47 protein-coding genes and 1 pseudogene (1 of these 48 running past the window's edge) are annotated in these 57,671 nt (G+C 45.0%); 24 read left to right on the top strand and 24 right to left on the bottom strand.

Going from position 1 to position 57,671, the window contains the following annotated elements; translation table 11 throughout:
* Positions 1-1,797: the 5' portion of an amino acid adenylation domain-containing protein gene (locus QUA45_RS02415; protein WP_333219204.1), read on the bottom strand. It extends 1,734 nt beyond the left edge of the window; the window shows 1,797 of its 3,531 coding nt (coding positions 1-1,797); the start codon lies at positions 1,795-1,797; its stop codon lies off the left edge, out of view.
* Between the two features lie 343 nt (positions 1,798-2,140).
* On the opposite strand from QUA45_RS02415, the gene QUA45_RS02410 reads away from it, so the two are divergent.
* On the top strand, positions 2,141-3,919 hold the full coding sequence (locus QUA45_RS02410; protein WP_333219202.1) for an EamA family transporter: 1,779 nt from the start codon (positions 2,141-2,143) through the stop codon (positions 3,917-3,919).
* Positions 3,920-4,082: 163 nt separating this feature from the next.
* On the opposite strand, the gene QUA45_RS02405 is transcribed toward QUA45_RS02410, so the two are convergent.
* The 3 genes from QUA45_RS02405 to QUA45_RS02395 form a co-directional block, all read right to left on the bottom strand.
* Positions 4,083-6,077 carry a bifunctional serine/threonine-protein kinase/formylglycine-generating enzyme family protein gene (locus QUA45_RS02405; RefSeq protein WP_333219200.1) on the bottom strand — a complete coding sequence of 665 codons (1,995 nt, stop codon included), beginning with the start codon at positions 6,075-6,077 and terminating at the stop codon, positions 4,083-4,085.
* A 640-nt stretch (positions 6,078-6,717) separates the two neighbouring features.
* Complete coding sequence (locus tag QUA45_RS02400) at positions 6,718-7,146, bottom strand: MAPEG family protein (protein ID WP_333095495.1); 429 nt, start codon at positions 7,144-7,146, stop codon at positions 6,718-6,720.
* 9 nt (positions 7,147-7,155) lie between these two features.
* Complete coding sequence (locus tag QUA45_RS02395) at positions 7,156-7,536, bottom strand: DUF6220 domain-containing protein (protein ID WP_333219244.1); 381 nt, start codon at positions 7,534-7,536, stop codon at positions 7,156-7,158.
* Between the two features lie 134 nt (positions 7,537-7,670).
* On the opposite strand from QUA45_RS02395, the gene QUA45_RS02390 reads away from it, so the two are divergent.
* Positions 7,671-8,417, top strand: coding sequence for a LuxR C-terminal-related transcriptional regulator (locus QUA45_RS02390; protein WP_333219198.1), 747 nt, complete (start codon positions 7,671-7,673; stop codon positions 8,415-8,417).
* 107 nt (positions 8,418-8,524) lie between these two features.
* Here QUA45_RS02390 and QUA45_RS02385 read toward each other — a convergent pair whose 3' ends face one another.
* The 3 genes from QUA45_RS02385 to QUA45_RS02375 all read right to left on the bottom strand — a co-directional run bounded on the left by QUA45_RS02385 (position 8,525) and on the right by QUA45_RS02375 (position 11,010).
* Positions 8,525-9,598 carry a M14 family metallopeptidase gene (locus tag QUA45_RS02385; protein WP_333095499.1) on the bottom strand — a complete coding sequence of 358 codons (1,074 nt, stop codon included), beginning with the start codon at positions 9,596-9,598 and terminating at the stop codon, positions 8,525-8,527.
* A gap of 260 nt (positions 9,599-9,858) precedes the next feature.
* Positions 9,859-10,182, bottom strand: a complete 324-nt coding sequence (locus QUA45_RS02380; protein WP_333146484.1) for a hypothetical protein — start codon at positions 10,180-10,182, stop codon at positions 9,859-9,861.
* A gap of 657 nt (positions 10,183-10,839) precedes the next feature.
* Positions 10,840-11,010, bottom strand: a complete 171-nt coding sequence (locus QUA45_RS02375; RefSeq protein WP_333219196.1) for a hypothetical protein — start codon at positions 11,008-11,010, stop codon at positions 10,840-10,842.
* Positions 11,011-11,896: 886 nt separating this feature from the next.
* Here QUA45_RS02375 and QUA45_RS02370 point away from each other — a divergent pair.
* Positions 11,897-17,587, top strand: a complete 5,691-nt coding sequence (locus QUA45_RS02370) for an AAA family ATPase (RefSeq protein ID WP_333219194.1) — start codon at positions 11,897-11,899, stop codon at positions 17,585-17,587.
* Between the two features lie 209 nt (positions 17,588-17,796).
* Here QUA45_RS02370 and QUA45_RS02365 read toward each other — a convergent pair whose 3' ends face one another.
* From QUA45_RS02365 to cpeB, 6 genes are all read right to left on the bottom strand, one after another.
* Entirely contained in the window at positions 17,797-18,279 is a 483-nt protein-coding gene (locus QUA45_RS02365) for a quercetin 2,3-dioxygenase (protein WP_333095504.1), read from the bottom strand.
* Between the two features lie 173 nt (positions 18,280-18,452).
* Positions 18,453-18,932, bottom strand: coding sequence for a GNAT family N-acetyltransferase (locus QUA45_RS02360; RefSeq protein WP_333095505.1), 480 nt, complete (start codon positions 18,930-18,932; stop codon positions 18,453-18,455).
* 190 nt (positions 18,933-19,122) lie between these two features.
* On the bottom strand, positions 19,123-19,737 hold the full coding sequence (locus QUA45_RS02355) for a HEAT repeat domain-containing protein (RefSeq protein WP_333095507.1): 615 nt from the start codon (positions 19,735-19,737) through the stop codon (positions 19,123-19,125).
* Positions 19,738-19,855: 118 nt separating this feature from the next.
* Positions 19,856-21,136 carry a HEAT repeat domain-containing protein gene (locus QUA45_RS02350; protein ID WP_333095509.1) on the bottom strand — a complete coding sequence of 427 codons (1,281 nt, stop codon included), beginning with the start codon at positions 21,134-21,136 and terminating at the stop codon, positions 19,856-19,858.
* Between the two features lie 172 nt (positions 21,137-21,308).
* Positions 21,309-21,803, bottom strand: a complete 495-nt coding sequence (locus QUA45_RS02345) for a bleomycin hydrolase (RefSeq protein WP_333067109.1) — start codon at positions 21,801-21,803, stop codon at positions 21,309-21,311.
* Positions 21,804-21,882: 79 nt separating this feature from the next.
* Entirely contained in the window at positions 21,883-22,437 is a 555-nt protein-coding gene (gene cpeB / locus QUA45_RS02340; RefSeq protein WP_333067110.1) for a C-phycoerythrin subunit beta, read from the bottom strand.
* 234 nt (positions 22,438-22,671) lie between these two features.
* Between cpeB and QUA45_RS02335 the strand changes: the two genes are divergently transcribed.
* From QUA45_RS02335 to QUA45_RS02295, 9 genes and pseudogenes are all read left to right on the top strand, one after another.
* Positions 22,672-23,208, top strand: coding sequence for a phycobiliprotein lyase (locus QUA45_RS02335; RefSeq protein ID WP_333095511.1), 537 nt, complete (start codon positions 22,672-22,674; stop codon positions 23,206-23,208).
* A gap of 50 nt (positions 23,209-23,258) precedes the next feature.
* Positions 23,259-23,861, top strand: a complete 603-nt coding sequence (locus QUA45_RS02330; protein WP_333095512.1) for a chromophore lyase CpcT/CpeT — start codon at positions 23,259-23,261, stop codon at positions 23,859-23,861.
* Positions 23,862-24,087: 226 nt separating this feature from the next.
* Complete coding sequence (locus QUA45_RS02325) at positions 24,088-24,972, top strand: phycobilisome linker polypeptide (RefSeq protein ID WP_333067113.1); 885 nt, start codon at positions 24,088-24,090, stop codon at positions 24,970-24,972.
* 111 nt (positions 24,973-25,083) lie between these two features.
* Positions 25,084-25,851, top strand: coding sequence for a phycobilisome rod-core linker polypeptide (locus tag QUA45_RS02320; protein WP_333067114.1), 768 nt, complete (start codon positions 25,084-25,086; stop codon positions 25,849-25,851).
* A 356-nt stretch (positions 25,852-26,207) separates the two neighbouring features.
* Positions 26,208-26,444, top strand: a pseudogene (locus tag QUA45_RS02315) (phycobilisome rod-core linker polypeptide); the annotation flags it as partial.
* Positions 26,445-26,489: 45 nt separating this feature from the next.
* The gene (locus QUA45_RS02310) at positions 26,490-26,756 is read left to right on the top strand and encodes a hypothetical protein (RefSeq protein ID WP_333095569.1); all 267 of its coding nucleotides are present in this window, start codon (positions 26,490-26,492) and stop codon (positions 26,754-26,756) included.
* Positions 26,757-26,772: 16 nt separating this feature from the next.
* Positions 26,773-26,841, top strand: coding sequence for a phycobilisome linker polypeptide (locus QUA45_RS02305; protein ID WP_333095563.1), 69 nt, complete (start codon positions 26,773-26,775; stop codon positions 26,839-26,841).
* 144 nt (positions 26,842-26,985) lie between these two features.
* Positions 26,986-27,291: a CpeR family transcriptional regulator gene (locus tag QUA45_RS02300; protein ID WP_333095513.1), complete on the top strand. Its 306-nt coding sequence runs from the start codon at positions 26,986-26,988 to the stop codon at positions 27,289-27,291.
* A 104-nt stretch (positions 27,292-27,395) separates the two neighbouring features.
* Positions 27,396-28,052, top strand: a complete 657-nt coding sequence (locus QUA45_RS02295) for a HEAT repeat domain-containing protein (RefSeq protein ID WP_333095515.1) — start codon at positions 27,396-27,398, stop codon at positions 28,050-28,052.
* A 38-nt stretch (positions 28,053-28,090) separates the two neighbouring features.
* Here the strand turns inward: QUA45_RS02295 and QUA45_RS02290 are convergent, their stop codons facing one another.
* Positions 28,091-28,669, bottom strand: a complete 579-nt coding sequence (locus tag QUA45_RS02290; RefSeq protein WP_333095517.1) for a phycobilisome protein — start codon at positions 28,667-28,669, stop codon at positions 28,091-28,093.
* A 245-nt stretch (positions 28,670-28,914) separates the two neighbouring features.
* Here QUA45_RS02290 and QUA45_RS02285 point away from each other — a divergent pair, with 245 nt between their 5' ends.
* Both QUA45_RS02285 and QUA45_RS02280 read left to right on the top strand, forming a co-directional pair.
* A complete protein-coding gene (locus QUA45_RS02285; protein WP_333219192.1) occupies positions 28,915-29,649 on the top strand; it encodes a 15,16-dihydrobiliverdin:ferredoxin oxidoreductase in 735 nt (244 codons plus the stop codon).
* Positions 29,650-29,656: 7 nt separating this feature from the next.
* Complete coding sequence (locus QUA45_RS02280; RefSeq protein ID WP_333095519.1) at positions 29,657-30,409, top strand: phycoerythrobilin:ferredoxin oxidoreductase; 753 nt, start codon at positions 29,657-29,659, stop codon at positions 30,407-30,409.
* Between the two features lie 2 nt (positions 30,410-30,411).
* Here QUA45_RS02280 and QUA45_RS02275 read toward each other — a convergent pair whose 3' ends face one another.
* Complete coding sequence (locus QUA45_RS02275; protein WP_333095520.1) at positions 30,412-31,242, bottom strand: pentapeptide repeat-containing protein; 831 nt, start codon at positions 31,240-31,242, stop codon at positions 30,412-30,414.
* Between the two features lie 218 nt (positions 31,243-31,460).
* Here QUA45_RS02275 and QUA45_RS02270 point away from each other — a divergent pair, with 218 nt between their 5' ends.
* The 4 genes from QUA45_RS02270 (at position 31,461) to QUA45_RS02255 (ending at position 33,872) form a co-directional block, all read left to right on the top strand.
* Complete coding sequence (locus QUA45_RS02270; RefSeq protein ID WP_333095521.1) at positions 31,461-32,069, top strand: phycobiliprotein lyase; 609 nt, start codon at positions 31,461-31,463, stop codon at positions 32,067-32,069.
* A 157-nt stretch (positions 32,070-32,226) separates the two neighbouring features.
* Complete coding sequence (locus QUA45_RS02265; protein WP_333095522.1) at positions 32,227-32,496, top strand: hypothetical protein; 270 nt, start codon at positions 32,227-32,229, stop codon at positions 32,494-32,496.
* A gap of 9 nt (positions 32,497-32,505) precedes the next feature.
* A complete protein-coding gene (locus QUA45_RS02260; RefSeq protein WP_333095524.1) occupies positions 32,506-33,387 on the top strand; it encodes a HEAT repeat domain-containing protein in 882 nt (293 codons plus the stop codon).
* Positions 33,388-33,395: 8 nt separating this feature from the next.
* Entirely contained in the window at positions 33,396-33,872 is a 477-nt protein-coding gene (locus tag QUA45_RS02255) for a DUF2656 domain-containing protein (RefSeq protein ID WP_333095525.1), read from the top strand.
* A gap of 509 nt (positions 33,873-34,381) precedes the next feature.
* Here QUA45_RS02255 and QUA45_RS02250 read toward each other — a convergent pair.
* Positions 34,382-36,163, bottom strand: a complete 1,782-nt coding sequence (locus QUA45_RS02250; RefSeq protein ID WP_333219190.1) for an ATP-binding protein — start codon at positions 36,161-36,163, stop codon at positions 34,382-34,384.
* Positions 36,151-37,152 carry an ABC transporter substrate-binding protein gene (locus tag QUA45_RS02245; protein WP_333095529.1) on the bottom strand — a complete coding sequence of 334 codons (1,002 nt, stop codon included), beginning with the start codon at positions 37,150-37,152 and terminating at the stop codon, positions 36,151-36,153. The genes QUA45_RS02250 and QUA45_RS02245 overlap by 13 nt, the downstream gene beginning before the upstream one ends.
* Positions 37,153-37,633: 481 nt before the next feature.
* Here QUA45_RS02245 and QUA45_RS02240 point away from each other — a divergent pair, with 481 nt between their 5' ends.
* Positions 37,634-37,789: a hypothetical protein gene (locus QUA45_RS02240; RefSeq protein WP_333095530.1), complete on the top strand. Its 156-nt coding sequence runs from the start codon at positions 37,634-37,636 to the stop codon at positions 37,787-37,789.
* A 74-nt stretch (positions 37,790-37,863) separates the two neighbouring features.
* Here the strand turns inward: QUA45_RS02240 and QUA45_RS02235 are convergent, their stop codons facing one another.
* The 5 genes from QUA45_RS02235 to QUA45_RS02215 all read right to left on the bottom strand — a co-directional run bounded on the left by QUA45_RS02235 (position 37,864) and on the right by QUA45_RS02215 (position 45,567).
* On the bottom strand, positions 37,864-39,675 hold the full coding sequence (locus QUA45_RS02235; protein ID WP_333219188.1) for a DUF4209 domain-containing protein: 1,812 nt from the start codon (positions 39,673-39,675) through the stop codon (positions 37,864-37,866).
* A gap of 311 nt (positions 39,676-39,986) precedes the next feature.
* The gene (gene ndhD1 / locus QUA45_RS02230) at positions 39,987-41,573 is read right to left on the bottom strand and encodes a photosynthetic/respiratory NAD(P)H-quinone oxidoreductase subunit D1 (protein ID WP_445305283.1); all 1,587 of its coding nucleotides are present in this window, start codon (positions 41,571-41,573) and stop codon (positions 39,987-39,989) included.
* A gap of 448 nt (positions 41,574-42,021) precedes the next feature.
* A complete protein-coding gene (locus tag QUA45_RS02225; RefSeq protein WP_333219242.1) occupies positions 42,022-44,067 on the bottom strand; it encodes an NAD(P)H-quinone oxidoreductase subunit 5 in 2,046 nt (681 codons plus the stop codon).
* 363 nt (positions 44,068-44,430) lie between these two features.
* Entirely contained in the window at positions 44,431-44,808 is a 378-nt protein-coding gene (locus tag QUA45_RS02220; RefSeq protein ID WP_333219186.1) for a thioredoxin family protein, read from the bottom strand.
* A 45-nt stretch (positions 44,809-44,853) separates the two neighbouring features.
* The gene (locus tag QUA45_RS02215; RefSeq protein WP_333219184.1) at positions 44,854-45,567 is read right to left on the bottom strand and encodes an NnrU family protein; all 714 of its coding nucleotides are present in this window, start codon (positions 45,565-45,567) and stop codon (positions 44,854-44,856) included.
* Positions 45,568-45,796: 229 nt separating this feature from the next.
* Here QUA45_RS02215 and QUA45_RS02210 point away from each other — a divergent pair, with 229 nt between their 5' ends.
* The 3 genes from QUA45_RS02210 to QUA45_RS02200 all read left to right on the top strand — a co-directional run bounded on the left by QUA45_RS02210 (position 45,797) and on the right by QUA45_RS02200 (position 50,137).
* A complete protein-coding gene (locus tag QUA45_RS02210) occupies positions 45,797-46,801 on the top strand; it encodes a LysR family transcriptional regulator (protein WP_190663891.1) in 1,005 nt (334 codons plus the stop codon).
* A gap of 125 nt (positions 46,802-46,926) precedes the next feature.
* The gene (locus QUA45_RS02205) at positions 46,927-48,372 is read left to right on the top strand and encodes a serine/threonine-protein kinase (RefSeq protein ID WP_333219182.1); all 1,446 of its coding nucleotides are present in this window, start codon (positions 46,927-46,929) and stop codon (positions 48,370-48,372) included.
* Positions 48,373-48,463: 91 nt separating this feature from the next.
* The gene (locus QUA45_RS02200; RefSeq protein ID WP_333219179.1) at positions 48,464-50,137 is read left to right on the top strand and encodes an asparagine synthase-related protein; all 1,674 of its coding nucleotides are present in this window, start codon (positions 48,464-48,466) and stop codon (positions 50,135-50,137) included.
* Between the two features lie 451 nt (positions 50,138-50,588).
* Here the strand turns inward: QUA45_RS02200 and QUA45_RS02195 are convergent, their stop codons facing one another.
* Positions 50,589-51,593 (bottom strand): zinc-dependent alcohol dehydrogenase family protein, encoded by a 1,005-nt coding sequence (locus tag QUA45_RS02195; RefSeq protein ID WP_333095565.1) that lies wholly within the window; start codon positions 51,591-51,593, stop codon positions 50,589-50,591.
* Between the two features lie 89 nt (positions 51,594-51,682).
* Here QUA45_RS02195 and QUA45_RS02190 point away from each other — a divergent pair, with 89 nt between their 5' ends.
* Positions 51,683-52,936, top strand: coding sequence for a transposase (locus tag QUA45_RS02190; protein WP_333219177.1), 1,254 nt, complete (start codon positions 51,683-51,685; stop codon positions 52,934-52,936).
* A 156-nt stretch (positions 52,937-53,092) separates the two neighbouring features.
* Positions 53,093-56,638, top strand: a complete 3,546-nt coding sequence (locus QUA45_RS02185; RefSeq protein WP_333219175.1) for an EAL domain-containing protein — start codon at positions 53,093-53,095, stop codon at positions 56,636-56,638.
* A gap of 207 nt (positions 56,639-56,845) precedes the next feature.
* Here QUA45_RS02185 and ilvN read toward each other — a convergent pair whose 3' ends face one another.
* Complete coding sequence (gene ilvN, locus QUA45_RS02180) at positions 56,846-57,364, bottom strand: acetolactate synthase small subunit (protein ID WP_333095566.1); 519 nt, start codon at positions 57,362-57,364, stop codon at positions 56,846-56,848.
* Positions 57,365-57,671: the final 307 nt, after the last annotated feature.

Here is a 57,671-nt window from a genome sequence, read left to right as displayed (position 1 = left end):
GCTGCGACTGTTGAGTTCTCTGTAAGTCAGGTGCTGGCCCTCGAAAGTTAGGGCGACATCCTGCAGATGCTGCTGGGCCCGCTCTTCAAATAACTGATGAATGCACTTATTTTGAGGATAATCTGTCCGAGTATCGTTCCATTGTCTGAATAATTGATTCACTTCATCCTCGCTCAATAAAGGTAAGTTAGCGATTCTTTGTTCTGGATTAGTCACAATGCTTTCCAGCAGCGTTTTAAAATGCCTCAGCATTCGGGCGATCGTAACTTCATCAAATAAATCTGTATTGTACACAGCTACGCCTCTGAGCCCTTCCGAATCTTCCCACTGTTCGCCGTATCTGCTCCTAAAATTCTCCGAAGCTTCCCACAAATGCAGCTCTAAATCAAAGCGCGTTGTTTGAGTTTCCAAATGAAAAGAACTCAACTTTAATCCTGGCAATTCTAGCTCGTCCACCGGCCCATTTTGCAGACCAAATACCACCTGAAACAGCGGGTGGCGATTCAACGACCGCTCTGGGTGCAATTCCTCGACTAGCTTCTCAAAAGGCAAATCTTGGTGAGCGTAAGCTCCCAGAGTTACTTCCCGCACCCGGCCCAAAAAATCTCGAAATGTCGGGTTTCCCGAGCAGTTTGTTCGCAGCACTAAAGTATTGACAAAAAAACCTATTAATGTTTCAATTTCCCTGCGGTTGCGATTGGCGATCGGAGAACCGACAACAATATCATCTTGTTGCGAGTAGCGGTAAAGTAATGTTTGAAATGCTGCCAGCACTGTCATAAATAAAGTCGCTCCTTCTCGCTGCGAGAGCGCTACAAGTGCATCCTTCAAGTTTTTTGGCAGTTCTAAATATTGAGTTTTTCCGCGATAATTTTGCCGAGCTGGTGCAGGGCGATCGGTCGGCAAATTTAACACAGAAATCCCGTGCAATTGCTGCCGCCAATAAGCTAGCTGAGTTTCTAATACTTCACCTTGCAGCCATTCGCGCTGCCACTCGGCAAAGTCGGCATATTGAAGCGATAATTCTGGCAGGGGAGATGGCTGTTGATTTATCAAAGCTGTATAGATAGCCTCCAGTTCTCGAATTAGCACCCCGATCGACCAATCATCGGAGGCTATGTGGTGCATATTTAGCAAGAGAATATGCTCGGTCTCTGTCAGCCGCAGGATGGTGACTCGCATCAGCGGCCCGGTGGATAAATTGAAAGGGCGAAGAGATTCTGCTGCGGAGAGTTTTTTTGCTTCTGTTTGCCGTTGTGCAGGCGACAAATCTTGCAAGTCTAATACTTTTAAATTAGTCTTGAAAGCCGGAGAGATTATCTGCACTGGTTGACCTGATACCTCTGCAAAAGTGGTTCGCAAAGTTTCGTGTCGCTGCACTATTTCGTTGAAGGTTTGCTCTAAGGCTGTTAAGTTGAGGGAACCAGTTAAGCGCAGTGCTGTTACTACATTATAGAAAGGGTTTTCCGGTGCGAATTGGTCGAGAAACCACAAGCGCTGCTGGGCAAATGAGGCGGGAAAGACAAAGACTTCGCCTTCTGAGGAAATATTCAGTTTTTCTATATCCTTTGTAAAGGAATTGTCATAAATTTCGGAGGCCATATCTGTTGCTCTTGGGGGATGAGATGTGTTAATTTTTGGATGGCGCGGGGGTGGCTTTTTCAGGGTGCGATCGCCTCTTAAACCTTTCGCGAGCAAAAGATCGGAACTGTTAAAATCATAAACCTGGGTGCGGGAGTGCGGCACAAAGGCGGGCAAAAGAAACCGGATTTCTGGCCGCAGCATCAAGTTATCCATTGAGGGGCTAGGAGTGCGACCCCCCAATCAAATTTAGTCGCGGAACGGGCTCTTAGGCTTGTGATTCGAGTGCAATCGGGTGAGTTAGATGCGAGAATTACCTGGAGCAATCCGTGAAGAGGTCATGCTGTAGTATGATTTCTAATTGCACAAAGTGTTCTTGGGGCGATTCCCTACCGGATAGCTTTGCTTCACGCAATTTTCTCACATTTGTAGCTTAGCGACTACTATTGATTCAACAGTGTCTGCAATCTTTTAGAGCCACTCACTAGAAATTGCGACCTGATTTGTCACAATACTTAAGAACACTGAACGTGCAGTTTAAATTAGAGGTTATAGGCTAATGGCGCAGCGGAACGTATACTCGTCAAAGGACGAGCCAGAGGATGCACAATCAGCAGAAGAAGTTCTCCACTCAGTAATGCAAGAACTGGACGCTTTGCATCAAAATGTCAAAGGTCAGTTAAATCAAGACATTACTCGGCTGCAAACTGAAAAAAATCACCTGATTGAAGATATTGAAGACCTCCGGGAGCAATATCGCAAATTGCAGTCTCAGCAAATGGAATCTCTGTCTGGACGATACATTCAGCAGCAGCAATTGTGGCTGAAGCAGTTGGCTCAAGTTTTGGCTCACAATTTGCAGGATTTGTTGGTGCAGCGGTTCAACGAACTCAGCGCTAACTCGGGAAATTCTCTCAGCAGCCCGATTCCCAGCGGCGAGTTCCCGATACCCCTGCCGCCGAGCAACTACGACGAACGAGCCTCGCAGTTGCTGGCAGCGCTGGATGAAAGGATCGATCGCAGTTTCCAGATGCTGGAACAAGATTTAACCAGTTACGAAAGCGAGCTTTCCGTGCGGCTCAACAACATGAAAACCCTGGAAATGCAAGGGGAAGAGCTGTTACAAAATCTCGTAAACCGCATCAGGGAAGAACTCGAAGAAGAAGAAGAATATCTTGAGAATCCTTTCGATGCTCAAGATTCCTATGTCGAGGAATCAACTAATTCTGTTAATTCTGTCCGCCCGCAACTTCTGCAGCCAACACCTGTGGAAACGCCGCGAGAACCCGTGCCACAGCCTTCTTCAGCGCCACCGACGGCACCCGCTAAAGTAGCTTCTCAAGTGCAGACAGGTTTGGTGCTGGCTTTGTCTTCGGCGGTGGTATTGTCGCTATTTAATGTTTGTTTGAGAATTCTGATTAAAAGCAAAAATCCTCGGATGGTTTTTGGGTTGTTTGAATTTCCGGGGGTGGTGACTCCAGGTTTTGGAAATTCTTTGTTGATTTTGTTGATGCGGCTGATCGTGGTGATGGCTTTGATGCCGATATTGGCGACATTTCTGTATCCTTCTGTGTGGAAAGATATTAGACGGTTGTTCCAGTCGGGCGATCGAGCTTTGTGGAGTAAAGTTTTAGGAAGCGCATTTTTTCTGTTTTTGTCTCAGGTTTTGATTTATTTGGCGATCGGCAATATTCCAGCCGGGATTGCGATTACGATTTTCTTTATTTATCCGATCGTCACCGTACTAGGTTCTTGGATCTTGTTTGGCTCTCGTCCCAGCACAGTCGGCTTTTCGGCGATAGTCGGGATTACGGCAGGTCTGATTTTAGCTGGGTGGCCGAGTTTTGCGGCCCCAGCTCCGGGCGGTGGCAATGTCGGGGTGGGAGTCGCGGCTGCACTGGCTTCTGGGATTACCTTTGCAGGTTACGTATTGCTGACGCAAATGGCCGCGGGCAAGCTGCACCCAATTCCTTTTAGTTTAGTTAATTTCGCCGCGATTTTTGTATTTTCCGCCCTGAGTTTGTGGGTGCCGCTGTCGGACAATTTTGCTCCTAAAATCGACCAAAATGTTTGGCCTGGTTTGATTGTGGGAGGCGTTATTTTAGGGGTGCTGACGCTGTTTAGCTATCTTTTGAATAATTTTGCCATCCGCTTTGCGGGGGCCGCCTTAGCGTCAGTAATTGGCACTTTGGGGCCGGCAATGACCGCACTCTTCGGGTTTCTAATTATCAATGAGAAGTTGCAGCCTGTGGCAATTCTCGGCATGGCTGTGGTGACGTTGAGCGTGGCTGCTATGAGTGTGGAACGCATAATGGCTCCTCAGAAGAAGGCTAGTTAAGGCTTGAATTTGGGCGCTCGTCCATTCTCAAACCCGGTTTCTTGAAGAAACCGGGTTTGGGAATGGCGAGACAAGATCGATAGGCTTATTGCATAAATCTTTGATTAATAGGGAAACCGTAGAGGCATTTCAAGATAGGAGAAGGAATGCCTACAATTGGAGTCTAAACAACAGAAAGAACCACTCGAAAACCCACAATACTAGCCTTGCAATCCGGCTGATATCTGAGGCGACACGCGCTGCGACAATTCGGAGGATGATCGTTCCAAGAACCCCCCCGCAACAACCTCAGCGATGAGTCCCCGTCAGACTCCCAAACGCTACCATCAGCAGGCGCACCGTTATAATTATTGTGCCAAGAATCCGCGCACCATTCCCAAACATTTCCGTGGAAATCGTACAATCCGAAAGCATTAGGTTTAAAACTGCCAACATCTGTCGTTTGAAAGCGATAAATTCCCTTCGGCGCTTCAGCGTAATTAGAACTTCCGTTGTAATTTGCTAAGTCGCTGGTAATCGTTTCCCCAAAGTGAAACGGTGTCATAGTTTCCCCCCGGCAAGCATATTCCCATTGGGCTTCGCTAGGCAAGCAATAATTATGACCAGTTTTGCGAGAAAGTCGATCGCAAAACTCCACAGCCTCGTACCAAGATACATTTTCTACAGGTCGATTTGCACCTTTAAAACGGGCAGCATCGGGATTGAGAAATATTTTAATTTCCGGCAGCGCTGCAACTGCTGTCCACTGGGCCTGAGTGACTGGAAATTTGCCAATATAGAAAGATGCTAAAGTGACTGGGTGCTGGGGTTTTTCGTCGCTGTCACCCCGATTTTTTGGGGAACCCATGAGGAAAGTACCGCCAGGAACAGATACCATTTCCAGCACTGTACTGCTACCAAGATGTTCTTCAAAAAAACGCGCTTTGCCCCTGTTAACATTAGTTTCCTTCCCGCGCTTGTCTACTGTCACCACCTGAAATTCAAAAGTGCTTTTGGCAGCGGTAATTCTCTGCGAGGCAGTGTTACGAGGCGGATTGGTGTTGGATTTTTGCCTGGGATTGACAGAGATATTACTATTGATTTGACTGCTGTGATTGAGAGGAATATTTAAAGCAAGTGGCCCTCCCTTTGTCACGGAAGAATTTAAAGCAAGTGGTCCTCCCTTGACAAAAGGCGGTTGGGGAGGTAAAGAATAGAGATTTAAAGCTTTGATTACTTCATCAGCAGATTGATATCTATTTTTGAGATAATCTTGAATTAACTTATCTAAAATGTTTGTCAACTCGCTGCTGACTTTTGTACCGACTGGCAATCGTTCTCTCCAAATCCAGCCGCCATTTATCGGGTCATAAAGGTCATCGGAACCGTCAATTTTTGGCAAGCATTGAGTTAGCAGTCTCAGGCAAGTTATTCCCAAACTGTACAAATCGCTTCCGGGGAAAACTTGACCGCGCATTTGTTCTATCGGCGAATATCCGGGCGTTCCTACCGTCGTGCCTACTTTGCTCATCAGGGAGCCCGTCACTTGTTTGGAAATGCCGAAATCTATCAAAACTAACTCTCCCCGCCCTCCCCTTCGGAAAGCTGAATTCCGAAAATTTCCCGCCTTTGGCAGGGATGAGCTAACAGAGGTGCGCCGCCGCATGATATTCTCAAGTTTGATGTCTCGGTGAATGACATGGCGATCGTGCACAAATTTCAAAATCGGCAAAATATCTGCCAGTAACTGCCAAATTTTTTCTTCGCTAAAAACACCCTGCTGAGTTAATTCAGCCAGTAAAGTTTGCCCCTCAATCAACTCTTGTACTAAATAAAGTCGCTTGTCTTGCTCAAAATAAGCAATTAATCGAGGAATTTGGGGATGTTCGCCGAGTTCATAAAGTCGTTTCGCTTCTTGCTGAAACAATTCTGCAGCTTTTTCAAGTGCTGAGGTTCCTTGAAATTGCGGTACAAACTGCTTGATTACGCAGGGATCGTCCATGCGATCCGTATCTACCGCTTCATAAGTTCTGCCAAATCCCCCTTCGCCCAACAGTCGAATCACGCGGTAGCGGTTTCTGAAGAGAGGCGTGAGGTCGGACTGGCCGCAACTTTGACAGAATTTAGAATTGTCGGGATTGAAAGGATTGGAGCAACTTGGATTAGAACAGTAGAACATATCTGGGAAGAAATGATCTGGTTAAAGTTATGATATCATGTCGTGTTGATTTGTTAGTTGATATTCGGCTGGTAATTTATAATCGGTAATCGGTAATCGGTAATAGTTAATAGGTGGGTATTACCCCTCATTTGTGCGTTCCGAAGATATTCTGACTTGGGAATTATAACTTCCTGACTCGCTCACGATTCTTTAACGCCGGTATTCCTCGCCACATTCGCAAATCAACTGACATCAATCCCTAGATTTCTTAAACATCTGGTGAATCAGATGACATCCGCAGCCTCTCGCATCAAAGCAAAAACCCTAGAATTATCTGCTAAATGTTAGAAAGCAGGTATCAAGATATTTAGAGATAAATCCCGATCGCACTTTTGGCATGGATCTTCCTGTGAGTTCCAGACAACTGCCACATTCAGTTTAATACACGCTTAAACTGGGAGTAAACTGCGATCGGCTGATATATCTAAACTTATCGTTATTGGGGCAATCAATAATCTGTTCACAGATGCCAGTATGTTACAGCTCGGCGATCGCCCAAACCAAAAAGCGATCGCACTCTCCGTATAAAAATAAGACTATAAACTAACAGAGCGATCGCACCGAATTGAAGAGCGATCGATCTACGGTAATAGCGTACCTACGTGCCAAAGTGGATAATGGCTGCGCGGATCGCGATGAACCACACCGCGAGCGTGGCAAATAGGTAAAGGTAGAACCGAAGTATGATGAGATTGAATGTGCAATGGACAGCACTATGCAATGTGCGAAACACAACGAAGACCCACGCGGCGTTTACATACACTGTATCCACCTGCTTTGTGATGAAGAGGTATAGGACAAGTGCATAGAAAAGCATCGGAATCTCGAACAGATTTTTTAGGTTATCCGATGGATTGGATACGCTTGGTGGCGAGATTTGTGCCAGTGCGCCCGCTACAGCAAAATCCTTTTGACCGAGCTTTCTACTGGTGATAAAACTGATACGGCGGATGTACATATACACCCAGACTACGAGTGTAAGAAACACTGTGGCAAAGAAGGGAGTGAAGATGGCATCTTGCGTCATTTATACCTCTCAAATTTGATTGTTTTGATAGTTGCTGGACGATAAAGTGCGCGATATGTGATGTACAAGGCTTGAAGAAACATAGAGTAACGTAAATCCAATTAGAGGATGAAGTATCTTTAGGTGAAGAGGACTTTTGAGATGAATGCTGGCAAATTGTAGTCCAAGCAGCACTGGCAAACTTGCGGCGAGATGTCGTATTCTACGTGAGAATGGGGCGATAAACGACCACCCCAGTAATACTAATGACAGTCCACTGTACCCTCGCACTAGCCAAACATGAATATTCCACCATGCAGGATTATTGAAGTAGGCAACTCCAACTGTCAATAACTGAGCAATTAAGCAGACATTAAAGACTATTGAAGTCGCATAAAAGCCGATCGGCATCCAAGGTGTAGGAGCGCGGTCGATTTCCAAATCTGTTGTCATGTCAATTTGTTTTTGAGACTATAACGGTAATATAATTCGAGTATTGCAATGCTTCTAGACCTCGATCGGGTACTCTTTTTGACACCATGAGCATGACAAGTCCCTTGCAGCTTTTATTTGAAGCGATCGACCAGGTGAAGGATGAACAAGAGCTGCGATCGCAAATCGTGCCCAAAATCGGTGAGTATTTTGCAGCTAAACGATCTGGAATCTTTTTCTTCGATCGACTTCCTTTAGCAGATAGCAATTTTCAGAAAACATTAAAAGTTGCGCTATCGATCGAACATAATCCTGTTGCACGTTATTTAGTGGAGCGCCATGCTCCTGTCCATGAAGCATTAGTGACATCATCACCCAAGGTTTGGACAATAATTTGTCCCCGCCCCGATCATTGGCACGTGATGGCGGGGCCGATTGTCAGTCGCGGTCAATTAATGGGTGTAGTGGGTTGTACGCGCGATCGGTCAATGCCCGCCTTTGATACACAAAATCTAGCGGATTTGAGTGCCATCTGTTTGCATTTGTCTGTTTGGGCTGCAACAGTGCGCGAAGCTAAGCTATCCGGTAGGGCATCGCAACACCAACCTTTCAAGAGCTCACGCCTAACGCCTCGTGAATTGCAAATTGCCGAATTGGTTGCTTTGGGGCGAACCAACGCAGGAATCGGGAGGGAACTTTGGATTACTGAGAACTCAGTGAAGCAAGCTTTGAAGCGAATGTTCCGTAAGCTTGAGGTTTCGTCTCGTGCAGAAATGGTTGCACAGCTTTCAGCGACCAAATATAATTTGCCAAGTGCAAAAAGCTCTCCATCCAACTTGATGCAGAACACCCACCAATAAACTTAACGCTAGAAACCATGAGAGCGATCGCATTGAATTGAAGAGCGATCGCTCTACTGGTATTTTTAATGTATTGAGTATTGCGATCGCTTATCGTCGCAACTCCTTCAGTCCATCAACGCTCGTTTACAAACATCAAGTCCTTGAGTTAAGCATTGTTCTCGCCACTTGCGAGATCTGGGTGCAAACATTTCTACCAACTGGTTTTTTGTCCATTCATAGTTCTGGTCTGACTTACCCCACCAGTAAGCGCGATTCTCCGCCCGCAATGCCTTCAAGACTTTAATCGTTGAGTAAGTGCCAAATTCTGCAGTTAGTAAATCATAGCGACACTCTGGTAGAAGAGCTTGGCACCAAGTTTTTAATCCACCGCGAATTGGATATGACACACCTTCTGTATTGTTCGGTTCTATTGTTTCTGCTCCAAATCGTTGAGCTAGTCTTGAACAAGATTCTGATGTTGCAGATCCGTCAAACAAAAGCTTATAAGTTCCCCAGCGCCCTAAACCTGTGTGGAAATCAATATGCACTACCTCAGAAGCATTACCAATCCATTGGGGCAAATTGCTAGCTAGAATCTCTTGAGTTTTGGATGGAGCATGACCGCCAAAAAACAGCCCCTTTGGAAAATCGTATTGCCCTACAGGAAAAGTGTTTTTCAAACTCGTCATTCCATATCTCCAAATTAGCCAAAGAGCTTGAAAAATATAAGGTTCAAAGCGTGATGGCGACGACGTTGGATTTAGAAAGGAATTGAATTTAGGATAAAGCTTTGGGCTGCCATCAAAAAATTCTTCAGATAATAAAAAGTTACGGTTTAAGTCTATGTTGTTTTCATTCCAACGTCGTCGCCATGCAAAACCATAAGGATTCAGAGCATGAATAAATATAACCTTAAAATCAGGTGACAACGATCTGAGAAGTTGGTGATTTTCTAACAAGGTAAGTTGAATTGCAGAGCCCAGAAAGCCTTCTACTCCATGCAAGCCACTAGAAATGACTACACATCGTCGTGGGTTGGAAGAACCACCGATAGCCACATCAATAGTTAATTCTTCACCAGTTGGACTAACCCGATCGATTGGATAGGCAGTGTGCTGATAACCGACAGATGAAGATGCTGCTCGAAATCGCTCTCGTGCCGTAATGTAGTTGGGTGAAAATGCTTCTGAATAGCTCATAAATCTTGATTGCCCACCAGTAAGCTTACAACTATGGTTCAACAAATAACTCAGAGCTTATAACTATTAATTATACTGTAGTTGCTGTCTAACACTTCGATCGCCCAAACCAATATCACACTACCCATAGGACAATAAGGCTAGAAACTCAGAGAGCGATCGCACCGAATTAAAGAGCGGTCGCCCCCAGGTAATTTTGAAGTATTGGGTTTTGCGATCGAGTGTGGGAGACTACCATTCATCAAATGAATGATTAAATATTATTTTGTAGTTTGGGGCAGCAATTGATTTAGTGCACCACACAAGTATCGCTTCACCGTGTCTTTACTTGCACCCACCCCACTGGGAAGGGTAAAGATCATCTCAACATTTAATAGATTGCCGTCCATTGAGGCAAATACATCAATTGGCAAAGCACGTTGAAATGCTGTGGCGGGATTTTCAGCTTTCATTACACCTAAGTTCATATCCGTGCTGAGAGTCTTGATTCCCTCGCGGGCCAAAATTGGTCGTAATTGGGAAAATGCTCTCTCTATCGATAACCCCTCAACCTGAACACGTGCAGAAAAGGCGGCACCATTCAAAAAGTCCCCCTTTTTTTGAAAGCTTTCCTCACAGGTTGTGGCAACAGCGGGGGTAGCTAAACATATGAGAGCTAGAGTCAAGACAAGTGATCGCATATTAGCTTACTTATAATAATGAAACAATCATCAAGATCGTGATGCACCATTATAGGATAATTTGGCAAGTAATGCAAATGCCTTCGATGGTTTTTAGTATGAGTTGCAGTCCGGTTAGTATTTGCTGTTATTCTAGAACTAGAGCAACTAGAAGAATTAAGGGTAAAGACTAAAAGGGCGATCGTACTGAATAGAAAATCGATTTAATCTGTGGTGACATTTAAATTGTCTCTCAAAATAATTAAAGTCTTGTGGGGATTAGGGTCTGGGCATCCCTACCGCCCTGAATATACAATTTAAATGCGTGACAGCTTCAGGCTGGATGCTCATTTCTCAACAACATTTAGCTCACTTCATGTAGGTTTGTTTGTAGCTCATCTAAAGTTATCCGGGAGAATTGGCTCTCTCAAAAATCGGTAATATAGGCTACAGATAAACCAGTCTCATGCTCTTCCGATCGACCGGACTGAAGGTTCTGATAAAGTTAAACTTAAACAGCTTGACTTCCAAGCAAAATCGAATCAAACTAAGTTTAGTATCTATCAACCACTCTATGTAAAATCATTTAGATAGACGCTCCATGACACCAGCTAGAGAGCCAGCAATATTAGTATATCCAATACGGCTCTCCAAAAGTCTAGCATTTAGATATTTCGCAATCACATAATCCGCAGCGTGTAAACCATTTTCATCAACTTTATAGTCGCCTGTTTTTTTATCAATGATGACCATCTTGCCAACATTTTCTTCTAAGTCAATTTAGGGGTGGAGGCTGCTTTCATACAAATGTTTCGCACGACGCGGGACTTCTGCACGACTCACAAGGATTATTTACATACATTCCATTTTTGGTAATTTTTGATACTGGTACGGAAGTAACCTGTATTACGAGAATTCACCATGTTTCTGGAGCTAGTTGTTAGGTTTTATCTGCGTGATACATAGTCAGTGGCGCTGCAAGTTTGGCAGCAGCGTCGGGAGAACGAGTATTTGCTGGTTCCGATCCGGATCACCTTTAACTTATTTCATAATCGCATCTTGCTCGCTTACAGACTAGGTGTTCAACTTAGCGATGATCGGACGCTCAAGTAACTAAGTTCTGGCTAGCACACCCTTACAATAGACCTCTTAAAAAAGTACGCAAGGCGATCGCGAGCTGTACACTGTTAAAATCAACGATCGCACCCGGTCGAATTGCTGCAAATATATTGTAGTACGATATATAATCCTAAGTTAGAATAATTCAGGCTCAGACACATAATCAGCTACTGGGATGTAAAAAACCTAAAGTCTCAAAAAACTTGAAGCCTCTGTGCCGAGTACGTCCAGAGAACTTTAAACAGATGCTTTAGGTAGTGCGATCGCATAATGTATCTGGATGTGCTTGTCCAAGCCCCAATTCTTGCTTCTCCAACTCCAGCAGAGGTATTATAATTATAATTAAACATTAGATCGTGATGCACATTAGCATTGAATGAGCGGAGAAAATATTGGCACTTGCTAACAAGCTCATTCCCTGCTCGTTTGAATTTTCCCAACAGACCCTCCAACATCGCTGTCTCATATTCTCATCCATCAATTCCACATCCGAATAATCGAACTAATCGAAAAAACGAATATGAAAACCACGCTGCCCGGTTACAAACTCTTATCGTTGCCCCTTCATGAAGGGGTCAATACAGTTATTTATCGCGGCGTTAGGGAGTCCGAGCTAACTCCGGTTATAGTAAAAACCCTTAAAGCCGAGTATCCCACAATAGAAGAAATCGCGCGGTTGAGGCATGAATATAAAATCCTCGCAACTCTGGACATGGCAGGGATTGTCAAAGCTCACTCTTTGGAAAAGCATAATAACGGTCTGGCGCTAATATTAGAAGATTTTGGGGGAAAATCTCTGAAAAACCTAATGGTAGCTAAACACCTTGAAATAAGCGAATTTCTAAGTCTGGCAATTCATTTAGCCGAGACCCTAGCTCAACTGCATGAAAATAAGATTATCCATAAAGATATTAAACCGCAGAATATCATTATCAACTCCAAAACAGATAAAATTAAAATCATAGATTTTAGCATTTCCACTTACCTAGAGCGAGAAAACCAGATCCTCAGCAATCCCAACTTGCTAGAAGGCACCCTTGCCTATATGTCCCCAGAGCAAACCGGGCGGATGAATCGCTCAATTGACTACCGCACCGACTTTTACTCATTAGGGGTCACTTTTTATGAAATTCTGACTGGAAAGCTGCCGCATCAAGCCAGCGACCCCCTGGAATTAATTCACTGCCATATCGCTAAAAGACCAGTGCCACCCCATGAGCATATCGCTGAGATTCCCCAAGCAATTTCTGACATCGTAATGAAATTATTAGCCAAAACCGCTGAAGACAGATACCAAAGCGCCCTGGGGCTAAAAGCTGACCTAGAAATGTGCCGTCATCAACTGCAAACCCATGGGAAAATTGGCAACTTCTCAATCGGTAAGAGGGATAAATTTGGACAATTTCTTATCCCGCAAAAACTCTATGGCCGCGAGCAAGAAGTAGCCACTTTGATGGAAGCCTTTGAGCGAGTCTCCGGCGGAAACAGCGAAATGATGCTAGTGAGCGGCTACTCAGGAATTGGCAAATCTTCCTTAGTGAATGAAGTTCAAAAACCCATTCTTCGGCAGCGCGGCTATTTTATTTCGGGTAAATTTGACCAATTAAAGCGAAATATTCCTTATGCTTCTTTGATTCAAGCTTTCGCCGGCTTGATGCGGCATCTGTTAACAGAAAGTTCGGAAAAACTAGCGATTTGGAAACAGCAACTTTTAGAAGCTTTAGGCTCAAATGGCCAAGTCATAGTAGATGTCATTCCCGAAGTCGAACTGATTGTCGGGCCTCAAGGAGCGGTTCCGCAATTGGGGTCATCTGAATCCGAGAATCGCTTTAATCGCGTGTTTAAAGAATTCATTCATATATTTACTAAACCCTCACACCCGCTCGTCGTCTTTTTGGATGACTTACAGTGGGCAGATTCGGCATCGCTCAAGTTGATTCATCTGCTTATTTGTGACCCGGACAGCCAATATTTACTGCTGATGGGAGCCTATCGAGATAACGAAGTAAGTCCGACGCATCCGTTGATGCTAACGTTGGATGAGATTCAAAAAAATGGGGCGGTTGTAAATAATATCACTCTCCATCCTTTGGATATTGGCAACGCCAGCTTGCTGGTAGCCGATACCCTGAATGAGTCTTCTGTTGCGAGAAACCGGGTTTCTGAATTGGCCGAGCTACTTTTCAATAAAACCCAGGGCAATCCTTTCTTCTTGACTCAGATGTTCGCTACTCTGCATCAAGAAAAGCTATTGACCTTTGATTTCAGTGCTGGGTGCTGGCATTGGTCATTGAACCAAATTCAAGCGGTAGGCATCACGGATTATAATGTCGTCGAACTGATTGCCCGAAATATTCAAAAACTACCGGAGGAGACACAGGATGTCTTAAAATTAGCAGCCTGTATAGGAGACAAATTTAATTTAGACGTTCTGGCTATTGTCAAGGAAAAATCTCAGTCGGAAACGGCAACTGATTTGTGGGAAGCACTTCAGGCTGGCTTGGTTTTGCCCCTGAGCGAAGCCTACAAAATCCCTCTCGTTTTTACCTCCGATGAAATGAGCAGGGAAGTAAAGGAGAGAATAGCTTTAGATTCTCCTCTGCTATCATCCTCACCTGCCCCTTTGCCTTACAGCCATAACGCGCCTATCGCTTACAAATTTCTCCATGACCGCGTGCAGCAAGCGGCGTATTCTCTTATTCCGGAATCTCAGAAACAACAAACCCACTTTAAAATTGGTGAACTGCTACTAGAGCATACTCCAGCAGAGGAGATTGAAGAAAATATCTTTGAGATTGTCAATCAGTTAAATGTTGGGGCTGACTTCATCACCAATCAGGCAAAAAAAGATCGTCTAGCCCGATTAAATTTGATAGCAGGCAAAAAAGCTAAGGCAGCAACAGCTTATGAAACTTCCGCCAGACAACTACGGGTGGGGCTAGAACTCCTCAGGGAAGATAGCTGGGAAACTCAGTATGACCTGACGTTTTCTCTGTATGCGGAAGCGGCGGCGGTGGAATTTCTAAATATTAACTTCGAGCGCGCAAAAATGCTGTCTGAGGAGGCTCTCAAGCACGCGAAAACTCTGCTCGAAAAAGTCAAAGTTTATGAAATCCAAATGCAGTTTTATTCCTTGCAAAACCAGATGCAAGTCGCGTTAGATATCGGGCTGCAAGTTCTGGGTATGCTGGGTGTCTCCCTTTGTCCAGAGCCTCCACAAGAGATGAATACTGAGGCCTTAGCTCATCTGCCAGAAATGACGGATCTCAATAAGCGGATTGCTATGGGGATATTATGGAAATCCGCCCCTCTTGCTCATCATGTGACTCCTGCCTTATTTCCCGAATTCCCATTTACAATGATTCATCTTTGTATTCAATATGGTAATTCACCCCAAGCTGCTTCCGGCTATGGGATTTATGGCTTATTTTTGTGCGGGCCTCTGGGTGAAATTGAGGTAGGATATCGATTTGGACAGCTAGCTTTAAATTTGTTGGCTCGATTTGATGCCAAGGAAATCAAATCTCACGTCTATGTAGTTTTTAATGCTCATATTAGACACTGGAAAGAGCATGGGAAAGAAACCTTAGCACCATTGCTTGAGGGCATTAAAAGCGGTTTGGAAACAGGAGATTTAGAATATGTTGGTTATAATTCTATCTACTATTGCGATCATATACTTTTTACAGGCCAACCGCTGGAGTTTGTGGGTCAGAAGCAGGTGCAATACCTTAATTTACTTCTAAATCTTAAACAAGATTCCCATATTCGTTATTTAAAAACATGGAGACTAATGGTATTACAATTACTCGCCGCCCCTGAAGAAGAATATATGATAAAAGGCGAAGTTTTGAATGAAGAAGAAATCCTGCAACAGTCAATTGCCGACAATAAACATATGTTTATTTTTGTTGCTCACCTGACAAAATTAATTCGATTTTACTTGTTGAAAGATTACGCTCAGTCAGTGAAAAGCGCCCGCGAATCAGAAAAATACAAAGAAGGTGTACCTGGGCTGATGAGTAGTGTCGAACACAATTTCTATTATTCTATGGCTCTGCTAGCTCAATATTCAGAAGTTCCCAGCAGCGAACAAGAAGAATTCTTGAAGCAAGTGGCGAAAAATCAGGAAAAAATGCAGGAATGGGCTGTACATGGGCCGATGAATTATCAACACAAGTACGAGTTAGTGGAGGCAGAAAAAGCACGAGTCTTAGGAAAAATTGGCAAAGCGATGGAGTATTATGACGCTAGCATTCAAGGAGCCAGAGAACAGGGATACATTCAGGAAGAAGCCCTAGCTAATGAACGCGCTGCCGAGTTTTATTTCTCTCGCGGCCGGGAGAAGATAGCGGAGATTTATTTGACGGATGCTTACTATGGCTATGTTCGCTGGGGAGCGAAGGCAAAAGTGCAGGATTTATCAGAAGAATATCCTGAATTTTTCTCGCGAATACTGACGAAAGAAGCCCCCAGCTTCGACGTATCGCGGACGACCAGCTCGACGACTACGGGGAGTTTTGCAGCACTGGATTTCGCCTCTGTGATGAAATCTTCTCAAGCTATTTCTGGCGAAATTGTTCTGGAAAGTCTGCTTTCTAAGTTATTGAAAATTGCGATGGAGAATGCTGGGGCTGAAAAAAGCTACTTAATTTTAGAAAAAGATGGTCAACTGGTGGTAGAAGGCACGGCAAGCATAGATAATGATGAGGTCCTAGTGCTGCAATCCACCCCGATAGAAACTACTCAGAAATTGCCCTTTTCTATTCTCAATTATGTGGCTAGAACTCAGCAAAATGTGGTCTTAAATGATGCCAGTCGGGAGGGACTTTTTACCATGGATCGCTATATCGTCAACGCCCAACCGAAGTCGATTTTATGTATGCCAGTCGTCCATAAAGGAAAGCTCATTGGTCTGCTTTACTTGGAAAATAATCTGACAAGGAGTGCGTTTACTCCCGATCGTCTGGAAGTTTTAACTGTGCTCTGTTCTCAAGCGGCGATTTCCCTGGAAAATGCCCGACTCTATGCCAATTTGTCTGAGGCGACTGACAACCTGAAACAAGCCAATGAGCAATTAGAAGATTACAGCCGGACTTTAGAACATAAAGTGGAAGAGAGGACGCAGGAACTAAAGGAAAAAAATCTGCTCCTGAGGCAGGAAATTCGCGATCGCGTGCAGATAGAGCAAGCTCTGCGAATATCAGAAGCGCAATTAAAAAAACAAGCCGAACAATTAGAGCTTTCTTTCCAAGAACTCAAGCGCACCCAGACCCAGCTAATTCAGACGGAGAAAATGTCCTCCCTCGGACAGATGGTGGCCGGGGTGGCCCACGAAATTAATAACCCGATTAACTTCATATATGGCAACCTGAGTCACGTTAGGACATACAGTGAAGACATACTAGGACTGGTGAAACTCTATCAAGAACAATACCCCTATCCTACAGCAGCGATTGTTGAGGATATTGAGGCAATCGAATTAGATTTCTTGATGGAAGACTTACCCAAAGTGCTGGATTCGATGAAGGTGGGGGCAGACCGAATTCGCGAAATAGTCCTCTCCCTGCGAAACTTCTCGCGACTGGATGAAGCGGAAATGAAAGAGGTCGATATCCATGAGGGCATCGATAACAGCCTACTGATTTTGCAGCACCGACTGCAAGCTAAATTAGACCAGCCTGCTATTCAAATAATTAAAGAGTACGGCCCGCTGCCGCTGGTGGAGTGCTATGCCGGCCAACTGAACCAGGTGTTTGTAAATTTACTGGCGAATGCGATTGACACTCTCAATGACCAAAGGGGGCCGCGCACGATCGCAATTCGCACCTCAGTGGGGTATGGGGAAGAAGAAAAATCCCCGATTTCCAATCCCCCCCTTGCCGAAAGCTCTACAATTTCTTCGGTTGAGGTGGATTCCCACAACCTCGCCCCGACCCGGAAAGCTCCCCAATTTGTTGTGATTCGCATTTGCGACAATGGCCCTGGTATGACAGAGGAAGTAAACCGGCGGTTGTTCGACCCGTTCTTCACGACGAAACCCGTAGGGAAGGGCACGGGTCTGGGGCTGTCAATCAGCTACCAGATTGTGGTAGAAAAACACCGCGGACAGTTGAAGTGTGTTTCTCATCCCGGTGAGGGGGCAGAGTTCATCATTCAGATTCCTATTCGACAGGCTTATCAAAAATTGGCTTTGCAAAGCCAAACCTGATGAGTAGTTGTTATTGGTATTTCCATTCGTCTCTCTACAGGACTAAGTTGGAGGTATAGAATGCGATCGCAAATTAGATTTCAACCGGGGAATCTAGAACTCACACTTCACCGTCCAAGGATTGGTCGTACCCGCAATCTCTCTTCAGTTCCAATTAGAATCTCCAACGATTAGCCTTTATTTGATTACAACCTGTAGCTTATAAGGACTTACGCTTCAGGGGGTAAGATTGTGAGTCCATATTTGGGTGCAGTCGCTAGCAGTTTATCGATCGCAGCTTGATCCGGCACAGGTGGATTGAGCGGATCGGCTACAGGTCTCCCAACTTCAGCAAAAAACATCTCCAAACCAGCAGGTGTTATCCAACACAACATTCGCGCTCGCGCCGTTCCAGTATTTTTTAAACTGTGTTTTTGTCCCCTGGGAGAATGTAAGAACGTACCGGGTGTTGCCAAAATAGTTTGGTCATCTAAGCGAAACTCGACTTCACCCTCAAGAACGTAAAACGCTTCATCTTCACGGCTATGAATATGGGGAGGCGTACCGACATCAGGATTACATAAAATCTCAATCAGCGCATATTGCCCCTGAGTGTTCTGCCCCAATGCCTTGAACGTGACAGCATCACCGGCAACTGTCAAAACATCGCCTTCGTGAGGCATCATGACTATTCCTTGTTGGTTTAAAGTCATCTGAGCTCCTCGTTTCTGCTATACGAGCGGTGTACAAGTAGAGTTTTCGATTTGAATTTAGTGGAATTACCGCCTAGTTTTGGGGCTATTTGAATTACCACTTCACTCATAAGAGCGGGCGATCGCATTAAGTTGAAGTATACAATGCGCGAGCGAAATCAACACATCTGCACTTAGAGCTTCTTGAAGTATCTGGCGACTGGGAATAGCTCGAAGCCCACCTTTTCATAGGTGTGACGGGCTCTTTGATGACCTGGATCGCCCCCAGTCTCAACCATAGCAATAGACATCCCCGCATCTTTCATCCAACCGAGAGCGAATTCTATTAAAGCACTACCAATGCCGCGACCTTGAAAGTCTGGATCGACAGCAACCATGTAGATTTCACCCATGCTGTCCTCTGAGTGTAGTTTCACAGCTACAAAGCCCACAGTAGAACCTGCATCGATCGCAACCCATACATTCGTGTCTTCCGCAGCACAGACATCCTCCACAGCTTTTTGCTGGCTCACACGCCAATGATTGGGATAGAATGCTTGGTAAACATCAGCGTTCATCGCCTTCTGAATCGAATCAAAGACCGGAGTCCAGGCCCTAAGTGAAAGACGAATAACAGCATCAAGGTGGCAAGGGTCGTAGGGTTCAATTTGCATTCCCACATGAACTCCTGTTAACTCTGAAAGCTGGCGTTGTTGAATAGAGGTATGAATTTAAGATTTCCCAATACCTATAAGCGAAAAGTTGATTCATACCGTGAATCAGCAAAGCCCAAAGTTTTATCATAGCTTAGTCTGCTGCAAGTGCTGTGTGCGCTCAAGAGTAGTGCTAAAAATCTCACTAAATCTAACTATCTGCACGCTTGTAATTAATCACTAAATCTAACCGGGATAAAGAACTTGTCGCTGATTCCCGCACATAAGAATCCACCGATTCATCATTCGCAAATGTGGTCAGAACTTCTACACAACGTCGATCGCCCAGCGAAGCAAGAGCATTCACGATCGCCACCTGTACCGCCACATTATCCGTTGTTTTGAGCGACTCCACCAAAATCTCAAAAGCAGAGGAACCCATCTGCCCCAAGGCCATCACTGAAGCAATATTAACCACAGGATTCGGATCGTCGATCGCCTTTTTTAATCCCTGCAAGCCTGCTTCAGGAAACGGCAACTCTGGATAATTAATCGCAATTTGTGCCAATACCTTCGCCGCACTCCCTCGCACAGTCACATTATCACTGTTTAACAATGCGTCCACCACCGATGGCACGGCATCTTCACCAATCACGCCCAAAGCTTTTACGGCCGCCCGACGATAGGTGACATCTTCTTCATCTAAAATGCCCACCAGTCGAGAAATTGTATTTTCATCGCGGGAATCGGCAATTTCAAACATTGCCCGATCGCGCAGATGAGGATTCGGGTGTTTTAGTTGTTCAAACAAAGCATCTGTTGTCATGGTTTTGGTGGTTTTATAGCAGTTGACAGTTGATAGTTGACAGTTGTATGGCGGTTCAAGCGCGTGGTGAGGTATGCCCTATGCCCTATGCCCTATGTCCTATGCCCTATTAAGATAATTAGGATGTTACCGAAGTATGAGCATCTACTTTAGCTCTAACCAACCAATCTTGGTCAGCCGCAGCAATTTCATAACCGCTGACATCACCAAGTTTTTCTAGTGCCATTAATGCAGCATACTTCAAATCCCAGATTTTAGTTTTCAGACAGGCTTTCAATTCTGGAATAGCACGTTGTTCTCCCAGTTCCCCCAGGGCGATCGCTGCCGCTGCACGGGATTTCTGAAACTGCGGTTGGGGGTGATGCAAAGCTTCCAATAACAAATCGTAGGCTGGAGAATGTTTTAACCAACCAAACAATTTTACCACATGAAAATGCGCTCCATAGTCATTATTTGCTTCTTCAGCAAATGTAGCAAACAGGGCGGCTGGTGCGTCCTCTGAGTAATTTTTCAGTATCGTTTTAGCTGCTAAATAGCAACGTCCAAAATCTGTTTCGTATAATTGGCGAATCAAAAACGGTAAGTCGGGTAATTTTTCATAACTATGCACTAGATCTAAATCTGCTGGATAATCTCTTAATGTTTGTTCCAAATGGGGTTTAATAGTAGCAAATGTCAGGAAGTTGTCAGCAATTCCTGCTTCGGCTAACATCCTAATTCCTCTGAGGCGAAAGACTAAAGATACCGGACATCTGGCAATATTTGGAATTGCATCGTAGTAACGCGCATCTATCAAATCCTGAATAGATAATCTGCGCCCAAGGACATTTTTGTGCTGCAACATCGCGACAACTTTTCCCATTTGAGAAAAGTCTCTGGTTAAGCGACAAATTGCGGCGATCGCAGCACTAGCAGTCGGCGGATCAGTATCATCGACAAACCTGCGAATTCTGGCTACGGCTGGCTGATAATCTAATTTAGTTAGGGTGTGGATAATTACCCGGTAGGTTTGTCCCGGTTTGTCCAGCAATTGAGCAACTTCTGCTAAAATATCCGGATCTTGAGTGCCAATTTCGCCGATCGCCCAAACAGCATTTTCCACCGTGTAGCAGTCATCATCCGCCAGACAGGTGCGAATCACCGGCAATGCTTGCACAGCTTGCAGTCTTCCTAATGTTTCCACCGATTTGCGCCGCACAATCCGGTTTTCCAGCACCGGATCGGTTTGTTGTACTGCTCGCATCAGTGCTGCGATCGATCGATCGCTTGAGAAATTGATCAAGTGGGAAGCAGCTATGTAGCGGGAATCCTCTTCGCCGATTTGGGCTTGGGGCGTATCTAAAAGTGCGATCGCCTGGTCTTCCGTTAAATTAAAAAAACTAAAAAAGCGTTTATCCATAAAATTAGCAGTCTGCAATAACTATAATATGATATGCCTATTAAAATACAATAACAAGCCTAGGAATTCTTTACCCTTACCTCACCAAAATTGGTAAAGCAATGAGCCAAGAGTTCCTAGACTTGTCGGGGTATCAACTACCCACTTGCGACATTACAAACCTGCCAATTAATTAGGACAGGGAGTTGATCGCGTAGTCGAGGAGAGCATTGTACTCGGTCAAAGCTTGAGCGGACATATCGCGAGGAGCGCAACCGCGATTGCGAGCAAAGCTTAATGCTTCAACGTAAGGAGCAGTCGGCAAGCCCAAAGCACGATAAACTTCGCGTTGACCAGCAATACCCCATTCGTCCAGAGGGCCTGTGCCGCCAACAACTAAGCAGTATTGGACCAAGCGCAGGTAGTGCTTGATGTCACGATGGCATTTTGCTTTGAAAGTATCGGTGGAGTTAGCTTGACCGGATTCGTTCAAGTAAGGATACTTTTTGATGCAAGCATCATAAGCTTCTTTAGCAACTGCGTCGAGGTTGTTGCCTAGTTTTTCTGCAGCTTCTAAACGAGCAGCAGAGCGTTGAATAGAACCTTGAACTGATTCTAAATCTGAGGTGCTAGGGAAGCGGCCTGCTGCATCAGCAGAGGCAATAGCTGTGGTGAGAACTGATTTCATTTCCTAAAACTCCTAAAGTGATTTTGATGACAGTGAGCGTAGTTTCAATTTTGCTGAGCCAATTGCGATTAGCAATGGACTAGCTCAGTGCAGAAATGATGCGATCGAAGTAGCTGGAAGCTTCAGCAACGAGGCTAGCACAACGATCTTCTACTACAGGACTGCCCATTTTGCGGAGCTTAGCACCAGCAAATTTTTCGCTAGGATTGTCTTGGATGTGAGCAGCGGCTTGAGCCTTCATGATTTGAACGGCACGCACGGTGGAGGTGGTGGGCACGCCCAAAGCTGCGTAGGTTTCTTTCAAACCATTCAAGCAACGGTCATCAAGAACAGAAGCATCACCAGCCAACAAAGCGTAGGTTACATAGCGCAAAATGATTTCTGCATCGCGCAAGCAAGCAGCCATGCGGCGGTTAGGATAGCAGTTACCACCAGCTTGAATCAAGCCTTGGTTTTCGCAGATCATACCGGCAACAGCATCAGAAACCATGCAGCTAGCATTGCTGGCGATCGCGTTTACAGCATCCAAGCGTCGGTTGCCGTTGGCAACGAAAGCTCTCAGGGCACTAATATCACCGACGGTGGAGGTGCTGGCATCGGCTGCAACTACAGCTCTTGAAAAAGCGTCAAGCATTGAGTTCTCCTTAACTTAGAAAAATTATTTCTGATCTCAGTTGGTCAACTTGGTGACGAACTTAATGGTTTTGAATATATCTCTGGGGTGTTGCCTCTGTCTCATTCCTGAGAAACAAAGTAACAATTTGTTACTTTTGTCGCTAAAAGCACTTTTTTTTCGTGGACAGGGGCGCAAAAAGTGGAGTTCTGAAGACAAGAATATTTTGGCTCTTGCCCCTGTACAATATTTTCCATGAACCATATTAAGCAGTTTGTTGAAAATTCTCTAGGACGGTGGCGATCCCAGCGCAGCGCCCATCATTTGACTTTCAGACACTTTGAAGCTGTGCAGTCAGTCATTGATATCGTTGCTATCTCACCGGGCGATCGGGCAGTAATGGAACTCTGTCAATTGTATAATGTTGACCCATCCCAAGCAGTAATGCCTTTTCAAATGAGTTGGGAGGGTGAGTCAGATTGGGATGAGAATTCTGAGGTTAAGGGGAGTTGTATTCTTGTACCAATCCCCGATCCAAATGTACCTAATCGAGGTAAGTTATTACGAGATCAAGGTTATGCTGAAACTATTGCCGCAGCAGGTGACTATCACATCACAGAGGATGGAACTTTTGTGCTTTTGACTAGCTACGAACACGCCGCAGCGGAAGAAAAAATCTGGTTTGCTAATCCTAATTTACGGTTTCGTGTTTCCCTAATTAAAACCAGTGGAGGAAGTGGGGTAGTAACGGCATCATTTTCCTCAGAGATTCGTTCGCTGTCAGGGAATTAGTGAATTGCTAATTGCTATTAATCAACTTTATTCTACCTTCTTCTTAGCATATGAATTCAGTTAAAAGCAATGATTTAATCACTTTAGCTCAGTGGATGGCTGGGGATTTTAGTAACTATCAACAATCCTTTGATAACCCACAACAATTTGCCCATATTCGGATATTTTTTCGTCCCTTACCCTTTGAATTTTTCAATGCCATTGGCTTTTACTCTGAACAGGTTTACGACCACGATCTGTGGACTCCCTATCGTCAGGGAGTTCATCGCTTAATTGACCAGGGGGATCAGATTTATATTGAAAATTATAGCCTCCAAGACCCCATACAGTATGCCGGAGCCGCACGAGAATTAAGCATTCTCAAAACTATTAAACCAGATAGTCTGCAACGACGCTATCACTGTTCCATGATTTTTAAACGAGACGGCGAAATGTTTCGAGGCGGTGTGGAACCAGGAAACCTTTGTCTCATCGAAAAAAGAGGTTGTTCCACCTACCTAGTCAGTGATGTCGAAATTACAGAAACAACTTGGAGGAGCCTCGATCGAGGTCTGGACGTAAATACCCATCAACAGGTTTGGGGGTCGGCTTTTGGCTCTCTACAGTTTGAAAAGCGTCAAAGTTTTGCTACTGAGTTACCTCACATCGTATAACTTATCGGCTTAATAATTTCAAGTCACATTCGCCATATATTACAATTTTGTATTTTGTAATACAGAATAAATATTGCAATAAAAGACTCCGAACCCAGATTTCCACCTCTTTTTGTAGTACAAATAAGCTCCCCGATCGGATTTTATGTTAAGTTATGTAAAGTTTTTTAATATAACGTCTAAGTATGGTAGTTTCTCATGTAATACAATCGTGGAGAGTTTTTAAATGGTTTTTGGACCTGCATCTCGACTTGGAGTCAGTTTATTTGAAGAAACACCTCGTTTAGAACTAATTCCAGGACGTTCACAAGAAGAAGTAGAAACCATTATTAATGCCGTTTATCGGCAAGTTTTGGGTAATGCTTACGTCATGGAAAGTGAACGAGCGACGATTCCTGAATCCCAATTCAAAAGTGGTGAATTCAGTGTGCGCGAATTTGTCCGCGCTCTGGCAAAATCAGACGCTTACCGCTCTCGCTTTTTTGATACTTGTCCTCGCTATCGGTTTATTGAACTCAATTTCAAACATCTTCTAGGTCGGGCTCCTGATGGCTTAGAAGAAATGAGGGCACATAGCACCATTCTAGATACTGAAGGCTTCGAGGCAGAAATTGATTCTTACCTCGACAGTGATGAATACCAAAATGCCTACGGGGAAAATATCGTTCCCTATTTCCGAGGCTACAAAACCCAGCCAGGACAAAATATGGTTGGGTTTACTCATATGTTTGCTCTCTTGCGCGGAGCTTCCAGTAGCGACCTCAAGGGCAGTCTTTCTGGAAAAACCCCTGTTCTGAATAAATTCGTGATTCAGCAAACCCCCCTACCCATAGTTCCCCCTTCAGGTGGTGCAGTTGGAGATGGTTGGGCATTCCAAGAGTCTGGTATCAATTCACGTACTCGTGCTGGATTAGGCGCCTCAGCAGAAGGCAAAGTTTATCGCATTACGGTGACTGGATATCGTTCTTCAGCAACGACTGTGATGAACCGAGTTTCTAAATTTCGCTCTAGCAATCAAGCCTATCTCGTACCATTTGATAGGCTCTCGCAAGAATATCAACGCATCCACAAACAAGGCGGCGTAATTTCCAGCATCACTGCTGTCAACTAACAACCGCTCAAACTTCTGCCTTAACGACTTGGGGAATTATCTCCCTGAGCGTGTCTTTCGCAATCCCTAATTCTCTGTTTTGAAGCGTTATTTATTCTTAGGAGAAACTCCATGAGTGTCGTTTTAGATGCGCCAGTAGAACTTTGGCCTACCAGCAGCTCAGATGATAAACAGGCAATAATTCGCGCTGTTTACAAGCAAGTATTGGGCAATCCCCATGTCATGGAAAGTGAACGCCTGACTATTGCAGAATCCAAGTTGTGCGATGGCACGATAACGGTACGAGAATTTGTCCGCGCTGTGGCTAAATCTGACTTTTATCGCAGTCGGTATTTTGAATCCTGCGCTCCTTACCGCTTTGTCGAGCTAAACTTCAAACATTTGTTGGGTCGCGCTCCTTTAGCTCAAGAGGAACTTTCGGAGCATATTTGTCGGTGTACGCAAGAAGGCTACGAGGCAGAAATTGATTCTTATCTCGATAGTCCAGAATATCAGGAAAAATTTGGCGAGAATACAGTCCCTTATTATCAAGGGGCAAAAAGTCAAGTAGGACAAAAGCAAGTCGGCTACAATCGCACCCTTTCCCTGTATCAAGGTTATGCAGGAGTTGATAGTGCTTTTACCGCTTCTCGCTTAGTAGATTTTGTGGCTGGTAATAGCGGTAACAAGATTACTTTACCAACAACAGGCGGTCGGATCAGTGCTTACAAAGATGCTACCGAAAAGACATTTAAGATTTTAGTCAAGGGGTCTAAATTTGATAGTCCTCGCCGACTAAGTAACACTGAATATCTTGTATCCGGTGGGAATATGACTCCGCAAATTCAGCGCATTCATCGTGCAGGTGGCAAAATTGTCAGCATCACAGAAGTTGCTTGAGGCATAGAGTGATTAGCGGGTAGAGAAGTAGTAAAAAATTACTTCTCTATCCCTCTCTGAAACAAGCGCGATTTTTATCTTATCACCCTCCCAATTATGAAAGCGATAACGATAAAAACAGATAGTTTTTCTCTGCCTCTATAACAGATGTGTTCGGCTCTGTAAAGCTATTTCAGCCAACAGTAACTTTTTTTACACTCTCAATCAAACTTTAATTAACGTTAGGACAAAAAATGTTCAGTTTAACAGCCACTTTCGTCAGTGACCCAGCAGAAATGTGCTCCAATGCAACGGAAGACGATTTACAAGTCGTTATTCGTGCTGCTTAGCGACAGGTGTTAGGAAATGCTGACCTGATGGAAAGTCAGCGTCTCACCAGTGCTGACTCATTGCTTCGCAATGGTGATATTACGGTGAGTGAATTTGTCAGACAAGTGGCAAAATCAGACCTGTATCAGTCTCTATTTTTTAACACAAATTCTACCTATCGGTTCATCGAGTTAAACTGCAAGCATTTACTTGTCGCGCTCCTTTAGATTTCCGATCGCGTCCAAATTTGTAACGGTCAAGGCTATGAAGTCGAAATCGATTCTTATATCGATAGTGACGAGTATACCCAGAATTTTGGCGAGAATATTGTGCCTTATCCTCGGAGCATTCGCAGCCAAACTGGTATCCAGAATTTCTGGTTTAATTGGATGCTTTCTTTGGTGGGAGGAGCAGCTACTAGCGATAGCAGTAATCAAGCTCAATTAATTGCTACGGTTGTGAGCAATCTGCCTCAGAAAATTCAAATTTATAGCGTTGGTACCAGTGGAGCCTCTAGCACAAATGGTAAACTTTTTCGGATTAATGCTGCTAAGTCTGGTGGTGCTAAGGTCAGAGTGAGCAAGATTCAGTTATGAAGTCAGCTATGCTCAAATGTCTAAGCAAATTAAAAATATTCATAAAATGGGAGGCAAAATTATCAGTATTACTAAAGTTGGCTAAATCGGCCTAGACTTCACCTTTGTATTCGTTTCAGTTTGGTATCTTCTGCTTGCTCAACAGCGAGTTTATTATTCGCTCTTTTTCTTCTATATAACACTTGAAATAAAAATAAATCACTCAGTTTTCAAGCTGAGGATCTGAAAGATGCTACCCCCAATAGCTTGTAAAAAAATTCAGGCTTGGATCAGAAGTCGTCACCTAATTTTTTCCGGTCAATTGCTAGTTTTTGAAACTTTAGACTATCCAGCAGTTGAGCGATTTGAGGAATGTGTTAACAGTCTAGGAGGGTGCTTAATTTCTGTTGAACCAGCCAAACGACTTTGGATGGGAAACCATCGACAAGTGATTCTCTATCAGGCTAAAGCCAGTTTGCATACACCTCATCATGAACTGCGACAATATTGGTTCAAGTACGGCTGTTTTCAAACTCGATTCGATCAAAGAGCTTAGCTATAACAACCGCCAAGGTTATTAATTATTAAAATATCATTGGTTATTTGCATAATTATGAACTTTTTGGTTAAAATAGAGAAAAATTATACTTTGTTGTGGTTATGGATATTCATGAAATCGAAACGTCTCTGAACAATCCTGATTTTCAGTATCGACTCAAGGCAGTTGCAGCTCTCAAGGATTATCAAGCAGAGATTGCCGTTCCCTTGCTTAAGGGCAAACTCGATGACCCGGAATTCTTAGTACGTTCCTTTGTCAGCCGGGCGTTTGGGACGCAACAAACCGCTGAATCCTTCGCCGCATTGCTCCAAATCATGAAATTTGATAACACGCCGAATGTGCGAGCTGAGGCTGCTAATTCTCTGTCGCTGTTTGGTCGATGTGCTGCATCTCATTTAGTCTCGACTTTTTTTCAGGATGACCACTGGTTGGTTCGTCGTAGTATTCTGGCGGTTTTGGTTGATATGGAGTGCGAAAACGAACTCTTTGAGGTCTGTATGGAAGCTTTAGCTGGCGAAGATATGACCACCCAGGAAGCGGCTGTGGATGCACTTGGTACATTAGCCGGAACTAATCAGGAACAGGCTGCACTTTCTCAGTTATTAATGCTGGCTAATTCTGAGTATGAACGTATGCGTCAGCACGTCGCATCTGCTTTACAGCATTTTGATGCTCCGCAGGCTAAGGAAATTTTAGGTCAACTTCGTCAAGACTCAAATCATCGAGTTGTGGCTACAGCTTTAGAAAACCTGCTTTAGACAATAAATAGTAAGGAATCTGATACTGTGAGAGTTGATTAAGCTTGACTAAAAGTTTTTAACTCACTGATTAAATGGTCAAAAGAGAGACTCAATAAATCCCGATCTTCAGAATTAAATTGCTGCAAGCTAACTTCTTTCAACTGTTCTAGTCCACAGAGCATCGCCGAAACAGGAACCCGCAATTCTTGATAGAGTAGCTCCATGTTTTTGAGCCCTTCTTGGCTAGTAAATTGAGGACTGTCACCTGCAATTCCATAGGTGATACAGCGTAGGAACTGCCAAAAATCTCGCCAACAGGCTTCAGCACGTTCGGGAGGATAAAGGTCATTACCAGGCTCAGTTATATCGGGAAAGTCCGCTAATACCTTTTTTCTGGCATCAGCAACAATATTAGGAGCTTGCTCTCGCAATAATCTGGCTTTTTCTAGCATTAAAGAGAGAGGAGGATGAAGATTTTTAATAAGTTCTAACTCTTCATCTGTGAGATATCGACTTTGATTGTCAGCATTTTGAAAAATTGCAATTACTTCATCTGAGTATAAGTTTTTCCAAGTAGCAAAACTGACAATTCTTGCTTGGGGAATTAATTGCTTGGCTCTTTCACTTAATTGCATATTTATTAAATTACACTAACTTAATTTACTAGGATAGACTAAAATTATGAGCGAGTTGGTTAAGATTTATTACAAAGCTAGCCGTTTAATGATGGCTGGTACGCGGTTTTTGTGGGGAATCCTGAGTACACAGCAGATTTGTGTAACGAAATATTACTTTGTTTGTCAAATACAGAGACAAGATTTAAGGTAATCCCGTATGATCTTGTTTTGAGGGAAAGATTGAAGGAGCTAAATTTTAATCTATGTTTAAGCCGTTTCAGGAATTCTTAGAAAAAGAACTGTTTGGACGTTTTGCTCTAGAGAGTCGTCCTATTCCCTCTGGGTTGGAATCGGTGGTGAGTGAAAGAGGAAAAAATCCCGCCACGATTCAAAGTTGGTGCTATCAATGTCCCGAATTGCGAAAGATTCGTTACACTTACATTGATGCTGGAGAAACGGCACAAATTTTCAATAGTGTCATTTATCCGAATTATAATTACGACCTGCCTTTGCTAGGAATTGATTTTTTAGCCTTTGGGCAGAAGAAAATCTTGGTTGTCTTAGATTTTCAACCTTTATTCCGCGATCGAGCCTATATAGACAAATATATCGGGCCCATGAGCGCACTTAAGGAGAAATACAAAGATTTAACGCAAGACTTAGAAATGAAGTTTTACGATGCGAACCAGTATTTTTCTAAGAACTTGCTATTTGCTAAAACAGATGCTGAAACGGTTGTAACTCGTTTGTTTCCAGCCTATCAAGAATATGTCCAGTTGTATTGGCAAATGCTAGAGCAAGCCTCCCCGCTTAACAGTCCAGAAGAGATGCAGCGAATTGTGAAGGCACAGAAAGATTACGACCAGTATAGTGCGGAACGCGATCCAGCATCAGGGCTATTCAGCAGCTATTTTGGGCATGAATGGTCAGAGCGATTTCTGTACGAATTTTTGTTTGAAGATGCTGTTCCCTTAGCAGTTCCAGCGGGAGTAAGATAAGTTCAACATGACTCTTTATCAGCCTTTTTTAGATTACGCTCTCCCAGTTCTAAAAGCACGACTTGACTGGTCGCCCTATCCCATTCCCGCAGGTTTTGAGCGCAAGGAAGCTATAACGGGGAAGGGAAAAAAAGAGCAGTTGGTGGTGACGACAAGTCATGCTTTTAAGTCCTCAAAATTACGCCAAATTCGGGCAGCTCATGTTGAGGGTGGTGATGCTCTCCAGGTACTTAATTTTGTTATTTTCCCCCAGTTAAATTATGACTTGCCCTTTTTTGGGGCGGACTTAGTAACCTTGCCGGGGGGACATTTAATTGCTTTAGATATGCAGCCTCTTTTTCACGATGCCGCTTATCAGAAGCAATATTCAGATTCAGTTTTGCCAATTTTTAACAACTATCAAAAGGAGTTGCCTTGGGGAGGAGATTTTCCTGACGAGGCAAAACCTTTCTTTTCTCCTGCTTTTCTTTGGACTCGTCCCAAGGAAACAGAGGCTGTGCAAACTACGGTCTTTGAAGCTTTTAAGGATTATCTTCAAGCTTATCTCGATTTGGTTGAGCAAGCGCAACCTGTCACAGATAGTCAGCGACTTGGAGAGATTCTTGAGGCACAGCGACGTTATATTAATTATCGTGCTGCCAAAGATCCGGCTAGGGGGATGTTTACGCGGTTCTATGGTGAGGAGTGGACTGAGGAATATATTCACGGTTTTCTGTTCGATTTAGAACGCCACATTCCAGAAGTTCAAAAATCAGTCTAAATTTAGACTACCTGAGAGCGAAGACTCTGAGCTGTATTGTTACGAGTAAAAGCATTCCAAGTTCCTAATTCTTTGCGATCGCGACTACAAAGCATGGCTTTCATCTCTTGGGTTAGTCCTTGTGCTAGGGTAAAATCAGCGCCAGCAATACTATTTAATTGCTCTAAATTTGCCCCGGTTAAGTCAGCTCCTCGTAAATCCGCTCCTTGTAATTCGACTCCAATCAAGATAGCATTTCGTAAATAAGCACCAGTTAGAAAGGCATTCTTAAGACTTGCCCCACTTAAGGCTGCTCCCTCTAAATTGGCCCCAGTTAAATCGGCTCCACTGAGATAAGCACCTCGCAGATTGCAGCCGTGTAAATCTGCTCCTCTGAGGTAAGCTGTATTTAGAAAAGCTCCACTGAGATTGGCTTGGGGACCAATTGCTCCTGAATTTTTGTAATTAAATCCTTCTGGCCAAAGGGTATGAGCATCATATTGAGCTAACTTTAATTTAGCCTCTTGTAGCTGGGCATCGACTAAATTACAGCCCTGTAACTCTGCACGAAAAAGATAGCTTTCTTGTAAATTCGCTCCACTCAAATTGGCATTTCTGAGATTTGCCCTTCGTAAATCAACCCCTTGGAGATTTGCCCCTTGTAAATTGGTTTGACTAAGGTTGGCCCCAATCAAGTTTGATCCAGTGAAATCAATACCAACTAAATCCATCTGGCTGAGGTTTATTCCCGCGAGGTTGCTTTGAGCTAGACTTTTCCCTTGCTGAATGGTTGCCAAGATTTCTGTTGCAGAAAGGGGTTCGGAGAGGAAAGATGAGTGTTGACGAGGTGACATTATGTTTTTCTGAAAATTTATTGATCGAGTTGCTCAAAATTGTCCAGTGTCATTTATCCTAGAATTTGAAGGATTCCAGACTGACGTTTGTTTATTTTTCTTAACCAAAATCAGCTCTGATTCCCAGTTCGGCTAAGCTCAGGTCAAAGCCTAAATCCCCGTTTTTCAATGAGATTTGTCTCAATCCCTCTGATTCCTCTCGCTAAGTTGAAACAGAAATGCTGCTAACACCACCTATGACTATGATGGATTTTTTTCGCAAGAGTGAGGGCGTTTGGTTTACTCAGCGAACAGTCCATAATTTTGATACTGCTGCGGCTGATGAGTCGGGAGAATCCAATGTCATCATTGAAGTTTTGTCAATAGATGATCCCAGACTTTTAGATGTTTGTCAACAGCAGAATGTCGATCCCGCTTTAGTTAGTGGGGGATGCAGTTTTATGTGGCAGGACAATTTAGATGATACAGTTCCGAACCAAAACTATGCTGCTATTCTTTTAGATGTGCCTAATCCTACTAATCCGAGAACAGGCAAGTTTCTGCGAAATCGAGGCTATGTTGAAGGTATTCCGGTCATCGGTGTTTACCATTTTGCGGATGATGGGGTATTGACTATTGAGACGGAATATGAGACTAATCAAGGACAGGAACGCTGTTGGTTTATTAACGATCATTTTCGGGTACGGGTGATGACTGTGCAGATGATAAATGGGGTTAAACAAATGGCATACTGTTCTGAGCGTCGTTGTGTTTCTCACTCTGCTTTAGAAGAGCTGATTGAACACAATCGCTTGAGATTTTCTGGGGTGGGTGTGCTGTCACCTTAAAGCACAAATATCCAGTCTCTTGCCGCAGCTACACACACAGTCAAAATATCCCGGTGATTGAAATTGCGGTAACATAAACAAAAAATATCCAGACGACTGCAATCGCATATACACACAAGGTTCGCCTACGCGGACTAATTATTAAACTCTCAAAGCTATGTCTGAAAACGAAGAATTGAATCCATCGGATAATGATGAGGAAACTGTTGCCACTTCACCAGAGACTAATGTTGAAGAATTGACAGAAGTAATTGCTGAATTTGAGGAATATCGGGAACGTTTGGTTAATGAAACGATGACGGCGGCACAAAAGGCCAAATTACCTCCGAAGGCGGCGATGGCTAAAATTGAGCCGGAACTTGCTAAAATTGATGCGGGATTGGAGAATCTTCGCGCTCAATTGGCAGCTCTAACTACTAATAATTAGGTAATAATTATGGTCAATTCTAATGATCAAGCTGAGGCAGATCCAATTCTATTGGCTCACGAGGAAACCGATGCTTTTCTTCGGGAAGTTACTGAACAAATAGATTTAGATACTTTCGATGCTAATGATTCCAATCTGTTGAAGCGGTTGGTTGAATGTTTGGGCGATACGCGGGGAATGACTCGACTGCGTTTCGCGGAAACTTTGGCTGAAATTGGCGAAGCGGCGACTCCTTTTTTGTTGGATGGTTTGGCAAATCATGTTAATCCGGTTGTGCGGCGTGCTGCTGCTAAAACTCTGACTTTGATTGCCGATCCGACTGCGGTTCCTCATTTAATTCATGCTTTGTTGAACGATGAGGATACGGTGGTTAAGGGTTCATCAATTGGGGCCTTGGCGAGGATTGGGGAGCCGTCTGTGCAGGCTTTGTTGGATATTTTAGGGTCAACTGATCTGCCAGAGAGTACGATCGGTCATGCGGCTTGGGCGTTGGCTTTTATTGGGGCGGGGGCGAAGGAGTATTTGTATCAGGCGATCGCGTCTGATTCGCCTGTGGTGCGCGGTGCGGTGGTGGGTGCGATCGCCAAGGTTGCACAGGAAGAATCGAAGGATGAATTATTCGAGATTTTGGTTAAGTCTCTGACGGATGTTGATGTTGATGTGCGGTGTGAGGCGGCGGCGGCTTTAGGAAATCTGGCTTATAAGCCGGCAATTCCTAATCTGATTGAGTTGCTGGATCGTGGTGATGGGGAAACTCGCAGGGCGGCGGCTTTGTCTTTGATGAAAGTGGGCGATCGGGCTGCGATTGAACCGCTACAAGCTGCATTGGAAAAGGAGTCAGAAGCGGCGATTCAAGGTGTGATTAAGTTGGCAATTTCTCAAATTAAGTAACTAAAAGTATGACTGAATCCGGAACGGGGCGGATGTTGCTTTCTCATAATTTTGATATGCCAGAGGGTGTTTTTCCCACCTTAAGTCGGGAAGAATTTACTCGGGTATTTGCTGAGGGTTTAAGTCAATATCCTGAGATTAAGTGTCGTCAATTAAATCATTCTCATTGGATGGTAGAAGTTTTATTTTCTACTGATGCTTTTTCTCCGCCTCAAGTGGGAGAATTCTGTGCTCTAGCTTTGGTGGATAAGCGGATGAGTCAGGGGAAAACTGATGATTCTTTTCCTGATATTTTGATTTTAGCGGGATTGAAGAAGACGCCTCCTTTGAGTAGCGATGCTGAGGCGTTGCAACCGGGAGAATGGGGGGTGGATGTGGTGGAAACTCAGTCTGCTGAGAGTTTTTTGATGGCGATGGGGTGGGAGGATAAAACGGCTGGAAAAAGTCTTGAGGATGTTTTTAAGGTTGAAAAAAGAAAGGGGTAAAGGGTGAGTTACGGTGGCAGGATATCTTTTTGATTGATACTGTTTTTTATTCTTGAGACTCCGCCCGTTTAAAGGCTTCCCAATAAGCTGTAGCAAACTCAGTTCCCATTTGTAAGACATCAGCTTGATACTCCGGAGCGCTTACCATTTCTGCTGCTAGTGCTGCATCAATTTAGGATGGCTTTAGCGTCGCCAATTCTCGACTCATAGCCCGCACAATAAATTACTCACGACTTTTGGCTTTTCCCTGGTTTACGGGTCGATAAGTGGCTTCTAGTAAATTAACAGGGAGACTGATTTTTGCTTCAATTGTAGGATGCGAAATTCAAGTTACTCCTAACTGAAATCTGAATGTTTTGTAGATCTATATTAACTCTTTTGATCCAAATAGTCATGGGTAAAGTGATCGAGAATGTTTTTAAGGTTGAAAGGAGAAATCGAGCAAGGCTTCAAGGTTGTTTGCAAAGTTGGATATAAGTCCCGAAATGCTGATTTTGACGTTTACCCGGCTAGGATCTATCTCCCGTAGATAAAATCGTCGTTGATTTCGATATTGTCAACTCCTTCTGATTAACAGGAATAAAAATCTCAAACTCCGTCCCTTTTCCTGGCGTTGAAAAACACCTCAGCGTCCCACCATGTTTTTCAGTAATAATCTGATAACTAATCGCCATTCCCATTCCTGTTCCCTTCCCTACAGGCTTTGTTGTAAAAAATGGATTGAATATCTGGGTTTGAATTGATTCTGGAATTCCATTGCCATTATCGGCGATAGCAATTTTAACCCATTGCGAATCTACCACCGAGGTAATAATTGTAATACAACAGGGCTTTTTCTCGATCGAGCAAGCTACCCGTTGAGTATTTATTTCTTCCAGTGCATCAATAGCGTTTGCCAAAATATTCATAAATACTTGGTTAAGTTGTCCGGCATAACACTCAACTAGCGGTAAATCGCCATAGTCTCGAATGACTTTAATTTCTGGATGTTTTGGGCGCGCCTTGAGACGATGTTGCAAAATTAACAGCGTGCTATCAATTCCTTCATGGATATCAACTTCTTTAAATTCTGACTCATCCATCCGGGAAAAATTGCGGAGTGAAAGCACAATCTGGCGAATGCGATCGGTTCCAATTCTCATTGAAGTCAGAATTTTAGGTAAATCATCTTGCAAAAAATCTAGGTCAATATTTTCTGATTCTTTCTCAATTTCGCCAATTGGGTTGGGATAATGCCTTTGATATAGGTGTAGCAAATTTAATAGACTCTCAGCATAATATTGTACATGAATTAGATTGCCATGAATGAAGCCGACCGGATTGTTAATTTCATGGGCTAATCCTGCAACTAATTGCCCCAAGGATGAAATTTTTTCTGTTTGAATCAGTTGGGTTTGCGTTCGTTTTAAATTCTCAATAGCCTGCTCAAGCTGCTGAGATTTGTCTCTTTCTCTGGCTTCACTATCGCGTAATGTGACTTCTATTTGTTTCCGTTGAGCTATTTCGGCTGTGAGTTGCTCGTGGATTTCCAATTGTCGGAATACTTCCTCAAATGTGCTTGCCAAAAATTGAATTTCGTTAGCTGGAATCGTCTTTGGCATAGGAAATATGCCAGTTTTTTTACTTTGAGAAACTGCTTGATTCAAGTCTCGTAAGGGTTGCAATACATTCTTCTGAAGGAGTATCCCCATCATTAACAAAATTGTGATGATGCCAACTAGCAATAACAAAGTTGAGGTAATGAAGGTTCTGTCGGCAGCTTGCTGCATTTGGTTGAGATCGAGTAGCGCGATCGCCACTCCCCGTCGTTGAGATGCGCCAAACAAGGTACTGCTAAAAGGTAGAATTTGTGCGATCGCAGGCTTGTTGTCCACAACGATATCTTGCCCGACTTCAATGCCTGCGGTTGCCGCCCGATCGATCGCTGGCGCGAGTTGTGGATAGATCGAAGTATATGGCTGATTAGTCATATTGTGAGGACTGCGGGCGATCGCCATTCCAGATGGATTAACAATCGCAATTTCCAGCACACCGGGCATCGTGGCAAAATTTTGCACAACCCGTCGCAGAATGGTTTTATTCTCCAACTCTAGTAAGCCTTCTGTAGAAAACTCTAGAGATTGTGTAATTGATTGAGCTCGGTTATGAACTTGCGTTTCTAAGTCAGACTGCATCAGCCGATAGTTAAGTCCCAGAGTTGCCAGTCCAACTGTGGTAATCGACAACCCAACGCTAACCAGCAAGCGCTGCGACAAGCTATGGGAATGCAGGAATTTCGTCATAATTTCCATTCATTGATTGCTGTAGTTACGATCTCAGTGTTAATCTCCACATCCTGACGCGGTATTTTTCCGGCACGGGGGTCAGATTTTAATAGTTCAGCCATTTGAGCCATGGCCTCTGGCAACCTACCAGACAGAAACATCTTCTGCTGCATAGCAATATCACCCTTTCTCAGACCAGCGTAATCTTTAGCAAAAGCCTCACCCTTTTGTCCCAGGTTTTGAGCAACTTTTTGAAACACGACATTAGGCTTTGTTTCCACCGCACTCATAATATCAAACCAAGCCATAATAAATTGCTTCAATTCAGCTTTATTCGCGCGAGTAATAGTTGACCGAGAAACCAGCATATCAATGACCAAACTATCAACTTCCTGAGTGGTGTAAATGATATTACCCTTAATATTTTGAGCCGTTTCGCCTAGAAGAGGTTGCCAGATCACGGCTGCATCTAAACCTTTCTTCTGCATCAAATCAACCGCTGTTTCATTGGAAACATCCTCAATCTTGACGTCTTCGGGTTTAATCTGGTGCAACTTCAGCGCTTCCAATAAAATCAGATGATTCACTGTTCCCAGTTTCGCTCCGACTCTTTTACCGCGAAGGTTTCCCACTGACTTGATTCCAGGTTGAGCAACAATGCCGTCAGCCCCGTGAGAAACATTTGTTACCATCACCACCGCAGGCTTTTCACTCCGCGAATCAGACTGAACCACATCCCATAAAGACACAAAAGTCGCGTCAAGAGTACCCCGCAGCATGGCGCGAGTAGAATCTTGTTGATTCTCAAACCGAATGAGTTGCACGTCCAATCCCCGCTGTTTGAATAAGCCGGCTTCCTGAGCATAAAGTGCGATATCAAATCCTGCCCAACTGGTGATACCGACGCGCAGGGGAGCTAGTTGCTGTGGTGAAAGGCTACAAGCATTCACAATCAGGCTAACCGCCAGTGTCAAAATGCAGAGGACACTTAGCGATCGCCATTTCGTTAAGGTCAACCAACACCTATGCAATAATTGTCTAGTCCCGGTCTGAGCTTTGCCAGTCATCTATGCAGCCTCAATGCTCTTGTTCGTCGATGATAACAATAACTTTTCTGGATGTCATTCCATAAAAAAACGCCTAACACAAATGTAAAATATAACTATTCTCATCGCTTATAAGTCATGACTAAATCCAACCAAAATCAAGAAATTGTCGCTGATTCCCGCACATAATAATCCAGGAATTCATCGGCTGGTAAATGTGGTTATAACTTCTACACAACGTCGAGCTTGCTATGCGAAGAACTTCCTGGAGTTGAGGCGTTCGTGGCTCTGGCGGTTCCTGGGCCGCTGCAATCAACGGTTCATCCACATAAGAATATTCTGTCCAAGATCGCGGTAACGATATCAGGCGGATGAGAATGCTTCCCACCCTCAACGAATTTTCCCAAACCCATTTTTAAAACTGGATTTTGGGGTTTTATTGTTATGTTTTTTGCCTATAAGAGCCCGATCGCATCAAAACTTTCTCGGTGCGATCGCACTTTCCAAAGATCGCACTCTCCGTATAAGAATAAGGATAGAAACCCGCCAGTGCGAGCGCAATAACGGAATGAAGAGCGATCGACCAAATGGTAATTTTACGGTATAACGGCAAAATGCAGCAGCGAGCAGTAACCTTGAAATCAGCACCAGCGGCTTGCGTCGATTCGCTGCCATGAGGTGTTAGATTGCGTCGGTACTTGTCTGGGATTGCTCAACCCGCTGCTGATGTATCACAATAGGCAAGCAACAAAGCCTTAATGTAAGCCACCAGATGTATGACATCAATGGACTCATAAACTCACCATCATTAATTAGACCATGAGCCATACGATTTCTTAAGTTACTACCAGCATGTTCAACAAGTAAACATTTCAAGTCAAATAGCATATTTTCATCATCGAAGATAGAGGTTATCTCTGGATGGTAAAGAGTAGAGTTCAAATTATGTTCGGTCTGAATACCACTGTCGTCCAACCCCGAAGTAATTATGCCTCTTCGCCACATGATATAACGGACAGAGTTTTCAAGTTGGGGAATTAGGATGTGGGTAGATGTGAAAAAGTCTCCAGTAAGTCCAGCATACAAGCCCTTTGCAAACAGGTATTCACGGTTAGGTGGAATAAACGGACTATGCGACACGATTGAGAAAATATCGTTGAGTCGCACACCATGCTCTAGATTAATTTGAGCTCTAGCAGGCTCAATATATGCTTGAGCTTGTAGGTTTTGATAGTAAATGGCGTTCCGACACATCTCAAAACGAGTTGCAGCCTCTGCTTCTTCAGGATTACTAGAAAGGACGGAACCTGGTTGACGAGCAATAACTTTGCCCATTTCATTCACCATGAAAACAGGAAAAAGATGAGATACTACAAACTCACGAGCTTGCTGTTGTACTTGCTGCCTCAATCGAGAGACATCAGTTGGGGCACCTAAAAGAGCCAAAGCAAATAGTGCTTCTTGAAAGTCTTTGCCCCTGACATGATTTCTTGCTTCCTCTACCTGCTCACTAATGTCAATGTCGTGAGAACTGGTAATCATCTCGTTGAGAGTTTTTTCCTGATACTCAAGAAGAAGTCTATGAACTTCCTCCGCTCTTGCTTTAGCACCTACAGTTTCCTCTCTTGTGCCTCGAATCCTTCTAAATGCCTCAACAGCTTGTTGTAAAAATTGCGATGCAGCCATGTAACTCGGTGGAGTTCTGGTAAGAGCAGCCTCGGCTTCTTTAACATAAGTCTCGGCGGCTGACATCGAAGCATCAAGTTCCTTGGTGTAATCTTTCTCGATGCGATGCCATATGGCTTTAATACTCCAGAGTGTTCTTGCTCTGGGCCAGTGAGAGGTTGATTCTGCTAAAGTTGCTGCTTTTGAGGAAAGAGCTGCATATTTGGCTGGTTCTCCGAATCGATACTCCTGCAATAGCTGCATTAACTTTGCAGATAACCATAGCGGGTCTTCCCCTTGATAGCGATCGAGAACTGCTTCTATGTGGGCAAAAACAACTTTGTCCTGATGTCTGATTTTGCGTGCCAACCGTAGTGCCCGTTCTATTCTGTCAACACAGTCACTCCAATGGTCAGGGCTTTCTAACGTGGTTGCTGATTGTAAGTAAGCGGAAATTGCCAACTGAGCCATTCGATTGTCACGTCGTCTGACCCAGAGAATATCTGCTACTCGTGCTTGAAGTTCAGGATCTGATATTTTAGGTGCGATTTCAGCAAGAAAGTCTAGCTGCTCGTCTGTAAGATTCTTGAAAATATCAGCAAAAAACTCTTCGGTTGATTCTGGCTTAATTGCAGCGTTAGTCACGGCTGCCAGAATTGCAAAAACTTCTTGCTCCCTAAGATTTCCTGCTCCTTGCGCCTCCTGCGATTTTTCCCAAAAATCACTATAATAGGTTAAACAATCTTTCCGTTCGCTGCTGTTCACTAAATCATACCAGCAGGTGTTATTAAAGTCATCTTTTGTAAGAGGTTGATTCAAGGGCGACATAGTAATAATTTTTTCTTTAGTTTCTATTATGCCAAATTTTTATCAAGTCAGCTTGACTCCCAGCACTGACACATAACCTTTCAACGACTTCCCTCATCAGCAACTTAAGCAATCTAACTATTAATTAGAGCGCAGTTCCTGTCTAACACTCCGATCGCCCTGATTTACCGCCTGCCCACTTTGTTTATAAAACCCAACTCAAGATTGCTTGAGAGCCAAGTTTCCCTGATTTGTCTATCAATTAAAATAGAAAACCCCCAAACTCTATCTTTCTAAGATTTTGGGGATTTTCTTCCTAAATCTCGTTCAAATTACAACTTGCTCGGCTCGATCGCCGGAGCACGCAGAGACACTGTTTTATCCGCCGCAGTCTTAGCCACCAAAGAAGGCACAGAATCACGCAACTTTGCAGTCAACTGTACAGTAGTCGCATCGTAAACCTGAGTCAGCATCTTCGGATACAAACCAATGCCAATAATAGGAACTAACAGAGCCGCAATAACAAACACTTCTCGCGGTTCCGCATCCACCAACTCTTCGTGTTCCGCCAATTCCTTATTCTCAGGCCCGTAGAAAATCTCCCGCAGCATTGACAACAGGTAAATCGGAGTCAAAATCACCCCGACAGCAGCTAAAAATACCACGCAAACCTTAAACACAGGATTGTAAGCATCGCTCGTTGCAAAACCTACAAACACCATCAATTCTGCTACAAAACCGCTCATTCCCGGCAAAGCCAAAGAAGCCATAGAACAAGCAGTCCACATCGCGAAAACCTTACGCATTTTCTGTCCTACACCGCCCATTTCGTCGAGCATGAGGGTGTGAGTGCGATCGTAAGTGCAACCTACCATGAAGAACAAACTCGCCCCGATTAAACCGTGGGAAACCATTTGCAGCATTGCACCGCTAGTTCCCAAATCGGTAAACGAAGCTATCCCAATCAGCACAAACCCCATGTGCGAAATGGAAGAATAAGCAATTTTCCGCTTCAGATTGCGCTGAGCAAAAGAAGTTAAGGCCGCGTAAACAATGTTAACAACACCCAAAATTACCAAGATGGGTGCGAAGGTAGCGTGAGCATCCGGGAGCATTCCCGCATTCATCCGGAGCAAAGCGTAACCGCCCATTTTTAGCAAAATTCCTGCTAGCAACATATGAGCGGGTGCGGTTGCTTCGCCGTGAGCGTCAGGGAGCCAGGTGTGCAGGGGAAAAATCGGCAGTTTGACGCCGTAAGCTATTAAGAAACCTGTGTACAGGAGCAATTCTATATTGGGGGCGTAATCTTTAGCTGCGATCGCCCGCATATCAAAAGTCACCGTATCGCCGTAAAACGCCATCGTCAGCGCGCCAACCAAAATAAACAGCGAGCCCCCTGCCGTGTACAGGATAAATTTAGTTGCTGCATAAAGGCGCTTTTTGCCACCCCAAATCGACAAAATTAGGTAAACCGGCACTAATTCCAGTTCCCAAACCAGGAAAAACAGCAGCATATCCTGCACAGCAAAAACTGCTATTTGGCCGCCGTACATCGCCAACATCAAAAAGTAAAATAGCTTCGGTTTAAAAGTAACCGGCCAAGCTGCTAAAGTAGCTAAAGTGGTAATAAAACCCGTCAGCAAAATCAGCGGCATCGACAAACCGTCAGCACCCACAGACCAATTTAAATCCAGTTGCGGCACCCAAGAGTAACTTTCTACCAGTTGCAAATCTGGATTGCTGAAGTCGTACTGAGTGTAAAAAGCGTAAACAAGTAGGGCAAAATCGATCAAACCCACAATTAGGGCATACCACCGCACCGTCTTGCCATCCTTATCGGGAATTAAAGGAATCAGCAAGGACGCAGCAATGGGAAACAGAATTGTTGTTGTTAACCAGGGAAAGTTAGCTGTATCCATTGCGTTTTAAAATGATCCATCAGTTATTAGGTTTAAACACATTTTGCCAATTTTGGCGTAAATTTTATACTTTCTTTAGACGGAACATTTTTTTTTGCTATTATTTGGACAATTTATGCGATCGCAACAGTTAAGTTTAATGAAAGATTTATTTCTATTTGCTAATTGTCAATTGTGATTTATTAACCTAATACCATTTCTTCAAATATCTCCTAGTGGGGATACGGCAATGCCCAAAGCGTGTAAACTTGAGCCTAAAAACTTTTGTATCTTTCGTTGCTAGCCCAGTTCAGATACCCCTAAATCCCCCTTAAGAAGGGGGACTTTGAGAGAATACTCTTGTTCCCCCCTTATCAAGGGGAGTTAGGGGGGATATAGACTTCGAGACAAACAAGAGATACAGTCGGTGTGACATTAAGTTGACACTAAATGCCGTTTTCCTACAGATTTAACCGACTCCCGAAACGATCGCAAAACCCAGAACTGCGACAAACACAATCAGGGCATAAAATTGAGCGCGACCGCTCTCAAAGTATTTCAAACCTTCCCCACTAACCAGGGTGATAAACCCTGTTAAGTTGACGACACCATCGACGACTCGCAAATCCACTTCCATCACTTGCCGTGCCAAACGGCGGCTGCCTTTGACAAATAGAAATTCATTGATATCGTCGAGATACCACTTGTTGAGGGAGAACTCGTAAAGCGGTTTGATTTTTTGGGCGATCGCACTTGGGTCTATTTTACGGCTCAAATACATCAGAGAAGCCAAAGTAATGCCTAGCAAAGCAATACCTACAGAGCTTCCGCCCATGATTAGAAATTCCGTCAAATTGAACTCAGCAGCGTGTGCCAAAACTTCTTCAAGAGACTCGCCAGGAGCGCGAACAAACTGCTCGAAATAATTGGCAAACGGCGTACCGAGAAAACCGATAAACACAGAAGGTACTGCCAGCAAGACTAACGGCAGAGCCATTGTCAGAGGAGATTCGTGAGGCAAATGGTAGTGCTCATCGTGACTGTCGCCAGTTGATGCCAATTCCTTAACGTTCATCGCTCCCGGGCCAAAAACAACACCGGGTTGCAGGAGTTGCCGCTTGATAGCGCTGTCATTGCCCCGGAATTCGCCCTCAAAGGTGCTGAAATACATCCGGAACATATAAAACGCGGTCATCCCGGCCGTCAACCAGCTAACAGCCCACAAAGCGGGATTTGCTGCGAAGGCGCTGGCGAGGATTTCGTCTTTTGACCAAAAACCAGCAAACGGCGGAATTCCGCAGATTGCCAAATTTCCGATTAAAAAGCAAGCAGAGGTAATCGGCATATATTTCCGCAAGCCGCCCATGACTCGCATATCTTGAGCGAGAGCGGGGTTGTGGCCTACAACTGCTTCCATCCCGTGAATCACTGAACCTGAACACAGGAACAGCATTGCTTTGAAATAAGCGTGAGTCATCAAGTGGAAAAGTCCGGCACTGTAAGCGCCGACGCCCATTGCCATCACCATGTAGCCGAGTTGCGAGATGGTGGAGTAGGCGAGGCCTTTTTTGATGTCATTTTGGGTAATCGCGATCGAAGCGCCCATAAATGCCGTAAAACAGCCGGTGCAGGCAATCAAATTCATGACTGCCGGCAGCCCTTCCAACACTGGGTACATCCGAGCGATTAGGAATACGCCGGCGGCTACCATCGTGGCGGCGTGGATCAGAGCCGAAATCGGTGTGGGGCCTTCCATTGCGTCTGGCAACCAGACGTGGAGGGGGAATTGAGCGGATTTGGCTGCTGGCCCCAAAAATATGAGGATGCCGAAGATTGTCGCCAGAGTCGCCGAGAGAGCACCGGATTCGACTAAGGAGTGCAGGCGTTCGCCCATGACGCTAAATTCAAAGCTGCCGGTGGCCCAGTAAATGCCGAGGATGCCCAGCAGCAGGCCGAAGTCGCCGACGCGGTTGGTGACAAAAGCTTTTTGGCAAGCGTCAGCAGCGGGTTTGCGATCGTACCAAAATCCGACTAGCAGGTACGAACACATACCTACGAGTTCCCAAAAAATGTAAATCTGAACGATGTTCGGGCTGACTACGAGACCCAACATCGAGGCGCTGAAGATGCTCAGGTAGGCGTAAAAGCGCACGTACCCGTCATCGTGAGCCATGTAGCCGTCGGTGTAAATCATCACCAAAAAAGCGACCGTGGTTACGATCGCCAGCATGACCGACGTTAGGGGGTCGATAATATAGCCCATATTCAGCGAGAAGTCGCCAGCAGAAGCCCACTGAATACTGCGGGTGTAGGGTGCGTGGCCCTGTAGTTGACTCCACAGCAATGCGAAGGAGAGTACCATTGACCCTCCGAGCGCGGAGACGATTAATATCGCATTCGCTTGTCGGAGCTTGTTGGTTGCCTGGTTAAAGGTGATTAAGCCTAGACCTACTAGCATTGCGCCTGCCAGCGGCAGGACAGGAATCAGCCAAGCATATTGATAAAGCAGTTCCATGACTGATAGGTAGTTTAAAGTTTCTACTAGATATTGACAAAACTGTAAACAATTGTGACACACGCCTGCGCCACTGGGCCAAAATACTTGATCCAATTCTTTAAGTATTGCTATACCTGAGTGCAATCGCGAGCGAGACGATCGCACTACTTTTTTCCTGGCGAGCGAGAAGATCGCACCCTACTCCGAAAATCATTATTCCCGTGGCAAGGGAAACTATGTGATAAATCTCACAGTCCTGTGCGTTCAAGACTGCGAGATTTATTTTGGTGTCCGATGGTTGATGCACAAATGGGGAATGCCTTCTGCTTTCTACATAAAAGCCGAATGCCTTCTACACAAGAGCCGAATGCCTTGGGACCATTACCTGTTGGCGACTTCCTGAAGTTGCAGCCGTTGAGATGGGGAAGCTACGTGAGCTGCGAGCATCCAGGAATCCAGAGTCCGCCGCAGTTCCTCGCGTCCTTGGTAGTCTTCCAATCTAAATCGAACTTTATCGCCCTCAAACAAAATCAGCGTGGGCAGACTTGTCAACCGATAAGTGTGGGCCAATTTGAAACATTGATCGGCATTCACCCCGACCAACTTGACTTTTTCTGCCCACTGTGCCTCAAAAGTCTTAAGCGTGGGGTCGATCGCGCGGCACAAACCGCACCAAGGAGCCGAAAAGTGAACTAAAACGGGGGTAGAGGCTTGAAACACCTCTTTTGCAAAAGTGCGTTCGCTAACCGACAACACCATGAGCCCTCAAAATTTAATAATTTTTTTTCTATCCTAGGGATCATGCTACCAGTATATGTTCCTAGTTACACGCATCAAAAAAGGATGAATTTCCCACAGCATGCCCGTAAAAATGACTACACCTAGATAGGAAGGGCGCAGAAATTCAAGCAAATCAAGGGTTTGACGCTTTTGTAGGATTGCCAAAAAAGGCATGATTGAGGTTCGAGATTTGATGGTTTCAAAGGATTCTCCAAAACGAGCCTGAAGTCGCCTGTCGCCGTGCCACACTCCGAACAGGTGGTGAAGTACCAAACCGATGGAAGTGACGAGGGTAAAGCTAGTGCCAATCCACAGGGTGTGGGCCACGCACCAAATCACCTGTCCCACCATTTGCGGGTGACGGGTGATACGAATGATGCCAGTTTCGTAGAGGTGAACTTGGGGCTTTTGGACGGCGGCAATTTCTAGGAGGTTGAAAGTTGCTGGGTACAGAAACAGAAAGGAAATTGCCGAAAGTATCCAAACAGCAGGTTTAACTCCGGGTAATCCCTGTACTTGCCAAAGCTGTACGCCGTCGTAGCGGTGGTTGAAAAAGTAGACAATCAGAATGACGGCTAGCGGCAAACTGACAAGGGCAAACAAAACGCGATAAAGTCTCGGCCCGATCAGCTTTTCACCTTTGGGCCGGAGGGCTGCTAAACCGCTGTGGGCGATCGCAAAAACCAGTAATAGACCCAGAATAACTAAGTGGGAGTCGAGCGCCAAGTCGATCGTCATTGCAAATATTAAGAAAAGTTATTGATTCTCGGCCAATTTGTGTCACAAAGTATCTATGGGAGCATTCAGCGGTTATCAGTCAGTTAACTGTTCACTGTTCGCTGTTGACTGTTCGCTGTTCGCTGTTGACTGTTCGCTGTTGACTGTTCGCTGTTTGCTGTTCGCTGCCTACAGTCAACCGTCAACCGTCAACTGACAACTGACAACTGACAACTGACAATTTAGATATATGTCTGACCTTCCTTTCACTTTAGACCAGTTACGCATTCTCAAGGCGATCGCCTCTGAAGGAAGCTTCAAACGCGCCGCGGACAGCCTCTATGTATCCCAGCCAGCAGTTAGCTTGCAGGTGCAAAACTTAGAGAGACAGTTGGACGTGCCGCTGTTTGACCGGGGGGGGCGGCGGGCGCAACTGACCGAAGCCGGACACCTGCTGCTGAGTTACGGCGAGAAAATTTTATCGCTTTGCCAGGAAACTTGTCGAGCTCTGGAAGACTTGCAAAATCTCCAAGGCGGTACTTTGATCGTCGGCGCTTCTCAAACAACGGGGACGTATTTGCTACCCCGGATGATCGGGATGTTTCGCCAAAAGTACCCGGATGTAGCAGTACAGCTTCACGTTCACTCGACCCGCCGCACGGCGTGGAGTGTGGCCAACGGGCAAATTGATTTGGCAATTGTTGGCGGAGAAATTCCTACCGAACTTGTAGAAGCTTTAGAAATTGTTCCTTACGCTGAGGACGAACTGGCTCTGATTCTTCCTCCGTCTCACCCGATGGTACAACAAGAAAGTATCCAAAAAGAAGACCTTTACAAATTGCAGTTTATATCCCTCGATTCGCAGTCTACGATCCGCAAAGTAATCGATCAGGTACTGACTCGCTGCGGCATTGACACGCGCCGCTTGAAAATAGAGATGGAACTAAATTCGATCGAAGCAATTAAAAATGCCGTTCAGTCGGGGCTGGGAGCGGCTTTTGTCTCGGTTTCGGCGATCGAAAAAGAGTTGCTCATGGGCGTCTTGCACAAATCTCAAATGGACGAAGTTTTGGTAACTCGAATTTTGTCGCTGATTTACAACCCCAACCGCTACCGTTCTAAAGCTGCAGAGGCTTTCAGCAATGAAATTTTGCCCCAATTTGCTACTTATTCGACCATCCTGGAGAAGAAAGAACCCCCGGCACTCGATTTGGGATTCATAGAAATAGCAACTCCCAACTCGGCAGGAAGTTAATCTCTTAGGTCGCTGGCAGTTAGCAGTTCGCGGTTAGTTGAGAAATCGAAATCTGATTTAACAATCGCTTTTTCTTCCCTCTTCCCTCTTCCTTCTTCCCTCTTCCTTCTTATTAGCAAACAAAAATGGAAGTTTACTGCACCCGACCGGGCTGCCCGCGCCCTCAAAACTATTTTCCCGACCTCGATGACAGTTCGCGGCTCAAAACGGTGCAGCAAAAGTTTTGCACCGCTTGCGGGATGCCCATGATTTTGAGCGGGCGCTATTTGCCCGTGAGCTTGTTGGGTCAAGGCGGTTTTGGGGCGGCATTTTTGGCCAGAGACCGCTATACTCCCGCGATGCGGCAGTGCGTTGCTAAACTTTTGCAGCCCTCGGTAAATCTGACTCCGGCCCAGCTAAAAATCGCTCAAACTCTTTTTGAACGGGAAGCGGCGGTGCTGGAAGAACTGGGAAACGAACATTCCCAAATTCCGAGTTTGCTGGCTTTTTTTGAGCTGACTGTTACGAGTTTGCAGCCGGGAAAAAACGATCAGTTTTTCTATCTGGTTCAAGAATTTATTGACGGTAAAAATTTGGAGGATGAACTAGCTGTTAAAGGCAGGTTTTCGGAGACGGAAACGGTGGAGGTGCTGCGGGAAATTTTGAAGGTTCTAGATTTTGTGCACTCTCGCGGTTCGATTCACAGGGATATTAAACCTGCTAATATTATGCGGGGTAAAAACGGTCGGCTTTATTTATTAGATTTTGGGGCTGTTAAACAAGTAACACAAAGTGTTGGGAGTGCAAAAGCTTCGACTGGTATTTATTCTTTGGGTTACGCTCCGCCAGAACAGATGAGCGGGCAAGAAGTTTATCCGGCAACGGATTTGTATGCTTTGGCTGTAACTTGTATTACTTTGCTGAGTGGTTTGCAGCCGACAGAGCTTTTTGATAGTTACAGAAACGAGTGGAATTGGCATTCGCGGGTGCAGGTAAGTTCGCGTTTGGCTCACGTTCTCGATCGAATGTTATTATCAGCTCCCAGCCAGCGTTTTCAATCTGCGAGTGAGGTGGAAGCGGCTCTGATGTCTGGGCCTCAACAACATTCTCAACCACCTACAGTCGTGGTGGCGCCGCCTCCGATACCTCTTCAACCGACTCTGCCTCCTCCTGTACGGGTTCCGGCGACGCCTCCGGGAGGGCTGCAACCTTCGCAGAGAGCGACTTTTTCGATTTGGGAGGTTTTGTCGGGGGCGGCGTTTACGGGTTTTGAGGCGGGGGTGCTGGCGATCGCCCTGACGAGTTTGTTGCCCTCTCCTGGCTTGAGTATCGGATTGTTGGGGATGATTGTGGCGGGTTTGATTTACGGGCAGTACCGCAGGGCGATCGAACAAACTGAGATGTTAATTATTGGTGCAGGTACTGTGGCTTTGCTTTGGTTTTTCCCGGTTTTACAGACGGCGGCACTTGCGATTTATCCGAATTCTCCCATCACTGGCGTGTTATTTGTAGGATGGTTGGGTGCTTTGGGTGCGATCGCGGGAACAGCTATTTTTCGCCTGATTTATAAGCTGCTTTCAAACGTTTTTTAATGTAATAGTCATCTATCTCCAGAAAAGCCTGTTTTGAACAGGCAAGATGCCTGTTCCACAATAATTAATTATGGGAGATGTCTAATTTAAAATGCAGACTCAGAAGTCTATCTACCCGAATTGGGTGATTGCTTGGGGCCCAGAAGCCCGATCGCACCCTGCAACTTGGGAAACGTCCGGTTTTGCCATAATCGGAGCTGAACCCACCTTCAGCCCCGATCGGCGATTTGTGCTGGTAGGTGACTGCTGCTTCGATCGCACCCCAATGCTCCAACAACAGATTGACACAGATGGATTGACCGATTTGGCGATCGTCGGGCGGCTGTGGGAGCAGTACGGTACTAAAACACTGAGCTTGCTGTCAGGACAATTTGCCCTTGCTGTGTGGGATAGAGAGGAGAAAACCTTGTGTCTGGGGCGCGATCGCGTCGGAGCCAAAACGCTCTATTACACCCGTACAGGAACGACTCGCTGGATCGCGCCTCGACTGCGATCGCTCAATCCGTATCACGATCGAGAACTTGATTTAGTTGCTTTGCGCGACTACTTGTGCTGTGCCTTTGTACCCGGAGCACAAACGCTGTGGGAAGCGGTGCGAGAGTTGCGGCCCGGTAGCTACCTGTACTTACCGGATATTCAGGCGCAGAGATACTGGCAGCCACAGGAGCAAATTACTAACGCCGATCGCCCTTTGGAATGGCACAGTCAACAAGTGCGATCGCTTTTGGAACAACTGGTGCAGGAAGCGCTACCAGCGGGAGAACCAGTCGCAGCATATCTTTCGGGTGGTATTGATTCAAGTTGCGTCACGGCGATCGCAGCGCGACTGCACGATCGTCCAGTACACACTTTCTCGATGCACTTTGGCGCTCAATATCCCAGCGAGATTGAATTTGCCAACATCGTTGCGGCACATTGTGGCAGTGAGCACCACGTTTTGGAAGTTTCGCCGCAGCAAATTTGGGAATTGCTGCCGGAAACGCTGGCGGCGATGGACGATCCGGTGGGGGAAGGCTTGACGGTGCCAAATTTGCTGCTGGGGCGATCGGCAAAGCAATTCGCAGACGTGGTACTCAATGGCGAAGGCGGCGATCCGTGCTTTGGCGGGCCGAAAAATAAGCCGATGTTGCTGAATAGTTTGTATGGTTCAATTCAGGGTAAACCAGATCCGATCGCAGCTTACTTGACTTCGTTTCAAAAATGCTATGTGGATTTGCCACGTTTGCTGAAGCCGAAGGTTTGGGAAAAGGTGAAGAATGCGCCTTCCGTCTTTGCTGAGGAATTGCAACAGACAGAAACGACGTTTTTGAATCGGCTGATGCGGCTCAACATTGAGTTTAAAGGAGCCGATTACATTTTGACCAAGGTGAATAATCTCACCGCTGCGGCGGGATTGGAAGCGCGATCGCCTTTGTTTGATTCGCGGATGGTGGCGCTGAGTTTGCAAATTCCGCCAGAGTACAAGCTTTCGGGTGCTCAGGAAAAAGCGGTTCTCAAAGCTGCTGTGGCGGATTTGCTGCCCGATGTCATTGTCAACCGTCCGAAAAGCGGGATGGTGATGTCGATGCAGCAGTGGTTTTTGAGGGATTGGCAGCGGCAAGCGCGATCGTTGCTGCTGAATCGTCATGCGGCGATCGCGCCTTACCTCGATCGAACACTAATCAGCGAGTGGCTAAACTATCGTGGAGAAGTTTTTCCCCGCTACGGGCTGAAGCTGTGGCTGCTGGTGACGCTGGAAATTTGGTTACAAGTAAATCGCCGTTAGTTATCCAAAATTAGGATACGGCGCCGTGCCTTTCGTCGTGTCAACTTCAGCAGTTGACGCCCAAATTTGTCGATCGACAATGGCATTTTCCCTATGCGGTTTTCGCTCTTGTTTATAGAACCGAATTAAACCGCAGAGGGCGCAGAGGATACAGAGAAACGGAAGAGACAGATGAATCATTCCGATGCCAACGGATTGCTATATACAGTGTATTTCATAAATCTGGAATACGCTGTATATAGCAATCCTCGCATCATTTGTGAATTTCTTGCTCCCTCCCATTGGTAAGGGGAGGGTTGGGGTGGGGTAAAAAGTTTACGACTCCTGCAAGGATTGCTATAGTTCTCTTGCGATGATTATGGGATGTTTGGTTTCACCCTTTTTTAATTCGCCACCAGTCTCTTGAAATCGCCCGCAATTCTTCAACCCGCAAATTTAACCATCCGCATTTTCAACCCCCAATTTCAAGCACTATTTTGCCGGTTACTGAGCCTGTTTCTAACAGTTCGTGAGCGGCTTGCGCTTCTTCGAGAGGGAAAGTTTTGCTGACGTGAATTTTTAGCAAGTTGCGATCGCACAAACGAGCACACTTCTGCAAAATATGAGCCTGCTGTTCCTGTTCCTCCACCAAACCTTCTAGCATTGGTGTTAACATTAATTCCAGACTAATTCTCAGATTCCGCATTCTCGCTGTTTTCAAATTGCCCAAAGCTGGATCGGGTTCCAAAATTGTTACCAAATCTCCATAAATCTTCACAGCCGGAATAGTTTGGTAAAAAGTTTCTCCCCCGACTGTATCGAAAGCCAAATCAACTCCTTGTCCTTGAGTCCAAGTCAAAACCTCATCGACAACATTGGTATTTTTGTATAAAATAACTGAATCTGCACCTAAGTGCTTGACAAAATTGGCTTTTTCCGCAGAACTAACAGTCGTGCAAACCTCTGCCCCCTGCAACTTCGCCAACTGTACCGCGACGTGGCCGACACCGCCTGCACCAGCTTGAACCAGCACTTTTTGGCCAGCTTGCAAGCGCCCTCGATCGTACAGCGATTCCCAAGATGTAATTAAAACTAACGGTGCCGCCGCCGCCTCAGCAAAACTTAAAGCAGCAGGCTTGAGGGCGAGAAAGCGTTCGTCTACAACGGCAAACTCAGCATAAGTACCGATCGACCCGCCCAAACCGCCATTGCAGAAAAAAACCTCGTCTCCCACTTGGAAACTTTGCACACCAGCACCGACAGCCTCTACGACTCCAGCACCGTCGCACCCCAAAACGTGAGGAGCTTTATCGGGGTAAAAAGTGCCGCGCGATCGCAACTTAGTATCGATCGGATTGATACCCGCCGCTCGCAACCTTACCAAAACTTCAGTTTCTGTTTGTATAGTAGGGGCGGGGATATGTTGTAGTTTCAATACGGACGGGCTGCCGGGGGTTTGAAAAACGATCGCTTTCATCATGGGTGTTACACTAGATCAGATAATCCCTAGACTTTATTGTACATTGCTTAGCAAAGCCACAAAAAAAATCGTTTATCCCAAAATTTATGATTGTTGTTGAAAGGCCGTACATATATCGGCAGCATCAGTTTTATAAACAACTTGATGACTTATCGTTTCTGTCGAGAACTCTCTACAATTACGGTAAATATTATATGAAGAACCACTTTTTTAATTCTGGATCTAAAGTTTGCGGTACTAGAATTATCAAACAGTTATCTGCTCTCCTAAAACCTACAGACTGCTCTCAATCATTAGCTGCTAAAATTAGCAATCAAGTTCTTAATCAATTTGTTGTTATATATTGGGACGATTGCAACAAGTCAATAAGAGGTTACGATCCACCTCTACCTAGATTTTCATTCCTCTCCAGCATCCCCCAATACAAACATAAAATCTGGGAACGTAAATTTTTAATTCAGGATAACCAGTCCATAGAAAAAAAGGGAGGTGACAAAAATAATGGACTACTTCATTTCTCTCAAAGTGACATAATAATTTCTACAAAATCCCAAAATGTCATCAAGGTAAGGATAGGTCTTGAAACAGCGCTCTACTTTGTTGAGGCTGCCCATCAAAAGCTTGTAACTTTGGTGGATTTAAATTATCACCTCATAGCAGGTATAGATTTAGGCTTTGATCGCTTCGTTGCTTTGCCATCCAATAAGCCAACATTTACTCCAACAACATATCATAAAAAACATCTCAAATCAATTAATCCATGTTGCCATCAGCGCCGAGCATTTTTACTGTCAAAACGTGACCAGGGAAAATCTACCACGCGCCAAATCCAGCAAATCACCTTTAATCGAAACAAGCGATTAGAAAACTACCTTCATCAAACCAGCAGTTTGATTGTCAAGCGGTTGGTGGCTGAGAAAATAATCCAGTTAATTATTGGCACAAATGTGAGGGAGAAACAAAATATAAAGTTACAAAAAAAGCCTCATAAATTTGTGAAAGTTCCTCCTGACCAGCTCATAAAATATATTACTTACAAAACTGAGCTATTTGGTATCAAGGTAATAGTTACACAAGCATTTTATACAAATAAGTGCAGCTTTTTGAATTTAGAGCCTGTCGGTAAGCAAGAGTCTTACCAGGGTAAGAGAGGTAAACGAGGGTGGTTTAGGTCTTTTAAGGAAAGTTGGATTAATGCTGATGTGAATGCAGCGTTAAATATGATTATAAAAGTAAACGTAAGCTCACCCTTAGAGGAGTGCCACAACCGTATATATGTGTTTGCAATTTCACCTGTACGGGTTGAACCTGTACAAAAAGAAACACAAAAAGTTGGGTAATGTTAAGTATTGCCCGGTTTTTTGTCAACTCTTAACTCTCTTGTCGCCTTCACGGCGATTTGACCTTGTATTCGTTACCCATCCGTGACGATACTTAGTTATTTTTAAATAGATTGGCTTCAGATAACTACAATAATTGTCGAGCGGTGCTAATCGATGTTCGAGCTAGATTTATTTTTTTACTTTGAGATTCTTGCATATTTTCTGGGATTATCGGCGATTTTAGCCTTGGTGTCCGCGATTTATCTCAAGTGGCACCGACGGCCTTCCAACCTACCAGTAACCCAAGAGCAACAGCAGTTGGCAGAATTAAAACCAGACGATTTATCTGCGAGATTGAAAATGCGGAAAAACTTTTTGATTTTCCCCAACCCAAATCAGTGGCCGGCAACTGACAGCTTCTTGGGTAAAGTTTTAGGTATGGGCCGCGCTGTATTCTGGGCCAAGCAAGAACGCCTAAGTGTTAATTCTTCGCCTCTTTTGGGGCCTGGAACTAGCAAAACCCTAAATCTGAGCATTTTGGGTTCGATGGGAGAAAATCCCGATCGCCCGAATGCCGAGAATCCTCCCAAAGTTACTCCTTCCGAGCAATTAGAGGAAGATTTGCTGGGCGAAATCCTAGCAGGTACTGATTCGCCGGGTGGAGCACAATTCTTTGATGCCTTAGTTTGCCACTTAGCCTCAGCACTCGGAGTTCGCACCGCCGTCGCTGCCAAATCGATTAAGTCGAAGGCACGCACCGATGCTGCTGCCGATAGATTGCAAATTATCAGTTTTTGGAGTGACGGACAGCAGCAGCCAAACTTTGAGTGCGACACCGCCAATACTCCTGAAGCGCGGGTGCTGGAGGCGGGAATGTATTCCTGTCCCGACAACCTCTGGGAAACCTTTCCAGAAGACCGCAGACCGGTAGTTACAGGTGCGCGCAGTTTCCTGGGAGTCTTGCTGAAAAACTCTTACGGCGAACCTTTAGGCATTATTTGTATTTTTCACGATCGACCCCTGGTCGAAGCACATCTTGCCAAATTCCGATTAATTCTCAGCATCTTTGCGGGACGGGCCGCCGCCGAATTAGAGCGGCAGCGCCTAGAAGCAGCACTTTCCACTGTAGAAGCGAAATACTGCGCCCTGGTAGAACAAATGCCCGCTGTCACATACATTTCTCCCCTCAACCGCAAGGCTGCCAAACTTTACATCAGCCCGCAAATAGAGACTTTTCTAGGTTATTCTGTAGCTGAATGGAGAGCAGATCCCGACTTGTGGCTGAAACTCGTTCACCCAGAAGACCGCGACCGCGTGTTAGTTGAAAACGCTACACAGAAATTCACCGATGGAGAAGATATCTTCTGCGAGGGGTCGCTGGTTTCAGAATACCGCGCGATCGCCCGCAACGGTCGAGTCGTCTGGTTCCGCGATCAAGCAACCGCAGTTCGCGATGAAGCAAGCAAGTCTGTCATCCTTCAAGGCGCAATGTTTGATATCACAGAGACTAAAGTAGCTGCCAGCGCGCTGCTAGAAAGCGAATACCGCTATTACACCTTGGCAAAAATACTGCCGGTCGGGATTTTCCGCGCCGACGCTGCTGGAGATTGCTTGTATGTCAATGAGCGATTTTTGGAGATGGCGGGACTGACTGCGCCAAAGGCACTAGGCGAAGGTTGGGCGCAAAGTTTGCATCCGGAAGACCGCGAGCGCGTTTTGAGCCAGTGGTATCGCGCTGTCACAGACAAGTTGCCCTGTAAGTTAGAGTATCGCTTTTGCAACGGTGACTTCACAACCTGGGTATTTTGGCAAGCAGTGCCAGAAATGACCAAAAGCGGGGAAGTTCTAGGCTATCTCGGCACATTGACCGATATCACCGATCGCAAGCAGGCAGAATTCGCGCTGCAACAGGCGGAAGAGAAATACCGCAGTATCTTTGAAAATGCGATCGAAGGCATTTTTCAGACAACGCCCGACGGACGCTACCTCAGCGCTAACCCTGCTTTGGCGAGAATTTACGGCTACGAGTCGGCCGCCGAATTGATCGCGAATATCCAAGATATAGACCGCCAACTCTACGTCGATCCCAACCGACGTGGGGAGTTTTTGCGCGCGATCGAAAAACACGGTTTTGTGTCTGAGTTCGAGTCCCAAGTTTACCGCGCTGACGGCACTACTATCTGGGTTTCCGAGAACGGTCGGGCAGTTCGCGACCCTGACGGAAAGTTACTTTACTACGAAGGCACTGTCGAAGATATTACCCTCCGCAAAATAGCCGAAGATAAGTTAGTACACGATGCTTTGCACGATATGCTAACCGGTTTGCCCAACCGATCTTTATTTATGGATCGCTTGGGACACGCGATCGATCTTTCAAAACGCCGTCCCGAGATTTTGTTTGCGGTGCTGTTTATCGATCTCGATCGCTTTAAGGTTGTTAACGACAGTTTGGGGCATTTAGTGGGCGATAGGTTGCTGATCGCGATCGCGCAGCGCCTGGGAATCTGTTTGCGCGCTGGAGATACCGTTGCCCGTCTCGGCGGCGACGAATTCGCTATTTTGCTGGAAAATATCAAAAGCACCGAGGATGCGATCCAGATTGCCGAACGAGTGCAAGCGGAACTGGCAGAGCCTTTTTACCTTAACGAGTATCAAGTTTTTACCAGTGCTAGCATTGGGATTGTTTGTTCTGGTGTTCCTCCGCGTCCAACGGAAACCCGCAAACTGTCGAGTCCCGAAAATCAGGGAAATATCGATCGGGAAACTTCTTTGTCTTGCTTATCTTCCGACTCTCCTGTTCCCAATGTCCCGTTGTCCATATTGTACGATCGACCGGAAGAACTGCTCCGAGATGCAGATGCTGCCATGTATCATGCTAAAGGATTGGGCAAAGCTCGCCACGAAGTTTTTGACTTAAGTATGCACACTCGCGCCGTCGCCCTTTTGCAACTGGAAAACGACCTCCGACGCGCTTTAGACTGCCAGGAATTTCAGCTTTACTATCAGCCCATCGTCTCTCTAATTACCGGTAAAATCAGCGGTTTTGAAGCGCTGCTGCGGTGGTATCACCCGCAGCGGGGTGTCGTATCTCCTGGCGAGTTTATTTTAGTAGCTGAAGAAACTAGATTGATTATACCTATGGGCTGGTGGATGATGCGATCGGCTTGTCATCAGATCCACGAGTGGCACCAAAAATTCCCAGCCAATCCGCCGTTGACTGTCAGCGTCAACCTTTCTAATCAACAATTTAAACAACCGGATTTAATCGATCGCCTTCGCGAAATTTTACAAGAAACTCAGCTTGACCCCCGCACTTTAAAGGTAGAAATTACTGAAGGCGTCATCATGGAGAATGCCGAATCAGCAGTGGCTATCCTCGCGGAATTGAAAAATTTAGAAATTCAATTATATATTGACGATTTCGGAACGGGCTATTCTTCTTTGAGCCGCCTGCACACTTTTCCAACTGATGCTTTAAAAATCGATCGAGCTTTTGTCAGCCGCATGACTGAAGATGAAGGCAACGAAGCGATTGTACAGACTATTTTAATTTTAGCCAGTCATTTAGGTATGGATGTAATTGCTGAAGGAATCGAAACCAGCGAACAGCTTAATTTACTCAGAGCGCTGCAATGCGAATACGGACAAGGATACTTTTTCTCAAAGCCGATAGACAGCATCGCAGCCACACTTTTGATAGAAAGTCAACCCAAGTGGTAATGAGTCAGGAGTCATTAGTCATTGGGAATTGCTAATTCGGAATCGGGAATTGGGAATTGGAAATTGGAAATTAGAAATTAGAAATTAGCAAGTGGAAGTTAAAACCTTCTTCCTTCTTCCTTCTTCCTTCTTCCTTCGGACTGACATCCGTTACATCCGTTACATCCGTTACAGAATCCGTTGCCGAACTTCCTTCTTCCTTCTTCCTTAAACTTTCGCTTCCAAAGACTTGAGAAACTCAGTATTGACCCCCGACTCCCGCGTCAGGGCAATTTTCCCAGTACGAGCAATTTCCTTAATCCCAAATCTATTGAGAACCTGGACGATCGCCACCATTTTACCGGGATCTCCCACAACTTCCAATGTCAGCGTATCATCACCAATATCCACAACTCGCGCTCTAAAAATTTGAGCTAACTCAATGATCTCCGATCGCGTCCCGCTAGCAGCATTAACTTTCAGCAACATCAACTCGCGTTCCACACAGGGAATTTCTGTTATATCCTGAACTTTTAGCACGTTAATCAACTTGTACAGTTGCTTGGTCAACTGCTCGATAACCTGGTCATCTCCGGGTACAACCATTGTAATCCGAGATATTCCCCCTTGCTCAGCCGGGCCAACGGCGAGACTTTCAATATTAAAACCCCGACGGGCAAACAAACCAGCAATTCGAGTGAGGACACCCGCTTCATCTTCAACTAAAACCGAAAGAGTGTGTTTCATTTCTCCAAAAAGACGCATTTCGTGCAATTCTACTTTTGCCAATTCGCCTTTTAGCAGAAGTGCACGCCCATTGAACCTGCATTAGACATTTTATCGCGAGTTATATCATTTCCGGTTACACCGGAATGATGTTGACTGTTGACGGTTGAGTGTTGACGCCGCGAACAGTGAACACTCAACGCCGTGAACAGTTAACTCGAATTTACTATTCCGATGCTGACGGATTTGATATTAAGTAGGTGGACAGGAAAAAAATAAACTATGTAACGCTAAGTCTTGAGCTAGCTAGACTTAAACTTGAAACGCT

It is taken from the genome of Microcoleus sp. Pol12A5, assembly GCF_036701435.1.
In the GTDB taxonomy this organism is placed as follows: domain Bacteria; phylum Cyanobacteriota; class Cyanobacteriia; order Cyanobacteriales; family Microcoleaceae; genus Microcoleus.
The sequence above is the reverse complement of the archived record's forward strand: the minus strand, read 5'-3'. Positions and strand labels throughout refer to the sequence as shown.

Coding starts and splice junctions, on each gene's coding strand:
- QUA45_RS02400 (WP_333095495.1), bottom strand. CDS start 7,146: ATGACGCAAGATGCCATCTTCACTCCCTTCTTTGCCACAGTGTTTCTT.
- QUA45_RS02225 (WP_333219242.1), bottom strand. CDS start 44,067: ATGGAACTGCTTTATCAATATGCTTGGCTGATTCCTGTCCTGCCGCTG.
- ilvN (WP_333095566.1), bottom strand. CDS start 57,364: ATGAAACACACTCTTTCGGTTTTAGTTGAAGATGAAGCGGGTGTCCTC.
- QUA45_RS02215 (WP_333219184.1), bottom strand. CDS start 45,567: ATGACGATCGACTTGGCGCTCGACTCCCACTTAGTTATTCTGGGTCTA.
- QUA45_RS02345 (WP_333067109.1), bottom strand. CDS start 21,803: ATGAAATCAGTTCTCACCACAGCTATTGCCTCTGCTGATGCAGCAGGC.
- QUA45_RS02325 (WP_333067113.1), top strand. CDS start 24,088: ATGGTTTTTGGACCTGCATCTCGACTTGGAGTCAGTTTATTTGAAGAA.
- QUA45_RS02385 (WP_333095499.1), bottom strand. CDS start 9,598: ATGAGCTATTCAGAAGCATTTTCACCCAACTACATTACGGCACGAGAG.
- QUA45_RS02295 (WP_333095515.1), top strand. CDS start 27,396: ATGGATATTCATGAAATCGAAACGTCTCTGAACAATCCTGATTTTCAG.
- cpeB (WP_333067110.1), bottom strand. CDS start 22,437: ATGCTTGACGCTTTTTCAAGAGCTGTAGTTGCAGCCGATGCCAGCACC.
- QUA45_RS02235 (WP_333219188.1), bottom strand. CDS start 39,675: ATGTCGCCCTTGAATCAACCTCTTACAAAAGATGACTTTAATAACACC.
- QUA45_RS02255 (WP_333095525.1), top strand. CDS start 33,396: ATGACTGAATCCGGAACGGGGCGGATGTTGCTTTCTCATAATTTTGAT.
- QUA45_RS02355 (WP_333095507.1), bottom strand. CDS start 19,737: ATGACAACAGATGCTTTGTTTGAACAACTAAAACACCCGAATCCTCAT.
- QUA45_RS02185 (WP_333219175.1), top strand. CDS start 53,093: ATGTTCGAGCTAGATTTATTTTTTTACTTTGAGATTCTTGCATATTTT.
- QUA45_RS02195 (WP_333095565.1), bottom strand. CDS start 51,593: ATGAAAGCGATCGTTTTTCAAACCCCCGGCAGCCCGTCCGTATTGAAA.
- QUA45_RS02205 (WP_333219182.1), top strand. CDS start 46,927: ATGGAAGTTTACTGCACCCGACCGGGCTGCCCGCGCCCTCAAAACTAT.
- QUA45_RS02250 (WP_333219190.1), bottom strand. CDS start 36,163: ATGGAAATTATGACGAAATTCCTGCATTCCCATAGCTTGTCGCAGCGC.
- QUA45_RS02275 (WP_333095520.1), bottom strand. CDS start 31,242: ATGTCACCTCGTCAACACTCATCTTTCCTCTCCGAACCCCTTTCTGCA.
- QUA45_RS02365 (WP_333095504.1), bottom strand. CDS start 18,279: ATGACTTTAAACCAACAAGGAATAGTCATGATGCCTCACGAAGGCGAT.
- QUA45_RS02330 (WP_333095512.1), top strand. CDS start 23,259: ATGAATTCAGTTAAAAGCAATGATTTAATCACTTTAGCTCAGTGGATG.
- QUA45_RS02220 (WP_333219186.1), bottom strand. CDS start 44,808: ATGGTGTTGTCGGTTAGCGAACGCACTTTTGCAAAAGAGGTGTTTCAA.
- QUA45_RS02270 (WP_333095521.1), top strand. CDS start 31,461: ATGCTGCTAACACCACCTATGACTATGATGGATTTTTTTCGCAAGAGT.
- QUA45_RS02265 (WP_333095522.1), top strand. CDS start 32,227: ATGTCTGAAAACGAAGAATTGAATCCATCGGATAATGATGAGGAAACT.
- QUA45_RS02370 (WP_333219194.1), top strand. CDS start 11,897: ATGAAAACCACGCTGCCCGGTTACAAACTCTTATCGTTGCCCCTTCAT.
- QUA45_RS02285 (WP_333219192.1), top strand. CDS start 28,915: ATGTTTAAGCCGTTTCAGGAATTCTTAGAAAAAGAACTGTTTGGACGT.
- QUA45_RS02190 (WP_333219177.1), top strand. CDS start 51,683: ATGATTGTTGTTGAAAGGCCGTACATATATCGGCAGCATCAGTTTTAT.
- QUA45_RS02280 (WP_333095519.1), top strand. CDS start 29,657: ATGACTCTTTATCAGCCTTTTTTAGATTACGCTCTCCCAGTTCTAAAA.
- QUA45_RS02350 (WP_333095509.1), bottom strand. CDS start 21,136: ATGGATAAACGCTTTTTTAGTTTTTTTAATTTAACGGAAGACCAGGCG.
- QUA45_RS02210 (WP_190663891.1), top strand. CDS start 45,797: ATGTCTGACCTTCCTTTCACTTTAGACCAGTTACGCATTCTCAAGGCG.
- QUA45_RS02320 (WP_333067114.1), top strand. CDS start 25,084: ATGAGTGTCGTTTTAGATGCGCCAGTAGAACTTTGGCCTACCAGCAGC.
- QUA45_RS02410 (WP_333219202.1), top strand. CDS start 2,141: ATGGCGCAGCGGAACGTATACTCGTCAAAGGACGAGCCAGAGGATGCA.
- QUA45_RS02360 (WP_333095505.1), bottom strand. CDS start 18,932: ATGCAAATTGAACCCTACGACCCTTGCCACCTTGATGCTGTTATTCGT.
- QUA45_RS02300 (WP_333095513.1), top strand. CDS start 26,986: ATGCTACCCCCAATAGCTTGTAAAAAAATTCAGGCTTGGATCAGAAGT.
- QUA45_RS02390 (WP_333219198.1), top strand. CDS start 7,671: ATGACAAGTCCCTTGCAGCTTTTATTTGAAGCGATCGACCAGGTGAAG.
- QUA45_RS02335 (WP_333095511.1), top strand. CDS start 22,672: ATGAACCATATTAAGCAGTTTGTTGAAAATTCTCTAGGACGGTGGCGA.
- QUA45_RS02405 (WP_333219200.1), bottom strand. CDS start 6,077: ATGTTCTACTGTTCTAATCCAAGTTGCTCCAATCCTTTCAATCCCGAC.
- QUA45_RS02395 (WP_333219244.1), bottom strand. CDS start 7,536: ATGCCGATCGGCTTTTATGCGACTTCAATAGTCTTTAATGTCTGCTTA.
- QUA45_RS02290 (WP_333095517.1), bottom strand. CDS start 28,669: ATGCAATTAAGTGAAAGAGCCAAGCAATTAATTCCCCAAGCAAGAATT.
- ndhD1 (WP_445305283.1), bottom strand. CDS start 41,573: ATGGATACAGCTAACTTTCCCTGGTTAACAACAACAATTCTGTTTCCC.
- QUA45_RS02200 (WP_333219179.1), top strand. CDS start 48,464: ATGCAGACTCAGAAGTCTATCTACCCGAATTGGGTGATTGCTTGGGGC.
- QUA45_RS02375 (WP_333219196.1), bottom strand. CDS start 11,010: ATGGTCATCATTGATAAAAAAACAGGCGACTATAAAGTTGATGAAAAT.
- QUA45_RS02260 (WP_333095524.1), top strand. CDS start 32,506: ATGGTCAATTCTAATGATCAAGCTGAGGCAGATCCAATTCTATTGGCT.